General features: G+C 41.5%; 53 protein-coding genes. 8 read left to right on the top strand and 45 right to left on the bottom strand.

Annotated features, from left to right (window positions below; all coding sequences use genetic code 11):
• Positions 1-580 precede the first annotated feature (580 nt).
• The 23 genes from FHW36_RS30365 to FHW36_RS30255 form a co-directional block, all read right to left on the bottom strand.
• Positions 581-1768, bottom strand: coding sequence for a replication initiation protein (locus FHW36_RS30365; protein ID WP_145675332.1), 1188 nt, complete (start codon positions 1766-1768; stop codon positions 581-583).
• Entirely contained in the window at positions 1761-2303 is a 543-nt protein-coding gene (locus FHW36_RS30360; RefSeq protein ID WP_145675331.1) for a hypothetical protein, read from the bottom strand. The genes FHW36_RS30365 and FHW36_RS30360 overlap by 8 nt, the downstream gene beginning before the upstream one ends.
• A gap of 36 nt (positions 2304-2339) precedes the next feature.
• Positions 2340-2945: a ParA family protein gene (locus FHW36_RS30355; RefSeq protein ID WP_145675329.1), complete on the bottom strand. Its 606-nt coding sequence runs from the start codon at positions 2943-2945 to the stop codon at positions 2340-2342.
• 208 nt (positions 2946-3153) lie between these two features.
• A complete protein-coding gene (porV, locus tag FHW36_RS30350; RefSeq protein ID WP_145675327.1) occupies positions 3154-4266 on the bottom strand; it encodes a type IX secretion system outer membrane channel protein PorV in 1113 nt (370 codons plus the stop codon).
• Between the two features lie 11 nt (positions 4267-4277).
• Positions 4278-5006: a PKD domain-containing protein gene (locus FHW36_RS30345; protein WP_145675325.1), complete on the bottom strand. Its 729-nt coding sequence runs from the start codon at positions 5004-5006 to the stop codon at positions 4278-4280.
• The gene (locus FHW36_RS30340; protein ID WP_145675323.1) at positions 5003-10201 is read right to left on the bottom strand and encodes a PKD domain-containing protein; all 5199 of its coding nucleotides are present in this window, start codon (positions 10199-10201) and stop codon (positions 5003-5005) included. The genes FHW36_RS30345 and FHW36_RS30340 overlap by 4 nt, the downstream gene beginning before the upstream one ends.
• Positions 10202-10203: 2 nt before the next feature.
• Positions 10204-10680, bottom strand: coding sequence for a hypothetical protein (locus FHW36_RS30335; RefSeq protein WP_145675321.1), 477 nt, complete (start codon positions 10678-10680; stop codon positions 10204-10206).
• 26 nt (positions 10681-10706) lie between these two features.
• The gene (locus FHW36_RS30330; protein ID WP_186452685.1) at positions 10707-11186 is read right to left on the bottom strand and encodes a conjugal transfer protein TraO; all 480 of its coding nucleotides are present in this window, start codon (positions 11184-11186) and stop codon (positions 10707-10709) included.
• 38 nt (positions 11187-11224) lie between these two features.
• Complete coding sequence (locus FHW36_RS30325) at positions 11225-12082, bottom strand: transglycosylase SLT domain-containing protein (protein WP_186452684.1); 858 nt, start codon at positions 12080-12082, stop codon at positions 11225-11227.
• Positions 12083-12267: 185 nt separating this feature from the next.
• Complete coding sequence (locus tag FHW36_RS30320) at positions 12268-13155, bottom strand: DUF4138 domain-containing protein (protein ID WP_145675314.1); 888 nt, start codon at positions 13153-13155, stop codon at positions 12268-12270.
• The gene (traM, locus tag FHW36_RS30315) at positions 13155-14165 is read right to left on the bottom strand and encodes a conjugative transposon protein TraM (protein ID WP_145675312.1); all 1011 of its coding nucleotides are present in this window, start codon (positions 14163-14165) and stop codon (positions 13155-13157) included. Before traM ends, FHW36_RS30320 begins: the two co-directional genes overlap by 1 nt.
• Positions 14158-14796 (bottom strand): hypothetical protein, encoded by a 639-nt coding sequence (locus FHW36_RS30310; RefSeq protein ID WP_145675310.1) that lies wholly within the window; start codon positions 14794-14796, stop codon positions 14158-14160. The genes traM and FHW36_RS30310 overlap by 8 nt, the downstream gene beginning before the upstream one ends.
• Before the next feature lie 2 nt (positions 14797-14798).
• Positions 14799-15623 carry a hypothetical protein gene (locus tag FHW36_RS30305; RefSeq protein WP_145675308.1) on the bottom strand — a complete coding sequence of 275 codons (825 nt, stop codon included), beginning with the start codon at positions 15621-15623 and terminating at the stop codon, positions 14799-14801.
• A complete protein-coding gene (locus tag FHW36_RS30300; RefSeq protein WP_145675306.1) occupies positions 15580-16143 on the bottom strand; it encodes a hypothetical protein in 564 nt (187 codons plus the stop codon). The genes FHW36_RS30305 and FHW36_RS30300 overlap by 44 nt, the downstream gene beginning before the upstream one ends.
• Positions 16124-18571: a TraG/VirB4 family ATPase gene (locus tag FHW36_RS30295; protein WP_145675304.1), complete on the bottom strand. Its 2448-nt coding sequence runs from the start codon at positions 18569-18571 to the stop codon at positions 16124-16126. Before FHW36_RS30295 ends, FHW36_RS30300 begins: the two co-directional genes overlap by 20 nt.
• A gap of 27 nt (positions 18572-18598) precedes the next feature.
• The gene (locus tag FHW36_RS30290; protein ID WP_145675302.1) at positions 18599-18910 is read right to left on the bottom strand and encodes a hypothetical protein; all 312 of its coding nucleotides are present in this window, start codon (positions 18908-18910) and stop codon (positions 18599-18601) included.
• Positions 18911-18924: 14 nt separating this feature from the next.
• Positions 18925-19164, bottom strand: coding sequence for a hypothetical protein (locus tag FHW36_RS30285; protein ID WP_145675300.1), 240 nt, complete (start codon positions 19162-19164; stop codon positions 18925-18927).
• 24 nt (positions 19165-19188) lie between these two features.
• Positions 19189-19893: a sensor histidine kinase gene (locus tag FHW36_RS30280; protein ID WP_145675298.1), complete on the bottom strand. Its 705-nt coding sequence runs from the start codon at positions 19891-19893 to the stop codon at positions 19189-19191.
• Between the two features lie 176 nt (positions 19894-20069).
• Positions 20070-22217, bottom strand: a complete 2148-nt coding sequence (locus FHW36_RS30275) for an ATP-binding protein (protein WP_186452683.1) — start codon at positions 22215-22217, stop codon at positions 20070-20072.
• Between the two features lie 14 nt (positions 22218-22231).
• Positions 22232-22807 carry a GNAT family N-acetyltransferase gene (locus FHW36_RS30270; RefSeq protein WP_145675293.1) on the bottom strand — a complete coding sequence of 192 codons (576 nt, stop codon included), beginning with the start codon at positions 22805-22807 and terminating at the stop codon, positions 22232-22234.
• Between the two features lie 128 nt (positions 22808-22935).
• Complete coding sequence (locus tag FHW36_RS30265; RefSeq protein WP_145675290.1) at positions 22936-24561, bottom strand: type IV secretory system conjugative DNA transfer family protein; 1626 nt, start codon at positions 24559-24561, stop codon at positions 22936-22938.
• A gap of 3 nt (positions 24562-24564) precedes the next feature.
• Complete coding sequence (locus FHW36_RS30260) at positions 24565-25539, bottom strand: DUF5712 family protein (RefSeq protein WP_145675288.1); 975 nt, start codon at positions 25537-25539, stop codon at positions 24565-24567.
• 5 nt (positions 25540-25544) lie between these two features.
• Positions 25545-26180: a BfmA/BtgA family mobilization protein gene (locus tag FHW36_RS30255; protein ID WP_145675286.1), complete on the bottom strand. Its 636-nt coding sequence runs from the start codon at positions 26178-26180 to the stop codon at positions 25545-25547.
• Between the two features lie 617 nt (positions 26181-26797).
• Between FHW36_RS30255 and FHW36_RS30250 the strand changes: the two genes are divergently transcribed.
• Entirely contained in the window at positions 26798-27877 is a 1080-nt protein-coding gene (locus FHW36_RS30250) for a PDDEXK nuclease domain-containing protein (protein WP_145675284.1), read from the top strand.
• Here FHW36_RS30250 and FHW36_RS30245 read toward each other — a convergent pair.
• Positions 27869-28102, bottom strand: coding sequence for a helix-turn-helix domain-containing protein (locus FHW36_RS30245; protein WP_145675282.1), 234 nt, complete (start codon positions 28100-28102; stop codon positions 27869-27871). The genes FHW36_RS30250 and FHW36_RS30245 overlap by 9 nt on opposite strands.
• Before the next feature lie 418 nt (positions 28103-28520).
• On the opposite strand from FHW36_RS30245, the gene FHW36_RS30240 reads away from it, so the two are divergent.
• Both FHW36_RS30240 and FHW36_RS30235 read left to right on the top strand, forming a co-directional pair.
• Positions 28521-29204 (top strand): sensor histidine kinase, encoded by a 684-nt coding sequence (locus FHW36_RS30240; RefSeq protein WP_145675281.1) that lies wholly within the window; start codon positions 28521-28523, stop codon positions 29202-29204.
• A gap of 445 nt (positions 29205-29649) precedes the next feature.
• Complete coding sequence (locus tag FHW36_RS30235; RefSeq protein ID WP_145675278.1) at positions 29650-30099, top strand: hypothetical protein; 450 nt, start codon at positions 29650-29652, stop codon at positions 30097-30099.
• A gap of 219 nt (positions 30100-30318) precedes the next feature.
• Here FHW36_RS30235 and FHW36_RS30230 read toward each other — a convergent pair whose 3' ends face one another.
• From FHW36_RS30230 to FHW36_RS30165, 14 genes are all read right to left on the bottom strand, one after another.
• On the bottom strand, positions 30319-30621 hold the full coding sequence (locus FHW36_RS30230; RefSeq protein WP_145675277.1) for a hypothetical protein: 303 nt from the start codon (positions 30619-30621) through the stop codon (positions 30319-30321).
• A gap of 56 nt (positions 30622-30677) precedes the next feature.
• Entirely contained in the window at positions 30678-31010 is a 333-nt protein-coding gene (locus FHW36_RS30225; RefSeq protein WP_145675275.1) for a S1 domain-containing protein, read from the bottom strand.
• Positions 31011-31138: 128 nt separating this feature from the next.
• Positions 31139-31492, bottom strand: a complete 354-nt coding sequence (locus tag FHW36_RS30220) for a hypothetical protein (RefSeq protein WP_145675273.1) — start codon at positions 31490-31492, stop codon at positions 31139-31141.
• 712 nt (positions 31493-32204) lie between these two features.
• Positions 32205-32465, bottom strand: coding sequence for a hypothetical protein (locus tag FHW36_RS30215; protein WP_145675271.1), 261 nt, complete (start codon positions 32463-32465; stop codon positions 32205-32207).
• Positions 32466-32927: 462 nt separating this feature from the next.
• On the bottom strand, positions 32928-33389 hold the full coding sequence (locus FHW36_RS30210; protein ID WP_145675269.1) for a JAB domain-containing protein: 462 nt from the start codon (positions 33387-33389) through the stop codon (positions 32928-32930).
• 264 nt (positions 33390-33653) lie between these two features.
• On the bottom strand, positions 33654-33905 hold the full coding sequence (locus FHW36_RS30205) for a hypothetical protein (RefSeq protein WP_145675267.1): 252 nt from the start codon (positions 33903-33905) through the stop codon (positions 33654-33656).
• 124 nt (positions 33906-34029) lie between these two features.
• Positions 34030-34299 (bottom strand): hypothetical protein, encoded by a 270-nt coding sequence (locus FHW36_RS30200; protein ID WP_145675265.1) that lies wholly within the window; start codon positions 34297-34299, stop codon positions 34030-34032.
• 26 nt (positions 34300-34325) lie between these two features.
• On the bottom strand, positions 34326-34712 hold the full coding sequence (locus FHW36_RS30195) for a hypothetical protein (protein ID WP_145675264.1): 387 nt from the start codon (positions 34710-34712) through the stop codon (positions 34326-34328).
• A gap of 210 nt (positions 34713-34922) precedes the next feature.
• Positions 34923-35360 (bottom strand): hypothetical protein, encoded by a 438-nt coding sequence (locus FHW36_RS30190; protein ID WP_145675262.1) that lies wholly within the window; start codon positions 35358-35360, stop codon positions 34923-34925.
• Positions 35361-35429: 69 nt separating this feature from the next.
• Positions 35430-35903 (bottom strand): hypothetical protein, encoded by a 474-nt coding sequence (locus FHW36_RS30185; RefSeq protein ID WP_145675260.1) that lies wholly within the window; start codon positions 35901-35903, stop codon positions 35430-35432.
• 17 nt (positions 35904-35920) lie between these two features.
• A complete protein-coding gene (locus FHW36_RS30180) occupies positions 35921-36265 on the bottom strand; it encodes a hypothetical protein (protein WP_145675258.1) in 345 nt (114 codons plus the stop codon).
• Between the two features lie 27 nt (positions 36266-36292).
• Entirely contained in the window at positions 36293-36514 is a 222-nt protein-coding gene (locus FHW36_RS30175) for a hypothetical protein (RefSeq protein ID WP_145675256.1), read from the bottom strand.
• Between the two features lie 114 nt (positions 36515-36628).
• Positions 36629-37063 carry a hypothetical protein gene (locus FHW36_RS30170; protein WP_145675254.1) on the bottom strand — a complete coding sequence of 145 codons (435 nt, stop codon included), beginning with the start codon at positions 37061-37063 and terminating at the stop codon, positions 36629-36631.
• 19 nt (positions 37064-37082) lie between these two features.
• Positions 37083-37697: a recombinase family protein gene (locus FHW36_RS30165; RefSeq protein WP_145675253.1), complete on the bottom strand. Its 615-nt coding sequence runs from the start codon at positions 37695-37697 to the stop codon at positions 37083-37085.
• Positions 37698-38127: 430 nt separating this feature from the next.
• Between FHW36_RS30165 and FHW36_RS30160 the strand changes: the two genes are divergently transcribed.
• The 3 genes from FHW36_RS30160 (at position 38128) to FHW36_RS30150 (ending at position 40673) form a co-directional block, all read left to right on the top strand.
• Positions 38128-38418, top strand: a complete 291-nt coding sequence (locus FHW36_RS30160) for a hypothetical protein (RefSeq protein ID WP_186452682.1) — start codon at positions 38128-38130, stop codon at positions 38416-38418.
• Positions 38419-39960: 1542 nt separating this feature from the next.
• Positions 39961-40266, top strand: a complete 306-nt coding sequence (locus FHW36_RS31130; RefSeq protein WP_145675250.1) for a type II toxin-antitoxin system HigB family toxin — start codon at positions 39961-39963, stop codon at positions 40264-40266.
• A gap of 41 nt (positions 40267-40307) precedes the next feature.
• Positions 40308-40673: a helix-turn-helix domain-containing protein gene (locus FHW36_RS30150; protein ID WP_145675248.1), complete on the top strand. Its 366-nt coding sequence runs from the start codon at positions 40308-40310 to the stop codon at positions 40671-40673.
• A gap of 135 nt (positions 40674-40808) precedes the next feature.
• Here FHW36_RS30150 and FHW36_RS30145 read toward each other — a convergent pair whose 3' ends face one another.
• The 4 genes from FHW36_RS30145 to FHW36_RS30130 form a co-directional block, all read right to left on the bottom strand.
• Positions 40809-41543 (bottom strand): SOS response-associated peptidase family protein, encoded by a 735-nt coding sequence (locus FHW36_RS30145; RefSeq protein ID WP_186452681.1) that lies wholly within the window; start codon positions 41541-41543, stop codon positions 40809-40811.
• Between the two features lie 396 nt (positions 41544-41939).
• Positions 41940-43202, bottom strand: a complete 1263-nt coding sequence (locus tag FHW36_RS30140; protein WP_145675245.1) for a Y-family DNA polymerase — start codon at positions 43200-43202, stop codon at positions 41940-41942.
• A gap of 2 nt (positions 43203-43204) precedes the next feature.
• Positions 43205-43633: a LexA family protein gene (locus FHW36_RS30135; protein WP_246121264.1), complete on the bottom strand. Its 429-nt coding sequence runs from the start codon at positions 43631-43633 to the stop codon at positions 43205-43207.
• Between the two features lie 188 nt (positions 43634-43821).
• Entirely contained in the window at positions 43822-44265 is a 444-nt protein-coding gene (locus FHW36_RS30130; protein WP_145675241.1) for a hypothetical protein, read from the bottom strand.
• 256 nt (positions 44266-44521) lie between these two features.
• Here FHW36_RS30130 and FHW36_RS30125 point away from each other — a divergent pair, with 256 nt between their 5' ends.
• The gene (locus tag FHW36_RS30125) at positions 44522-44767 is read left to right on the top strand and encodes a hypothetical protein (RefSeq protein WP_145675238.1); all 246 of its coding nucleotides are present in this window, start codon (positions 44522-44524) and stop codon (positions 44765-44767) included.
• Between the two features lie 370 nt (positions 44768-45137).
• Positions 45138-45515: a carboxypeptidase-like regulatory domain-containing protein gene (locus FHW36_RS30120; RefSeq protein WP_145675236.1), complete on the top strand. Its 378-nt coding sequence runs from the start codon at positions 45138-45140 to the stop codon at positions 45513-45515.
• Positions 45516-45629: 114 nt separating this feature from the next.
• On the opposite strand, the gene FHW36_RS30115 is transcribed toward FHW36_RS30120, so the two are convergent.
• From FHW36_RS30115 to FHW36_RS30105, 3 genes are all read right to left on the bottom strand, one after another.
• A complete protein-coding gene (locus tag FHW36_RS30115; RefSeq protein WP_145675234.1) occupies positions 45630-45809 on the bottom strand; it encodes a hypothetical protein in 180 nt (59 codons plus the stop codon).
• 80 nt (positions 45810-45889) lie between these two features.
• The gene (locus FHW36_RS30110) at positions 45890-46573 is read right to left on the bottom strand and encodes a SprT-like domain-containing protein (RefSeq protein WP_145675232.1); all 684 of its coding nucleotides are present in this window, start codon (positions 46571-46573) and stop codon (positions 45890-45892) included.
• A 78-nt stretch (positions 46574-46651) separates the two neighbouring features.
• Entirely contained in the window at positions 46652-47056 is a 405-nt protein-coding gene (locus FHW36_RS30105) for a DUF6876 family protein (RefSeq protein ID WP_145675230.1), read from the bottom strand.
• Positions 47057-47393 lie beyond the last annotated feature (337 nt).

Raw genomic sequence — 47393 nt, 5'->3', positions numbered from 1 at the left:
GGGGGTGGCTCGGCGGCAGCAGCCCCCACTTCCAGAATCAGAGGCCGTAGGGCCTTTCTTCTCCTTTCTTGTCGAGTAGAAACATCAACGATGAACGGAGCGTCGCAACGGTGGAATAATAGTAGCAAGAATTGCTGACGACTTGAAAAATTCATTATGATTTGATAATTAATAAGTTAACTATGTTCTCGACAAAAAGGGAAACTAAACGAATTTAAATAAACAAACATCTCGACAAAAAAGGAGAAAAAATGCCGGCGCGGGGTGAAATTTTTTGTTTTACGACTTTTTCTTCGATTTTTCGATCAAAAACTATTGAAAACACAGGAAAACATGCCATTTTGGCAGCCGAAAAGGATAATTAAAGACAGATTTAATGGTTTTTTCGATTCGTGTTTATAAAAATATTTATGATTTGTAAAGCCGCCAGAATATAGGCTAGTGGCTTGTTTCAACGGATTTTCTCGGCAAAAAGGGAGATAAACTCGACTTTAACGGAGAATTACCCGACTTTAGGGGACTAATTTTCTCGGCAAAAAGGGAGATAGATATCTGCTCTCGGCAAAAAGGGAGAGTATATTTATTCATTCTCAGCCATAAAGTTTTTTAAACTTGTATAAGCCCATGCTTTTTTGTTCGTTACTGCACTTCTATCCTCATTGTACTTGCTATGCATCTTCTGTAGCTTTAAGGTTACTTTATCGGGATCAACGCTGTCACTAAATAGCCAATGCACTGATTTAAAGTCGGTTGAATCAAATTCAAAATGCGTACGTAGTAAGTGCTGATTATACTCATGTTTAGTTTTAAGCTGATCAGCAATTTCCTGAGTAATTACATCAAACCTTATGCTTATTACTTTTTTCCCTGCATACTGAGCTGGCTGGTACTTATACCAACAATCAGAATGGTTTTTGGCCTTATCAGGGCCAGGTGTTAGCTCTTTCATTACAGGATCCAGTACCCTCTTTTTAAAATCGGAGTAGAAGGGGTAGAGATCGAACGGCTCACCTTTCTCATCTATTCCTTTTATGTCGAGATACTCTTTAAGCCAATCAACGTTCATGGTAAAGGTCTGTTTTACCTTCCATGATGCGATGAGCTTATACATCCGGGCTGTGTATTTCGTCTTTGCATTCATGGCCGTGTGGAGCAAGAACTTCGTAAAACGTCTAGGCCGCTGGGTTTCAGGGTCATAATCGACTTGAATAAACCGGTCCGCCTGATCTCTTGTCATAGTAATGACTACATGCTCTCTGTATTTTCTGACTTTGCCAGTGTGTTTTCCTTTCTGGATCAGACTCTCGCCTAGCTGTGGTATATCTACACCGTGCACTACCTGACGTAACGATAGGTATTCCATTTTCCCCGAGGCTCCATACTGAGGAAAACTGATTTTAAGGTCCATAATGCTAAAACACGTTTGCATAACATCATCTAGGCTGTTTGCTTTAGTGATACTACGCAACGGGATTTTAATCTCCAATAAAGCACTTTTAGGATCGAAAAGCTCTAACTGTGCATAATCCTGCTCCCCACGCATGGAGAGCCGTACAGCATCCTGTAATTGGTACTGTATCATCGTTAGCAGTCTTTCTAGTAACAGCGATGTATTATACTTTGACATCGTTACTTTGTTGGACTGATAAATGTAGGTGTCGTCAACAGGACGAAGCGCTTTGCTTTTCTTAACTGGTTTGTCCTCAGAAGGGGTGAGATCTAAATTTTCCGAAACAGTTAAAGATTTGCCAGAGATTTTTTTACTCATCCAGTACCTTTTTGTTTTTTAGAAAATCCGCTACTGCTTTGATAACAACGTTCTTTTTAGTTGTTTGAGCGCGGTTACTGTAATTACCAATTGCCATTTTAAATTCAGCAGAAATCCAAAAAGTCAGATTTTCTACTTCTACATTTGCGTCCTTTGTAAACCCAATGAACATTGACGGATCTATTGGCTTGACCAATAATTCATCGATAGCCTGTATGACAGCTGATCTCATAGATCTTTCATTTTTGGCGCACCACACAGTCAAATCTTTTTTTAACTGCTTAGGGACTGGAGGGTTCATTTGCCTTTCTTCTGCTTGCTCTGCAGGCTCAGTAACCCCTGTTGTGCTTTTAACAGCTACTTTTGCTGGGGAAACAGCGAAGATATAAGGCTCTTCTTTCTTCTTATTCTGAGCAACAGGCTCAACTATTACAACCTTTTGTACCGGAGGAGGGTCTGCCTTCAAGCTCCCTGCCAGCAAGGTTTTTAATAGTGCTTCATCTTGGGTTTTTTGAGTTTTAATAGTTTTACTCATAAATCTACTTTTATATATTTCTACTTTAATACTTTTCTACTTTTGAATCAACAGCAGGATTTCATTTAACAGCTGCGCCATTTCTTCATTTGCTCTGGCATCTTTCAAATCAGCTACGCCATTTGGTAGAGCGACAGACCGGATATAATTTTGCCGGTGTATGACTTGGGTATCAAAGCATTCCATATTCAAATCAATGACTTGCTTTTTAATTTCATCTGTTAAAGATGCTCCCGAAATCACCTGATTAAAAAAAGCTTTTGCGCGTAAATTGGGATTTTTGATTCTTGCTTCTTCTATAAGACGTAGAATAGGTGTTACTTCTAGCAGTTCAGCTATTCCTGCTTTAGTAGGAATTACAATCAGGTCTGCTTGTAAAAAAAGCTCTTGTAAATGCTCTGTCCGATACGGGGGTGTGTCTACTACGATAAAATCATAGGGTAAATCCTTTAAAGGTTTACCGTCATAATTCAGTACTGTTAAGTCTGCAAACGTGTTTTGCAGCTTGGTAGTAGTACCCTGCGGGTCAATGTCTACCAAAACTGTTTTAACGTGCTTTTTAATTTTCTGTGCTATATTAATAGCCATTGTAGACTTTCCGACCCCCCCTTTCGGGTTGGCAATTACGATAATTCTAGGCATGTAATAGGATTTGATGCAAGATACCTAAAAGTAGAAATATATAAAAGTAGAAAAATAGAAAAATAGAAATCTATTTAAAATTTAGCACACCCAACCTGTTTTTTTGCCCGGTAGTTTGCGTTAAGTCGTGTACTGGTGCAGGAAATCATGAACCAGACAAGCATAAAAAAAAGAAAGACTAATGTGCATCTTTTCATAATTATCTGTTTTATTCAGCAGCGAGTATTACCCCGAGGCTGATTTTAAAGGTTTGAGCTTGTGCGTTAGTGGCACCCGTTTTCTGTGCGATAGCAGTGTAATAGCTTAAATCAAGATGGAAGGCGCCGAGTTGGAAGCCCGCACCAACTGTAGCAAGCTGCTTTGGTGAATAGTCGGGATTCTCATAGTGGATTCCTCCACGAAGGAAAAACTGTTGTCGGTAGAGATATTCAACCCCGGCTCCTACCCCCCAACCTTTCATATCTGCCCAACTTAAAAAAAATGCTGCTGGAACATTTGTAGTCGCCGGATCCTTGCCAGATATAATATTACCGTTATCATCCCTTATCACCGGTGCGGGAACCAGCCCTTTTATCACTTCACCAGATAAAGAAAACAGGTGATCCCCGGGGCTGGGGAAAGTATAAGACACGCCCCCCCGGAAATTCATAGGCTGAAAGGCGCTGCCCCCTGCAGAATGGTAGACTACTTTAGTCCCGAGATTAGAAAAAGAAAGCCCGCCTCTGAAAATCCCACCAGTATACCCGTTTAGCTCGGAAGCAGCCACGGAGCAGTAATAATACCCGATATCCACGCCGGCAGCGTTTGCAGTCTTAATTTCCTGTCCCTGATACTGAATACCAGCAGCAGGCCTGCTATTGATATATCGTGCAGTAATCCCTATGCTGTTATATTCTGATAGCTGCCGGCTGTAAGTCAATCCTATAGTCCATTCCGTGGGGTTATATTCATATATTGGGTAACCTGTTACATCTTTGAAAGACACGGCGCCCAGCGAAAAATAACGCAGATCTAATCCGATACAGGTTTGATCATCCAGCCGCCGGAAGCCCTGCATAGTGGCCATACCAACGCCTTTGACCAGACGCCGGAGATATGGCACGTAACCAGTAGATATTCCATACTCATAACCGGCTTGCATGGCCACTTTTGCCGGATTATAAAAAACAAAATTGTCCGGGCTGGTGGCTACACCGATGCCTCCCATAGCACTACTGCGGGCATCAGGCTCGATTTCAAGAAAACCAAGTGCTGGCGCCGGAGATTGCGCCTGCGCTGTCAGCGAAAAACATAAAATGACATAAAAAAGGACTGTGCGCATGATGATAGATTTTATTGTACCACAACTGGAGGCAGGCTTAATTCTTTGCTCAGGTCGCCGTCATTATCTTTAACCTGTAGCTTGACCGTATAAGTGCCAGCACTGCTGAAAATATAGGGGTTTGCTGGTGTGGTGGTTTCTGCGACTTTCACATTATTTACATAGAAAATATAGCTGCTGATCACTCCCCCAAAGCTGCGGTCTGCATCGTATGAGCCGCTCCCATCAAAGATGTACTCATACCGATCTGCCACACCTAAATACCGTACTTCCAATGCAGCAACTGGTGGCAGATTGTTAAATACATATAGCTGCATTGTGGAAGCGTCCTGCAGACCAAAAACATCCGTTACTGTGAATTTCACCTTTACGGCTCCTGTATGGGCCGGGTAATAGCGGTAAATACCCTCTCCACTTTCGGGAATGGTTACAGCAATGGTATCCGTGATCTTCTGATCTATGTATTGCAGATACCCATCTCCGCTGAGTGTTGCCATAGTAATGCCCCGGATGTTCATATTGGCATCATTGACGTGAATTATCAGCGGCATAAATGCAAATGCGGGTTTGGACAGCTTAACGCTATCTGTAAGCTGGTGGGTTGCCTGCCCGCCCCGCTGGTCTTTCAGCAAAATTTCTGGTGGATCGTTAAAGTCTTTCAGGCCGTCTTTTCTGTTTTCACATGCCAACAAAAACAGGCTAAAGATTAATAGTAGTAACGCTTTCCTCGTAATCATCATAGCTTAAATATTTTTTCTGTTTTGGTAAATTCGTTGCACTGTAGTCTGATAAAATACCAGACGCCCGAACCATGCAATTTCTCAGCAGCAAGGCGTATGCGGTTTCGTCCCTTAACAGCGGCCTGTTTGCTTTCGTAAACAGTGTTTCCCCGGAAGTCAAAGAATGTAATTACCATATCCTGCGGAGCTTTTAGCATAAATTCAGCAGTAAGCAGCTGGTTAAAAGTTGTAGGGTAGATAAGGAGATCATTACTGCCCGGATCCATCCCGTCCCCTCTGTCATTTTGTGGATCCGGTACTTTTCCGTTCTCATCGCGGATAAAGATGTCTGGTAATGGATACTTCACTATGCAACCAGTAACACCGGTTGCTGTCAGGGATACAGCGTGTTTGCCCGGAGTGTAGTAATAATGGTTTCCTTCGCCTTGGGTACTAAATCCACCATCTCCGAAGTCCCAACGATATACAGCGGCCTTCTCTACCATGCTGGTGGCTCTATACAGGGCGCCGAACGCTAATGTATCGTTAAGCCCTTCATATTTCACGGTGCCACGGGGACTGTTGTTTACAATCGAAACAGTACGACTGCTGCCGGCACATTCACCGGTATTTACCGGTTTGGGCTTTATGAACAGCTGCTCATCCTTTGTTACAGTGTATTTAATTGTTGTAGCCGTTTCAAACGGTGTGTTTTCGCCTACCCGGTACCATTCAAACATTGTGGTATTGTCTGCAACTGCAGTAAGGGTGACGATGGTATTTTCACAGGCTGTGGTATCCCCTGCCAAATTGATAGCCCCGGGAAGCCCTCGTACTGTTATATTGTAGCTGGCAGTGTTCGTGCAACGGGTCGCCGGGTCAGTAACAGTATAGCTGATAGCATATGTCCCTACCCCAGCAATTACCGGGGTGAAGGTCGTCCCAACAATGCCGGCAGATCCGGCCCAGCTGCCACCTCCGGGTTTCGCATTTAATGTGACCGCACCTGATGACACACATATAGCTGTATCATCAGGCATTGTGATAGTCGGCAGCGTATTAACCTTTACCGCCGTAGTATCTATGGTGGTGCAACCGGTGGTAGGATCTGTATATTTGTAGGTGATCGTGTGATCACCTGCACCGGCATCTTTCGGGACAAAGAAGCTGCCGGCATTATTGTCGATACCGTCCCCGGCCCATATCCCCGGCTGTGGTGTTGCTACCAACGATATGGTAGGGCCGTTCAGGCAGGCGCTAAAGTCACGCATACCTGTAACTACCGGGAGGGCATGTAGCATAATGCCTAAAGTATCGCTTATACTGCAGCCGGCATCTGTAATGATGGTGTAGATAAGGTAGTTTTTGCCAAGCTGCATTTTTTTCGGATCCAGTAATCCGGTAGTGCCATCATAAAAATTGCCGGCTAAAGGTTTCCATGTACCGCCGGATACAGAAGGCAATGGCGGGGCGAACATATCGCTATTCACGCAAGTACCTATATCCGCACCTACGTCCAGCACCGGTGCAGCAACTAACTTAATGACCCGTGTATCCGTTCCCGTGCAACCGGTGGCCGGATCGGTAAACGTAAGCGTGAGAGTATAATTTCCCAGTGGCGCCTTGCCCGCCTGAAAGTAGCTATTTTGAACAAACGGCCCACTCCAAACTGCCCCCAGCGGTTTGCCACCCTGTAAGTAATAGTCCCCAGCAGCAGCGCAGATAACCACATCAACACCGGCGTCCACTGCCGGCGGTGCCGATACTTTCATATACATCTGGTCAGATGCGCTGCACAGCGTTACCGGATCGGTCACAGTGTAGGTGAGCAGGTGTTCACCTGCCCCGGCACGGGCCGGCAAAAAGCGCCCGAGATCTACCCCGGGACCGCTCCACCCGTTAGCTGTACCCGGCAGGGTAACGGGTGGAGCATTTAAACAAGTGCGCTGATCAGCGCCCGCATCTACAGCGGGCGGCATCACTATTGTTATAACCAGTTGTTTGCTTACCGTGCAGATAGCATCAGTGTAGGTATATGTTAGCGTATTTCTACCTATGGCCATTTTCAGCGGATCCAGATGGCCAGTGGCAACGTCATAATACGGGCCATCTGCCGCCCAGCTCCCACCTACAGGAGTAGCTACCGGAAGGCTCACAGGGCTAGCATTACGGCAGATGTTATAGTCAGCCCCTACATTTAGCACCGGTGCAGCAACTAACTTAATGACCCGTGTATCCGTTCCCGTGCAACCGGTGGCCGGATCGGTATAAGTAAGTGTAAGCGTATAGCTACCCAGCGGCGCCTTACCCGCCTGAAAATAGTTATTTTGAACAAACGGTCCACTCCAAACTGCCCCCAGCGGTTTACCACCCTGTAAGAAATAGTCACCAGCAGCAGCGCAGATAACTACATCAGCGCCGGCGTCCACTGCCGGCGGTGCGGATACTTTCATGTACATCTGATCAGATGCGCTGCACAGCGTTACCGGATCGGTCACAATGTAGGTGAGCAGATGTTCACCTACACCGGCGCGGGCCGGCAAAAAGCGCCCGAGATCCACACCGGGACCGCTCCACCCGTCAGCTGTACCCGGTAGGGTCACGGGATCCGCATTTAGGCAGGTACGCTGATCAGCGCCGGCGTCTGCTGCCGGCGGCATCACTACTGTTATAACCAGTTGTTTGCTTACCGTGCATATGACGCTCTCATAAGTATATGTGAGTGTGTTAGTACCCACGGCCATTTTCAGCGGATCCAACTGACCGGTGGCAGCGTCATAATATGGGCCATCTGCCGCCCAGCTCCCACCTGCAGGGGTAGCTACCGGAAGGCTTACGGGGCCAGCGTTGCGGCAGATGCTATAGTTAGGCCCTACGTTTAGAACGGGAGCATCTACCAGTTTTATAAATTTTATATCAGTACCCGTGCAGCCGGTGGCCGGATCGGTATAAGTAAGGAAAAGGGTATAATTTCCTAACGGTGCGATAGACGCCTGAAAATAGCCGTTTTGAACAAATGCCCCACTCCATGTAGCGCCTATGGGAGATCCAGTACCCAAATAATAATCCCCTGCAGCTTTACAAACAATGTTATCTCCATGAGCATTGACCTCTGGTGGTGCGGATACTTTCATATACATTTGGTCAGATGCGCTGCATAGCGTTACCGGATCGGTCACAGTGTAGGTGAGCAGGTGTTCACCTACACCGGCGCGGGCAGGCGAAAAGCGCCCTCGATCCACACCGGGACCACTCCACCCGTCAGCTGTACCCGGTAGGGTCACGGGATCCGCATTTGAGCATGTGCGTTGATCAGCGCCGGCATCTACAGCCGGCGGCATCACTACAGTTATAACCAGTTGTTTGCTTACTGTGCAGACGGCATCAGTGTAGGTATATGTTAGCGTATTTCTACCTATGGCCATTTTCAGCGGATCCAGCTGGCCGGTGGTGACGTCATAATATGGGCCATCTGCTGCCCATGTCCCCCCGGCAGGAGTAGCCACCGGCAGGCTCACAGGGCCGGCATTACGGCAGATGCCATAGTCAGGCCCTACACTCAGGACGGGCGGCGATTGTACTGTGATAATTTTCTGTACCGCTACAGCACAAACACTGTTTGTATAAGTGTAGGTTACAAGATAGTCACCGGCTACAGCGTTGCTAGGCGAAAAAACATTGGTATTGATATAACTACCTGTCCATATACCACCGGTGGGGCTACCGCCGGGAATCTGAAAGGGTGTGGCATTTCCGCAAACAGTAAGATCTGCTCCGGGCTTTACTGTCGGACCAGTAACAACCTTAATAACAAAACTTTTTGTGTAGGTGCACCCGGTTTCGGGAACGAAAAGAGTGCCTGTAATCGTGTGTAAGCCTATTCCGGCAGTGACCGGAGAAAAATATTTGCTGTTAATGATTCCCGTCCCGCTCCAACTGATAGAGCCATCATTGGGGCTAACACCACTGCGCTGGTTTAGGTCTATTTCTGCGCTGGTGTTGCATGTCGTAAAATCGTCCCCAACTTTAAAGTTACTCGCATCAATGATATTGATCTGGAAATCACCAGAGCTACTGCAGGTAGTCCCCGGATCCATATAAGTGTACCGTACGGGATTACGCCCCACTACACCCTGTGCCGGATCGAATATTTTAAGATTCAAAACCCCTCGCCCTGAGTAAAAACCGCCGACCGGCTCCCCCACAGTTATTAAAAACGGCTCAGCGCCACGGCAAACATCAATATCAGATACCTTTATGACGGGAGGCGCATTTCCTGTAATTTCTATTGATTCCGCAGAGGTACAGCCGGCGGCATTGCTGATCTTGTAAGTATATACATTGCGGCCGGCCGCCATGCTTGAAGGCGTAATATTGCCGGCAGCATCTATGCTGCGCCCTTCCCATGTTCCCCCGGTAGGGGTGGCTTTTATTACCACTGGTTGCGCATTCTGACATATACTTATCGGATAGGCGCCTATTGTGATTTTCACGCCCTCTAATACCTGAAAATCATATTGTATACTGACAATTCCCCGCTTACTTCCAAACTGAATATCAGGGGTGCCGTTGTCGTACTGCTTTTGGGCGATGAGGCGGTGAAAACCGGGTGAAAGATCTTTAGGATTTAACCTCGTTATTGGAGCGCTTGCCGGATCATCCAGATAGAAGGTAACGCCATCTTTTACCGTGAAATTATCGGTTAGATTGTAGTCGTGGTCAACGCTGTTACATACGGTCTTAACCTCATCAAGGCCGGTAAATTGTGGGGTTTCAAACTTTAGCGTTAAACTGCTGACAGTTATATATTCATTGTTTTCCCCACCGCCAATGCACTGTGTCCTGCGCTGGTTATGGGCAACGATGAGTAACGTTTTGGTAATTTCGCCGGCGTTAGGACTCACGGTAAATGTCCGTACATTATTCATGTTGTCGATCTTGTATTCGACAAACCAGTTCATGTACTTACGACCAATACCACAGCCGCCTATGCTAGTATTAGCTTCTCCATAGTCAGGGAAAAGGAAGCTGGGCGAATTTCCCACAGGATCGCAATAAAACACTTTATCGCTGTAGGTGGGGTATTCAGCCTGCCTGCCAATTACATCAACTACTGTGGATCCGTCACGGTTTCCGTATCCATTCGGGAACTGTACCTGCGCGGCAATACTTGCCGGCAGCAGCCACCAGCAAAAAAGGGAAAGAAATTTTCGCATAATTACATCGTTTTTGTAAGTAGGATAGTATAGGTATCCGTACCTACGCGGAGGCTGAGTTTAACATTGCCGCTGGTTATGTCACTTAAAACAGGCTTTAAAAATTCCCGGGTTTGGTAATAGTCAGTACCCGGATTAAAAAGCGGAAATTGAATAGCCACTACTTCATTATCATTATAGGCCACTCCCCAGCTGGCGTTTTTTAAGTCCAAAGATTCTTTTCCGCATTTGTTGGCGCCCTGCGTAATTTCTACTGTGCCGCGATCTTTGATGAGGTAAATATCATCAAAAGTGCAGGGGGCAAACTTGGCGCGTATATCAGTGCCGTTTTGATCTGTGATAGTTGAGATTTTATATTTCTGGCCGATCATAGCTGCCTCAATTTTCTGTCCTTCTACAGTACCGCCCCCGGGCTTATCATCTTTTTTACAAGCGGCTACAAAAACAAACAACAGGAATAATATATACTGGTTCTTCATATGTGGGTATTTTTAGAATGGTTTATTTAGTAATAGTTATTTAGAAATATGCGGATCCCGAGCCCCACTTCATAGTAAGTGGTACCCAAAGATTTTTTGACCAGATAGGCCTGATTACCGTAGATATAAAAGCTCATTTGATCACTCAGGAACGCTTCGATATTGGCGCCGGCTTTTAAACCGGCCATAAAGCCGATGCCATTGCTCTTTTCTTTTGTGATACCTGAAATCTTTTCATATCCGATTGTGAGGCCCGCCCCGGCGTTGAATTGAAAAAAATCCGATAGATAAAAAGGATTATAAAACGCCATCGCATCCAATCCGAAGTGAGAATATCGAAAATTATACATCCTCCCAAACTCACCAACCCCGCGCAGCTGCAGATATGCGTTATCGGAAAAATTTTTCATGTACCCAGCTCCCCCCATTACTCCTATACCGGTTTTACCCAGCGTAAGGTCGATGGCAGTGCCTCCCTGTTGGTGGACCTGTGCTGCTGCCGTCATTGTAAGTGTAAGGCAGCAGATAGTGATAAAGAGATATTTCATTGCCTGATAAATTTTATTGTCACACGTTCCCCTGCAGGTATGACGGAAGATTTGCCGGAGCTGTACAGACCTGGCCTTCCGTCTGTTGCATAGACGGTGCCTGCATAGTCATTCAGGCCTGCAGCCACTTCAATGCCTTCTACAGCTATTAACACCCGGCCAGCCGATTGACTGTAAGCCATACCACGCATAACGCTACCGGCAGGAATTACAACTCCGTTGATATGCAGATCCGCTGCGGTGTTAAACGCCAGCCTTCCGCTGTTTGCCACGTAGCTATCTTTTAACACAAATGCAGCCACTATAACACTGTCAGCAGAAGGTTGGGCTATTTTGCCTCCGGATGAAAATACCATGCTGTTAAATGTTTCTTTCTGCTCTACAATTACAGGTGAATCAGTTGTGTAATCCTTCCCCGCAGAGGGATCCTGTATAGCTGGTTCAAACTGTTGCTGGTAGAGTATTTTAAACGCCAGTATTTGAAATAGATAATTTGCTGTTTCTTCATTAAGCTGCAGAGCATAATAGTCCGATGTATGTTGCTTTTTCACAGCCTTCATAACGTTGCCAATACCGTAATTATAGGCTGCTACAACCAGTGGCCAGCTATGCAGCTGACTGTATAACTTTCGTAGTAACCTACATGCAGCATGGGTGCTTTTTATTACCTGATTTCGTTCCTCTACAGCCAACCCTTCACCGGTGGCTGTGGATGGCATAAACTGCCACATTCCGCCCGCCCCTACGGGGCTTTGTACATGCTTTTTAAGCCTGCTTTCTGCCAGCGCTATATATTTTAAGTCATCCGGCAGCCCATAATCCCGGAGTACTATAGCGATATAAGGGATATACATATCAATACGAGCTTTAAGAGAGGGGCTACTTACTTCCTTTCGATTCTTGTTAACGGCCAAAATCAGCCTTTTTTTCACACTTTCTTTATCTACCGGCACCATACCCCCGCAAAAGGTTAGACCGGCTGTTTTTTGGCCGTATACGGCGCAATAACACAATACATATATGATCAGTTGCAACAACTTCATAGACGGACTACAGTATGTTTGTTGGTAAGCACGCTGGCAGGAACTTTCAGCGTCATTGTTCGCCCCCGGCTGTTTTCGGCCTGTTCCTTCATTATTATTTCTAGCTGCTGTCCTGATAACGGCAGCTTGGCTACGGCATAAATCAACTCCTTTTCTTCACCCGCACCGATCACTGCAGAGTTATCTGGTGCCGATAGATAAGGTGGGTACTCATCCTGTACAGCTGCACTGGATGAGCCAATACCTGACCGTTTGGGGCTGGCAACAATAAATTTTACGTACTCGATGCTGTAGGCTACAGCTGTGGTATTACGTAACCGTAGCCGGAAAAAATGGTGACCGCCACCATCTACTCCCACATCATCCAAAATGAAAACTAAACCCTGATCTTTTATTCTACGCTTGGTCAGCCTGCCAGCGGCCTGCATTCTTTGTATACTTTCAGCAGGTATCGTTATCCCGTTTTGTCTAATAGAATCTGCTACGGGAACGGGGGCGGCACCGGTGGTATTGATAATATTATGCGGTGTAATGTTCATTACCGATCCGTTATAGCGGTATGGGTAGCGTGTTTTTACCGGATCCCGTTGCCAAACGAGGGAGAACTCCATCACAGTATCCTTGCAAACAACCAACATGTTAGTACCTGTAAAATCTTCAATGGCCGCCTGCAGCTTGATAATAGTTAAAGTATCGGTATCTGTAATCTGCTGCTCATTGTCGATAGCTCCTTTCCTGCCGCCGATATTGGCAGAAACCACCTTAGTGTTATAAATGAGTATAAAGGTTGTTTTATTACGGGATACCGGTATGATAGGGTTATCCTGCGCCCGGGAATAGGTGCATGATAAAAGTAAAACCAATAGTAATACTGTTCTAATCATCAGCGGTTATCAGTTTTTAGGATTACTTTATATCCAGCGGGGATTTTTACTGTCATGGATCTCTGCCGGCTGGTTCCCAGCGTTTTTGCAACCCGGACCACACTGCCGAGTACCCCGCCACCTGCTACATTTTCTATATTTCTTTCTGTTTCTTCACGAGCAGCCTGCTGGGTAGCCGTCCCCGGGTTTCCCTCTATCGGCAGACCTTCTATTCCATCGGTACTAAATACAGAAAAGGCTATAGCTGCCAGCTGGCCATCGACTGCAGCCCCAGCCACCTTTACCTGTACCCGGGTGTCCCCTACTCCGATTGCACCAGTAACCATTTGCGTTTTCCGTAGTTGTACCCCGTTCAGCGTTACATTTTCCAGTAACATGATCCGCACCTTACCACCAGTGGCCACCTCCACCTCATTGAGGATCACCCCCCGAATGGATGTTGCACTATGGACAGATGTGCCACTACTACCTCCTCCAAAGCTCATCGTATTAAAGCCGGTGGCCGCCGTGCCTGCTGCCGGTTGTTGCTCCGGCGCCGGGAGCTGACGGGGGACCAGTGCAGTCTGTGAACGCTCAGACACAATTTTTTTTATTTCTTCATCTTCTGCAGATTCCTGCTGCTCGGAAGCTATCGCGGAAGCCTTAATATTCTTCCGGGCCTTTTGAATATCGGCCAGAGCTGCCCTTATTTCTGGCGGATCCGCCGGCCCTGTAGGTTTAGTATTATCTCCTTCCCCTATTGCCGCCGGTGAAGGAATGGGATCAGCGATACTATTTTGCGGATCTGCAAAAGGTGTCGGCCCCGTAGCTGCAGGCGTTTCGTCAATAGGAAAACCCTTATCACCTACCGATTTGATCATATCTTCGTAGGTGTATTTTTCAGGTACATCGGTCATGGTATCGCCATTCTGAGTTGATTTATCGCTGCTAAATACATGAACACACCAAAACACTACGGCTACCACCATTAGACCCAGCACCGATAGCATGATAATCTGTATCCTACTCATTTTTCACCTCCTGTGCTTTATAGGTTTGAATATACTTTGTGAAATAAAACCCGGTCTTATTTTCAGGGAATTGCGGTGTTTGCCGGCGTACTTCTCCCTCACTTTCTATGAGATATTCTTTTATTGGCCGGTCATTATCGAAGATCTGCAACCGGGACGTAAAGCGCACCCGATAAGGCTCTTTATCTGCCTGCAGCTGGTCTATCTTAATAAATTCCGCTTTATACTCTAATCCTCTATCTATAGCATCGGCATAAGCCCGCTGCTCTTTATACCGGGAAAAAATACGGAAGGCGTCAGATTTGCTGACGAGAAACAGCGTCCGGGCTTGGTATTCCGTAATTTTTAGTCGATCAAAACTATTGCAGTAGTAAACTACCTCGCCGCAGTGGGTTTCCATTTGGGTACGAAATAATTTGTCGCTAAAATCACTGGATACCTTCATGATTTCCCCCGTGGTGCGGTCTACGACAATTATTTTGCGTATTGCGGTAATCGCAAACTGAAAAGAGAAAAAAACCACCACAATGATGATACATAAGCAGAAAAAAAGGATAAGCCGCACAGTAATAGCGCTGTTTTTCTTAGCTGCTGCAAAGCCATCAAACTCTTTAATTATTTTTTCCTTCATGATCATAGTAGCTTAAAAACTAGCTCTCCTGCCCGTTTTAGCAGATATAGCTTTAAAAAAAATTGGGCTAAAATCCCGATTAGGGTGTATGGATCATCGAAAACTGTAATGACTGCAGTATCAGCAAATTTGTTTGCGATCAGGAAGGCTGGCACCAGTAGAAAACATACCAGCATATTACTGGCCCATCCCCAAAACCATTTGGAGGTATCCTCATGCAGCAGGCTTACCCATGCTATAGGGTAGACTATTTCAAGCAAAAGAAGGTAAAGAAATCTGCCACACAGAAATAATGCATAAAGCCACCTTACAGCCAATGCCAGCGCAGGTTTTACATAAACAATATTGAAGTATGCAAACAGGTCTGGTAGTGTATCATAGAAGATAGAAGGCCCGTCTGGATAACGGCGTTGCATTTCTTCTGTTTCCGCTATTAGCGTTGCTATAGCACCATTTGGCTCTCCCTTTACCTCGTCAATTGCTAACTGTTGAATGGTGCCAAACACTTCCTCCATTCCCGAAATTGCAATAGGCATCATACCAATCATGACAAGCGTAAAAAGATATTGCCAAAACAGATCCATTATGCCTTTGTAAACTGCGGGTCCTCCGCTGGCATTCATATTAGCCCGCCATTGTTTGATAAAAACAGACGTACTGAGAAAAATGCCATACGCAGATGTAGCACCCAATGTAATTAACATCAGGGAGCTGGTTTTCACCTGCAGATAGATTTTCGTTACATTTTCTATCCCAAACTGACTTAAAGGAATATCCGCCATATTATAAGCCTTGTAATAGTTTTTTAGCACCACTGGTAGCCTCATAAGCTGACTGGTAGCTGTTTATGCTTCGTGTTGCCCGCTCCGTGCGATCCTTCAGTTCCATAATCAGCTTTAGCCTTCCCTCATCGCTCATTTTGAAAAACCCGTCCGTCAAAAGATTCGTCAACATGGTTAGATTAGCCCGGTTATTATCTATGACCGTATTTATATTACGCCGGTAATCGGATACAGAAGATGCTGAGGGATTCTTCATCTTGCCTATTGATTTAATCGCATCGCCCGCCCGGATAATAAGGCTGGTTTGCTTATTAAAAAGATCCTGTACCTGCTCAGCGTCTTGGAGCTTGTTACTAACCTTTTCGTATAATTCAACTCCTTTCTTTATCTGCTCGTAAGTCTTACTGAGCTGTATAGTTTGGCGGGCTGCTTCTTCCAGTTGTTTTACAGTAGTTGCTTTTTGAGCCAACGTAAGGCCTGCCATAGTAGGATCAGATACTACCAGTTGAGCATGACATACTACTGTAATGAACATTACAATCAGGCTACAGCATAATTTTTTCATGAGATCTTGAATTAATAATGTTAGTGATAGCGGCTTCCATACTACCTGTTTCTTTAAAATCGTCTGATATACGCTGCCAGTCCTTGCCATCTGTCTGATATGCATAAAATTTCGCCCGGGAGAACTCCAAACGCACCACCGTAGCATACAGATCTTGAAAACGGATAAACACTTCCGCATACGGTCGAGGGGCGACAAAATCGTTCCGTATGCTTTTCATCAGCTGGATATGGGCGGGGTTTGTAATCTTAAACGTGGTGCAAATATCAGAATACACCGTTTCGGTGGTTGGTAAAACATAAATAATCTGAGTATTAGCAATTACCCCATCAGTGAGGTTATTATCCGGCAACTGAGCAGGGGACTGAATAACAGCGGATATGCCGCCATTCTCTTTACGGAGCTTTTGAAAAAAGAACGCCACTGTACTATGTACGTCCTCACCGGAAAAATTATCTTTCATCGTAGCTGTTTCAGCATACTCGTCAAAGTATATTTTCCCCCGAATTGATCTGTCAGCAAGGATCTTATTTTCTACGGTTTCATAAATGATCGTCATAATGATACTGACAAGAAAAGGATCTTTCTTTATCCGTGTCAGCTCAAAGACAATAAAATCTTTACCCCTGATCAGATCTGCATTTGTCCCATCAGTGCGGCACACATTTTCGTATAAGCCACCCGGCATAAATTCGCTACAGATATGCAAAAAGCTGGTGACAGTAAAATAATTCGGGGGAATTTCCTGACGGGTCAGGATCTCATCAATATTGTTTTTGACATAGAGATAAAAATCCGGGAAGCTGGGCCGCACGGGGTCTGAGTTATAATAGTCCCGGATAATCTTAACTACTGAAATATATTGCTTGGTATCTTCAACAATTACTTTTTCACGCCAGAATTTCAACACTAAAACCGCTAGGGTCTTGATTTTATCGGTGGTCAGCTCTTCTTTTGATTCGATATAAAAAGGGTTAATACCGAGGGGGGTTACACCGTCATAATCTATATGGGCGCTAATCGATGGATAAAGCCTACTAACAGCTAAGAAGGATTTACCAAATTCTACGGCCACAACTTTGACGCCTTGGCGGATCTCTTGTTCTACAATATTGAGTACTGTGGAGGATTTCCCACCGCCTGTACTGGCTATAAACAGGCTGTTACGTGCTGGTATCCGCTTTTTTTGTTCGTCCCATATATCCAACTTATAGGGGATCTGGAAGATCCTGTCATTAAAAAATACCCCGTCAATATCGCTAACGTATGGAGAGTGATTTACAAATAAACCCGTAGCTATGCTTAATTCCGTCAAAAAAAAGAAGTCCCGGTCTAAAATGTTTTCTCTGCCTATCACTGTGCCTAAAAAAATGTTTCTCAGTCCTATGTAACTAGGCTGATAATGGCCGAAATCACGCATTTTTAAGGCCTCTTTGACAGCATCTTTTGCCTTTGTCAGCTGTTTTTCGTCTGTGTCCCACAGGATAATAGAAAAATGGGCACGGCACAGGTGGGCCTGAGATTCTATAACCTCTACCTGCATTTCCTGCAACCTTGCTGCTGTAATTTCCAGTTCTTTTTTAAAATGACGATGCTTATGAAATTGGTCGGCCCTCGCCTCCAATTCAGCTTTCAGCTTGTTATTACCTTCAAAATATATTATTTGATTGATAATGTGGTTTGCCCGAAGATGTAGCCCCAGCTTTTCCAGACAGGCCATAAACAATGTAGCATTAGCTTTGGGTAGGGTATCATCTTCGATATAGACCGGCAATTCATCAGGGAGGGCTGTTTCATCACAGACGGCAAAAACGGAGGCCCTGGCCTCCCCTATAGTCATATGTGGGCCAAAATATAGATCTCGTTTTCCATTGTCTGCAGCGAAACCGTTAACATATCTATCAACAAACTGCACAATCTCCCCCTCCTCTAACCTTCTGATAGTAGTATTGGGCAGATTCTTTAAAATTATGACCACACCCTCTACTGCCTCGATAAATTCGGCAAGGCGTGCCTTATCACGTTCTACCAGATTGTCCTGATAGGCCAGCGGGTTTTTCATATAAGCTGGTTCTAACGATTCCAGCCCAGCCAGTGTAAAGGAAAGCACGCAATGATGTTCTAAATATTCACGACCGTCAAAGTGACTTCTTTCTTCTTTTTGTAGAAAAGTATCTCCTAAAAGCTCTGCGTGGGCATCATAGGCCTTTTTGAGGTATACGTCCTGCTTATGAAAATAGCTGCCTGACGGCATAAAGCGCAAAGCTCTTTCAAACTCTGTCTGTCGGTATTCAATTGCCTGCTGAGATAAAGAATAAGGTTCAGGATTGATTAAGTAATAACATAGGCTTATCCCTCCGCACTTTGACAGGGCGGCCCCTCCTATAAAACCAAGAATACTATATGCTTCCGCAGTATCAACTATCATGTGTCGTTACCTCCTGTGTAATGATCATTACAATTTCAGATACCTGTCTAAATCCCTGTTTGAGATAATGCTTTCCTTCTTAGGAAAAGAATGCTTCTTACGCTGGGATCGGGCCAAAAAAATCATATATAGCGCGATCAGCGCACCACCAACAACGAGCAGGCCTAAAAGCACACGTCCCCATTGTCGCGGCACAGCATGAAGTGCAGCTGTGAAATTGGATATTACTATGGCTACCCCTATAGCTACTGCTAATAAAAACTGTGAGAAATGAGGCTGCCGCAGCCCGTAAACCACAAGCGGGGCCTCTAAGCCCTTACGGACTTTGCGCTTTTCCATACCCGAATTGATTTTTAATACAGTTTTAAATTTCGATATGCTTCTACTACGGCCACTATTACAGCTGCACCTAACAGACCATACAGTGCATAGAGGCTGAGGCCAACAATTGCCGCTTTAAAATCATCCTTGTAGCGGTCCCAATTGTGGAGAATCGCGTATGCTACGCCCATGACCATGCAAATACCTACTGTTGGGCCTATGTAGTTATCAGCAATCTGAGTAATAATTTGTTTGGCGTCTAATAATATCATAGAATTGGTTTTAAATACAAGGCATTAGCGTATCGGCAACTGAATACTAAAGGCGGTTCCCTCACTTAACACACTTTTTACCGTGATTGCTCCCCCCATTATTTCTACCAGTTTTTTAGCAATGGAAAGGCCAAGCCCCACCCCCTTTTTTTTCCGGCCAGCGTCTACCTGATAATACTCGTTGAAAATAAAAGGCAGTTCTGCTGGGGGAATACCTTCCCCCTGATCTGATATTTCTATGCAAATTTTTTCCTGCACAGAACATGATATAGTGACGATAGTGGATTTATCACTATATTTTATAGAATTATATATTATATTATATAATATTTGTGTCAGGTACGTTTTGTCGGCTTCAATTTCTACAGGAAAATCTGGTGATACCTGTTTTATGATCTTAATATCTTTTTCCGAAGCAATTGGATACATAGAGTAGATAAGAGCATGTAACCAGACCCTAAAATCAAAATGGGATTCACATAGCTGGTATTTTTGAATTTTTTCTAACTGTACTACTTCATCTACCCGCTCCTGTATAGCGCCTAAGTTGTCTGCGGAAGTACTAATCATTTGGAGCAGGCCTTTACGGAATTCCTGATTTCCTTCCGGACTATCGTTTAACAATCGGACAGCAGCTGTAATTGCATTAATCGGGGCGCGAAATTCATGTAATGCTCCGCGAAATATGTCTTTAAGCAATTCATCAGTTGCTCTGACTTTTTCCGTCATAAACAAGAATTGAGATTTTAGCAAATGTGCTTGCTAAACATCCCAAAAACAATAAGGCTATTGTACTATTTTCTTACTACCAAGGGAGTATTGTGCAGCACCATAGCGGTTTACAGCACTGTGTAAAATTGAGTAGGGTTATCTATGTGGGAAAGATTAGGAGAAGAAGCCGCTCTTTATCCTTGAAGTTTTTTGATTAACTGCAGCTTATTTTTGACTGAAAGTTTGTCATAAATATTTTGGGCATGTTTTTTTACTGTTAGAGTGGAGATGTAGAGTAATTCGGCTATTTCTTTGTGGGTGCGCCCTTCGCAGATTGCCTTTGCTATTTCGATTTCTCTGATTGTAAGGTTATAGGATTTGAAATTTTTCTCAATTCTACTCAATAAATCCTCGGTGTGATTATCAGACGGCCGTCCCAGCCCCTTCAAAGCATTATCTACGAGCATGCGCTTTAAATTGACAGATTTTTTTATAATCGAGTCTACTTTTAGCATTAATTCCTCACTTCTAAAGGGCTTAGACATAAATTCCACTGCCCCAGCCCTTAGCGCTCGGGCCTTATCATTATTGGAATTTTTAGCAGATATGAGTAATACGGGGATGTGGGCATATTCAGAGGATTTTCCGATAATCTCGGTAAACTTTAGGCCATCGAGTTGTTCCATCATCACATCAGATACAATCAGATCCGGTAGTACAGTGTAAGTTCTCAGCTTTTCTAATGCCTCTGCACCGTTGCCCGCCCAAAGAACATTGTATTTCCCGATTAATTTCTTCCGTAGGTAGTCTGTCATTGTAATATTATCCTCTACAAGTAATACAGTCTGCTTGGTATTGTTGTATGGGAGCGTATCTGGCAACTTCACAGTATCTAAATTATACACTGGCTTAAAAATATGCTTCTCTGCCTGCTCATTATCTGCGAGAATGTAAGAATGCAAACACACAGTAAACTTGGTGCCGGAGCTTTGACCAGATACAGGGCTTTCAACACAGATGCTGCCATCCAGCCCGAGGATAGTTTTTTTTACTATTGGCAGCCCTAATCCGATTCCTTCATTATTACCCTTACGGCCGATCTGATAATAGGGTTCAAATATTTTGTCTTGTTGCCCAGCTGCAATGCCAATACCTGTATCGGATACCTCAAAAAACACTTTACTGCCTTCGGCCTTTAATATAACTTTTATAGCTCCGCCTGTTCCGGTGAATTTTACCGCATTTTGGATGAGATTATTAATTACTCCCTGTAAGGCAACCGGATCGGCTTTTAGATATACATCATGTTGCAACTGCCCCTCTATTGTAATGTCTCTACTACTGCACCATTCAGAAAAAAAGCTCAGATGATCCCCTACTAGCTGAGTGAAATTTGTAATCTTATCATGATCATATCTATCAAATCCTTTCTGAAAACGTTCCAGATCAAACAGATTATTAACATTTTGAATAAGTTTACCAATATTGTTTCTGGCTATTGTCAGTTCTTCCTTCTCGCTGTGCTGACCAAAAAATTCTTCAACGATGTTGTTGATAAGTGTTAGTGGCGTTTTTGTTTCATGTACAAGGTTCACAAAAGTATTAGTTCGTTGTTCATTGGCCATTTCCAGCTGTTGGGTTCTTTCTTTCACCTTATCAGCTAGGCTATTATTTAACAGCTGCAGTTGAAAATATTCCTCTCTTTGCTCCATAATCATTTTTCGGATATATAGTACAGTAACAACCAAAAAACCTACGTTAGTTACTGTTGCCTCTGTGGCCTGTCCTAAATCAAAGTATATTACCACAGGAAGCGATGCCCAAGGAATTACAGCCGCATACACTCCCAATATTTCAGAAAGTTCACTGCCTGCTGGCGTTTCCTTATACTTTACCCATACAGATTTAGTGATAGCCCAAACAAGTGATATAGTATAGATAAATGGAATTATTAAGCCGTAATCTTTGGCCCACTGGAGATTTTGAGTAATGGAGTAGGCTATTACGAAAAATGCAAAATAAGGAAGTAGCAAAAATAGAAATATCCCATAAATCGCATGGAATCGCAATTTCTTCAATCCCTGTGCCTTATATAAATAAAAAGGAAAATATGAAGCCATTAAAAAACCGCAACCGTAAGCAATAATATTCTGAATTGTTACGGGAATCCGTATGTTCGGATCTGGAAACAGTCCTCCTGCTACATTATAACATATCAAAGACAATAACAATATAAGATAGCGCTTTCGGCTCGGATCTCTCGGGCGTAAAAGAAAAAATGTCAGCTGGAACAAAAGCAGGATACATTCAACAGCTGTAAAAATAAAGGTAACTATGTGCATCTCTGTCCCGGGAATCAACATATAGTGGGTGTTGGGTCTTTCTTCAATAGATAGAGCTGATATGATGGAAGGTCTAATTTTTGGTAGACGCTAAAATCAAAACGCTCATACAATGGAAGATTTTTTAATGTCGAAGTTTCTAAATATACAGGTAGGCTACTCAGGTTGAGGGTCTGATCTAATAATGCAGAGCCGATACCCTGCCCCTGTTGAGATGGGTGAACACCCAAAAACCAGAGATAGCGCATCCGATGCTTAGGATGATGCTTTTGTACTAGATTTTCACGATATAAAACCTTTCTCAGATTAAGTATACCGATGGCACCAAAAGCTAATTTTACATCCCAAAGAATCGTTTTAAGGCTTGTTTTTTTCCTTTTTTCTGGATCTAAAAAGAGAATACAAGCTGCTTTTTCGTCTGATAGGTATACTTCACCAGATCTATAACAAAGATCAAATGAATACTCCATTAATCTTCGGATCCGCTTCACCTTCCCTCCTACAGTGTAATTCACGCTTTTATTCATGGAAAAAGCCTGAGTGAGAATGTCAACTACAATAGATCGGTCTGAATAAGTCGCTTTCTTCATAAAACAGGTGCCGGGTTATTCTGGTTATATGGTTAATTCGTATAATCAATAGGCTGGGTTAGATCCTATTGCGCAAAAATTAAATTACACATAAAAAATGGAATGGGGAAAAAATTCAAAAGTATCAACTATTCAAGATTCATAACTTCATTTATGATCTTATCGTAATTATCATCAATATCACTATCTAATACGAGCCGTACTACGGAAGGATCTTTTTCATCCCCGGGTACATACTGTTTAAACATAAAATTAAATTCTTTATAGTTAGAGTTTTGCGCCCTACCAACGAACTGCCCCGGTTTTAGTTGCATAAAGAAGTCTGGATCATATCGCTGCTCCTTCGTTTGACTTATAGATTTAGATGAGCTGGTATTATTAGTACTTTGGCCAGTAGTACGGGTTACTTTTACCTCATCCCGGCGGGAAAACTGCTTAGATGATGATTCAGCCCCTTTTACATCTAATGATCTACCAAAAAATTTATTGCCACAATTTGCCTCTATTGCTCTCAAATCTAGCTCACCATATAGTTTCTCAATTTTGGCGGGGCTTTGTGTAAGGATTACAAAGCTGACAAGATACTCACGCAATAGAGAAAGCATCCGCTCAAAATTTGGTATCTTAAACGTGGTGGCTTCATCAAGGAAGTTAAAAAACTTGATCCTGTTTTGCATGGTGAACGCTCGGGCTGAGAGGGTTACCATCAAAGATATGATGGGGCCTAAAATTGCCTCCTGCTGAAATGAATTAGCAACTATAAGCAACTTCGGATCCTTCGGATCTATTAAGTTGTAATCAAAATCATCCCCGGATAATATATACTGAACATTCTTATTGAAAGAAAGGGCACTGATATAATTCCCTAATGTGGCTCTCATACTGGCCTGTGTTCGTTCACTTCCTTCTGCCGCCAGATATGCGAATGCCAGACCTCGGGATTCAGGGCGGGCCTGTAGGAATGTTTGTAGTCTTTGACTTCTATTTGCATCGCTGTTGGATTGCACTATAAAATTGACAATATGCGGGATGGTGCAAATGTGCGGATAATCCATATAAAAACGAACCGCTACCCCCCGCCATATTCCTAACGCCCCTAAAAACCACTCATCTTGTTTACTTTCTCCCATGTTGGCAATGAGGATATCAGCCATGAGCTGTATAAAAAAGTTGGGGTCTTTTACTACACTGGGTTTTATAAGATTAACACGGTGGGAACATGAGGGGTTTATAAAGTTGACATGATAAACGGAATGAGGATAGTTGTGCCTTTTTACCAGTTCAAAAGCTGTTTTAGTATAATCCCCGTCTTTAAAATCAAAAATAAACCCGGCCCAATGCAATCTGATATAGTGATACAGCAGATGTTTACCTACTGATTTTGTCTTTCCTGCGCCTTGCCCTCCATAAACTAGGAAGTTATCAAAGGGATTACGGAAAACGATCTTTTTACCTCCAACGGTTTCTAGGTCGATGAAATCGCCTTTAGGCCCACTTCCGCTGGTATTTCCCTTTTGCCCATAAAAAAAGCCATAAAGCACCGCTCCCCCCACCGCAGGAATAAACAAGCGTAATAAATAGGCATTATTAAGATTCACGCGGCCATTCACAAAGTAATACGAGCTTGTCAGTGCTACTGCGCTCAGGACCGAGGCTATAAAAAAGCTGACCATTGAATTTTGAGTATACCTTATGCTGTATATGATTAGCAGAACCAAAAAACAGGCAACAGCGGCAAGAATCAGGATAACCATAATTTATAATTCTGCGCCTGTAGAAGCGCCTTTGATGATGGATAATAATTTCTGTTTCACTACATCTATTGCGGACGAAGGATTAGTAAGAATCTTTGCAGCCGTGATAATATTGCCGACTACCTGCCTTTCAGTATTAAAACTGCCCTGCAACATTTTGTTTACAGCAGCTCGGGCGGCCTTCTTCGTAATAGAACCCGGATCTGGTATTACCCCGGCACCAATCCCCATTTCTCCCTGTTTTCCCCGGTAGCTTTCCTTATCAACCGAGTTGTATTTAAACATGCTGTTGAATTTATCCCCGCAATCAACTTTAAACTTTTCATGATTAAATCCCTGTTCAACTGCTTTTCCATTCAGCTGTTGCTTGCCACCGCGACTACGACTTTCCGGGCTTAGCTTAGTGGTTTGTGTTTTGTCATTCCTGCTTACAACCACATGTACATGCACATTAAGGCCATCTTTGAGCTGGCCAGCCTTTGCCCGTCCTTCCTTAACAGCCATTTCCCACGGTTTCCACTTCCGCATGGTTTCAACCTTGGCGAAATAAACAAGGTCTTTCCCGCTTTGAACATTGGGCCTGTTGAAGTTGCGGGCGTAAATATCCATCACTGACCGGGTATACTCTCTCATTGCTGAAAATACCTTTCCCTGTTGCGCTGTATTAAGTTGAGAAAAATCATTTACATTTTTCAGACCGGTTTCCCGCTGGATGAGATGCTGCATCTCCCGGTGAGTGGGATTTATGGAGATCATGAAAAATTTATTGTCTTTCCGGGTAAGATGGCGGTTATTGTTATCAATAGCAGCAACAGCTGTGCCTTTGGCAACACTATCATATTGATGGTTGAAAAACGGCACTTTGTCTGATGGCGCCTTTCCAATATTCTCTTTTTCAAGGTACTGAGCAAGTGTATTACAGCTTCCCTTGTTATTCGCCGCTGGGGTCTTGGATGCTTTATGAACCTTAACAAACATATTAATTATTTTAATAACTTATCAATACGTTCTATAAAGGCTTGGTATGCGCTTTTAGAAATAATATAGTCGTCATTAAAAGTGTTCTTTTTCATGGTTGCTTTAAGCCAGTTATATAATTCTAAAGCCTCGCCTGTCCGATTATTTCCCCCTGCAGAATTGATCCGTGAATCCTGCCTTTCCTTCCTCAACTGTTCTATTTCCCTGCGCAGATCCGAACCAATAGATCTTTCGGTTTGTAATTGCTGCTGCAATTCCTCAAACTTCTCCCCCAATTTCAGCAGGGTTTCATCATCAATAGGTTGACCAGTTGCAGGAAGATTTGCCGATTGCTCGATAGGTACACTCAGCTGTGCGGCAGAAGAAAAGCGCTCATTTTTACCCTCCCGGATTTCTGTAAGTATCGTTTTAAAAGAATCCTTGTAGTCTTTCTCTTGTGCCTTCTGGATAGCTATAACCCGGTCAATATCTTTGCGCAATTGTATAGTCGGATGGGTCTGAAAGTCGGTAGGCTTAGCCCCTGTAACGTCAAAAAAAGTTACCATACTGACTATATAATCATTCAGGCCGACCTTCCCCCGATCTTTATCTAAGCGAGTTTTTAATGTGACTTCTAACTTTGTGGTGGTGTATTCTGCCATGATATTACATCGTTTAATTTAATAATAATCAATATGTTAAATCAGTTCATTACCCCTATATTACTACCTAAACTACCCCCCAAAACAACATATAAATCTAATTATCAATCACTTATGTAATTACAAACCGTACTCTGTACGGTTTCTGCTTGCTCATCCTTATTCCCCCACCGAACGGAGTTCGGCGGGGAGGATTCGCCTTGATCTACTGGTAGATCTTCTGGTAGATCACCGGATAAATCTGCCGGATAATCTCCCGGTTGAACTATCCCTTTGCCCCTCAGCCAAATCTCTCAGTAAATTTGCCGGCTTACTCCATAAGAAACAATAAGGCCTAAGCACTATTTTACTACTGAAATGGGAGTATAGTGCAGTGTGGGGGCAGAACCAGAGATAACGCTCGGTTCAAAATAAAGCCTTCAATATTGTAAAAGAGAAAGGCCCTACGGCCTCTGATTCTGGAAGTGGGGGCTGCTGCCGCCGAGCCACCCCCTCCCCATACCCACCCCTCCCGGCGGGGGTTTCAAACAATGGGAGCCGGCAAGGCCGGTTAATTGTAATGTACATTACAGAAAGGGGCCTTGCATCTTTGCGTAAGTTCTGTACGTTTGTAAACTATGAATAAAGGAGAGGAATATATAAAGCTAATCACTGAGCTAAAAGAAAATATCCTGCAGCGCCGATTTGAAGCCGCAAAAATGGCCAACCGGGAGCAACTCTTATTATACTATTCTGTAGGTTTATCGCTACACGGCAAAATATCCGGTGCTCAGTGGGGGGCTAAAATTCTGCAGAGTATTTCCGAGGATTTGCAACAGCAAGTGCCTGGCCTCCGGGGTTTTTCTGTGGGCAATTTAGAGAAGATGCGTGCATTTTACCTTGCCTACGCTTCCTTAACAGATACTTTAATTCCCTCAACAGTGTCGAGGGAATTACCAGCCAGCAGCTCAAATATATTAGATTATGTGAATGCAGACGCCTTTAAGTCTGTTTTCTTACAGCTGGGGTTTTCTCATCATTACAAGCTCCTTAGTGTAAAAGATTTAGCCGCACGATGGTATTACATGCAGGAAGCGGTTACTCTGCGCTGGTCCTTTAGGGTATTGGAATATAACATAGATACCAATCTCTACCAGCAACGCGGGAAAATAGCAAACAATTTTACAGCTACACTGCCGACCGAAATACTCCCCCATGCTGTTGAGGCCTTTAAAGATGAATATCTGTTGGATTTCATAAACATCCAGCCAGCCAACGAACGGCAATTAGAAAATGAGATCATAAATAATATTAAGGATTTTATATTAGGCCTTGGCAGTGGATTTCTGTTTATTGGCAACCAGTATAGACTGGTGGTAGATAGTCAGGAATACTTCATAGACCTACTTTTTTATCATAGGCGCCTGCAGTGTCTTATCGCTTTTGAATTGAAAACAGGTAAGTTTGAGCCATCACATGCCGGACAACTGAACTTTTACCTATCAGTATTGGATTCCACGGTCAAAATGCCCCATGAAAACCCCAGCATTGGTATAATCTTATGTAAGGAAAAAAATGCAACCGTAGTAGAGTATGCGTTCCGGTCAATTAGTAAACCTATGGGAGTTGCAACATATAGTTATGAATTAACAACGGATCTCCCAGATAATCTGAAGGACGCCCTACCATCCCCTGAAGATCTTGCAAAGTTACTTTAGGGGGGTATACTCGATAAGCTCACAGGGATTAACATTTAAAACTTCGGCCATTAAAAATAGATCATCAAGGCGCGGCTGTTCTCTATTCGTATTCCATTTAGATATGGTTTGTGCTGAATAGCCCGTTTTCGCAGCAAGATCCTTTGCAGTCATGTCCCGAAGGGCTAAAACAGCCTTCAAGCGATTAAATTTTTTACCTTGTTCCCGTACTTGCCTTGCTGACATACTGCAAAGCTAACAAATTGAAAATAAGTTAGTTTTATCAAATGAATTTAATATATTAAACTATAAGGGTATAATTTAAATTATATTGACTTTTATAAACAAATACTTTAATTTTTGGAGAAGCGAAATAATATCATTATACTTGAATAAATCAACAATGAGTTGAATTTTCGTACATTATATATCGATGCACTATTTTTGTGACCCATAGGTAAAAAACTAGTGTACGCATCTGCTTTGGTCCTGCGAACGTCCAAATTCAATAGAACCACAAGGCAATGCGAAGCTCACAGCTAAGGCGTGGGCTCGCGTTGTTTGGTTCAGGGCTTTGGACGGCCCGCAGGACAGGCAGCGTTGAGCTTCACGCCTTTTTTGTATTAAAAAAGGCTGTTATCCGAAACCTAAACCCCCTCAAAGGATGATAACAGAAAAGATAACCGAACAAAACCTGCTGGTAAAAGAAAGGGTTTTAGACCTGTTAAAACCGTTGATACACGATATAAGTAAGCCTATCAATAATATGTCTGCAGCACAGCAGGAACTACTGAGAGCCATAAAAACCGGTGATCAGGATACAGCGCTCGACCTACTTAAATCTTACTTTACCTCTGTTGAGGTGCTTAAAGCAATTATCTTCCGTGTCAATGAGGCTGCAAGCCAAGTTGAAAAATATGGTCCGGCCAAAAATGACGATGTAGTTTCTCTTTATGAGTTATTTAAAAATATAGAGTTGCTATTTCGACCCACGCTAAGGAAAAAGCAGATGCGGCTAAATCGCTATTTAGACAATGACTTTCCTATTACCATACATACTGACAGTACATTTTTACTGCGTATTCTAATCAATTTTATAGACAACAGCCTAAAACATGGCAATGTGGGAGGTAGAATTGAGTTAAAAGCCCAGCAGCATCCCCCGGGAAAATATAGCATTACCATTACAGACAACGGCCCGGGGCTCCCTTCAGATCCACACACTGATGGACAGGGGCTAATAATTGTAAAGGATCTCGTTACAGCAATGAATGGTACATTAGAAACAACTAGCTCAAAGCACGGAACTACACATACACTTATTTTTCCCTTGATTGTATGGATATAATTAACTGCATTTTATCTGATGCTGAACTATACGATACCTACTCTCCCATCTGTTACCGACAGTTACTAAAAAATGTCCCGGAACCAGTAGCGCAAAGGTTACTTGAAGATGTTTTTGGGATAGCAGCAAAAGAAGGTTTCGACCAGCAGGGCATAACCCTAACACTTTGGATGTTACGCCTGACAAACAGAGTATTGTTAAAATATATACCTCATGATGAAATTAAATATTGAACAGCTACTACTGATACGCTTTCAGGTTACCTTTTTTTGGGGTTAACAAACAATGAATGATATACCCGGTCCTGATTCATCGGGACTGGTTTACATTTCTACTTTTATAGATTTCTACTTTTCTTCTTTCTTCTTAAATAAACATGTTGGAAAATCGCATTCTCACCCAATTACACCCTGACCAAAACAGTCCTATAGTGATATACACTGCGATGTATGAAGCCATTTTGCAGCTAGGGCCACTTTTCAGGGAGAAAGTCGTTTTTAAAAATCAATGGTCAACATCTTCGTACTATCGAAAATTTAGAGAAAACGTTCTCACCAAAAAGGAAAAGGTCAATTTAATAGAGATATGGGGGGAGCTGTTAAAAGACTACGAGCAACAATTTAAATATGTCCTGTTGCCAGTTACAGGCAGACTACCGGATAAAACGTTTCAATTATGCGGGTTAAACCAGATGCTCCATGATTTGCCACCAATATACATATTATCCATTAGTGAACGCCTAAAATGGACAATGGACAAAGCAGTAAGGCGAAACATCAGAAAAAAACCAATCAAAGACAAGGAAATGAAAGCTGTGAGGGAAATATTTTCGCAACTATTCGTTGATATGCAGATCCTCTATAAAACCATAAAAGAAAATACAATAAACCCATAATAATGATCCTAATATTCAAAACTAACATTAACAGCCCGGAGGTGGCAAAGGCAATCATCAATAAGGTAAAGCAAAATCATGTTGATATAGCATGTACCGTAGATTTGGAGGACTGCGACAAGGTTTTACGTGTTGTGGGGAAAATCCCCACTGATGCTGTAGTGGCGTATGTAGAGCAGATGGGATATGAATGTGAGGTGATGTAGAGGGCCAGGCCCTCTACTCTTTCATACGGCGCCGTATAATTGAAGTACCGACTATAAAAGCGATGGCGATAATAGCTAAGAAAACAAAAACCACTGTCCGATAAACTCTCGTAATCCGCATTTCTCCGACCAGTGCAAATATTAGCATTACTCCTAAGAAAATGAGCATCTTTGAGCCATATGCTGTAAAGAGGCCTGATAGTGACTTCATTTTTTTTCCAGTTGGATCGTCTGAAAATTTATCTGTCATGTAGGATGTTAAAAATCCGGGGTGTTTTTTTTTAATCGGTTTCTCCTTTCTTTTCCAGTGTAACATAGTGATATTCAGTTGACGGTCGTAATGTAGATTACAACTGTAATGAGAGATTTAATTTAAGGTGCAGGATCATCTGTTTTTCTACTGTAAATAATTCTGTACCTCCTTCCCTTGGGAACCATTGCAATGATCACCGTATCCCCCTTGTAAAAGCGAATAAAGGCTCTTTTTACTTGTCCGGGGAGGTAACCGAGTACTAAACTATCATTTAACAGTTTAACGCGAAAATAACCGCTTGGTAGGGCTTTAACCATCACCCCCTCTATTTGTTTTTCCTGTGCCATCAAAACAAAGGGGATGAAATAAAGCAAAATGCCTATTGAGTGTTTGATTTTTATATTACCTGCTTTTGACATTTCATCAGCTGCTGGGACTTTTTCAGGCATCATAAACAAGAATTGAGATTTAGCAAATGTGCCTGCTAAACATCTCAAAAGCAATAAGGCTTTTATACTATTTTATTACTACCAAGGGAGTATTATGCCGCACCATAGCGGTTTACGGCGTTGGTGACGAGTCAATTCTTTTGTTTTTCATTCAGAATATCGGCAGCAAAGCTCCTATCTTCATCCGATAGCGAATTATTATGAACAATCTCTTCTAATCTAGTGAGCAACTGATTTTCAGGTAAGTTAAATAACTTAAAATCCCTATAAAATATCATTGTTTTAACCTCATGATCTAGCTTTGCTCTACGTTGCATGGCAATCCCTCGTATAAGGGATAACACAGTAATGACTAATAAAAAGAACCGCAAAACCCAATCAAGGGAATCAATATGAATAAACATTAAATGTCCAATCAAAATTAATAAACTTGTAAGACCCAAAACAATTATGCCTTTAGGGCTTAGGTTGTTTAGAAAATCCATATTGCAATATGTTGATGGTAATTTTTTAAATTAGTTTTTTCCGCTTTGATCTTGTGTAATTACTCTATGTTTAATACACCAGCCAACGTCCTTAAGTACCGAACTTTTTTAATTAAGCCTTATTATTTTATACCCCCTTTTAGCTTCAACAGCTGGGACCTGTCTAAAATTTCATAACGAGCTGGAGATTGGCCTTGTTTATACACTTCTAAAATCTCAGCATTCTTTAAGATCCTATTTATTCTTCGTATTGCTGCATCTATCGCGCTCAACTTGCAAATACTTCTCTCTCGGACATACCAGTAAACTTGAATGCTGGTACAAGATCCCGTTTTCTCAGTAAAGTGTAGTAAGGCATCATAGATATAAGCTTCTGTATTCTTGATAGATTGCGTAATAGCCTCCTTATGTCCAATCATACTAAATAAAGAATGTTTAAAAAAAAAGCTGTTTTGGACAAGTACCCCAGCTGCAGGTGAGTAGGTACCTGACGTTTTTTGCCTAGCGTTTATATGCCAATACCTAATGCTAATGGTAATCCTGCCAATAAAAGGGAATGGTTAAAGTTAGAAATGTCTTGATTTTCCATAGACTGTTATTTAGTGATCCTTTAGGATTTAATACACCTTTTAACGTTACCGGGTACCGAACGTTTTTGACATAATAAGGGTAGGTTTTTTGATACTACACGACCTCCTATGTTCTTCTTATATTATAGTTTTAGCCAATTTGTTTTTGTGAAAATATATTCAATTTGATAAACTACCTGTGGCGGTAGCCCCACAATACCTAACTGATCTTCATTTGTAAAAATGATCTTGTGATCAGGATACTTGTTTATTTCCTGCTCTAAAGGTTTCAGCGCCTCATGAAGGCATTTCTGAATACCGATGTTGAGTTGATTTGTAACTTTTAATTCGTGCGCCTTATTATCAGAGTTCGGATCTGGGCGTTTTTGCACAACTATGTTCATTTGTCAAATTTCTACGTGAAACATGAAAGTATTATAGAAAATAACGTTCGATTTCCTGAGCTATGCTATTTAAAAGAATCTTGGAAGTTTGACCGACAGGAGTAAGTGATCCTGATTCATTAGGAACAAAAACTATAACATTCCTATCAATCTGAACCCTATAAATCATTCTGTCCCCGGATTCATGAGGTAACACGATATAATCACGTCCGTTAACAGATATTAGAAATGAAGTAGAAGTCATACTGAGAACGCTATCAATGGTAGCCATAATGAACGTTTTTTAAGATTAGTCAGGTAGCGGGCCTCGGTGGCCAGTTGATTTTTTTTGATGTAAATAACACCGGAATTATTGGAATTACTGGAATTTCCGGAAATCCGACCGGTGCGCTTGATATGAACATTAAAAAAAGCTATTTTGGACAAGTACCCAACATTTTATGATACTAAAAAGATGGCCTTTTACAATAGGCCATCTTCTGCTAAGGAAAAATAACCATTGCTAGGGGTGATAATAATGTGATCCATTAACTCAATATCCATAACAGCGGCAGCATCTCTAATTTTACGTGTTACCCTTATGTCTGCCTGACTTGGCTTCAGTGATTCACTCGGATGATTATGCGCTAGTATTATTTTCGTGGCAGCCAACTTCACTGCTGCACCGAAAAGTAATCTAATATCGACAACTGTGCTGGTCATGCCACCAGTAGATAACTGATAAACACCTAATATACTATTTTGTTGATTCAGATACATCACTTTAAACTGTTCTTGTAACTCGATTCTGTCATTATCCCATAGTTCTCTAAATATGTCAGCTGCGTCACTACTGCTGTTGATTTTCGGACGCTTTGTGATGTTGTATGAACGTTTTATGATGACTTCTATTTCAGATACTTCATACTGATTGTTTAGTTCCATAGTAATTATTTTTAATTAATGATGGAACCCCATTCCGGGCGGCAGGGACGAATAAGCGAACTTCGTTGGCGCGTAAATGCGTGGATGGAAGAGCTGACAACTTACTGTAGCTAGTGCAGGATTTGCCCCCCAACCCCCTTGATGCCGTTTTAAGAAGCGCCTTCGTTGATTTGCGTTTCGGCCATCCGACCGAACTTTGTACCAACATTAATAACCCCAATTTCCAATCAAGGCCCTGACGCTAGCAATCGCTGCATTAATATACTAGTCGATAATTGCTGTGGGACACAAAGTATCATTAAGCAGCTCCATTAATTCCTGTCTGGATTTCTGCTGCAGACTTCCTAAACTTTGAATTTCCTTTAACTCTGCCACTTCCGTAATCCCTCTCCCTTTTTCCACTTTAATACAGGAAAATCCGCCCGTAGATTGCCCAAAACAAAAAAACTGAACACCAGCTCCATAATTCTTTGAGGCTGAAACAATTAAATAACTCTTTGAGTTTTCATTATTCATAACAGAACGTTTTTTTGATGTATATAACACCGGAATTATTGGAATTACTGGAATTTCCGGAAATCCGCCCAGTTTTCAGGATATAAACGTTTTTTGAAATAAAGGGGAACCTTGTGCTCGGTGATCAGCTCGAAAGAATATGAGTAAAAGAATCTGTTTCCTCCTGTATAATGCTGTCCTCACCTATCATCCATGAAATATCTTCCCTATGAACACGACAAATGCCATCGGATGCTACCTGCGCCATAATTTCCGTAATGCTTAGTTTATCCTCCGCTGTAGGTTTGATAATCATTTCGATTGCTGGCTGTAATTCAGTAATAGACCTGAATGGTTGAGGATTAACCAATACACGGGGTTTGTTATTTTGAAAATAACCGATGATATATGTCATAGCAGATAATTGAATGTTTTTTGAAATTAGGCATCGCCGCCTTTTGAATTACTTTCTTCAATATTTAACAACTGCTGAGCAAAATTCCTATCTTCCACTTTAATTAAGCTATTGCTTGCAATCTCTCTTAATTTTTTTGAAATTTCGGATTCCGAAAGATCATCCACATCTAAATTATACTTTTTAAAAAAAGATAATATTTTTTTTGCCTGACCACTGGCCCTGATAACCGAAATAATGTACGCCCTGCGAAAACAGAAATAAGCTAAACCCGCCGGAGCCATAAACAAAACGGCTCTAACTACTATTGAAAGATCACCAATAAAAAAGCACCCAACAGCGACTAAAAGGGCTACGCTCCCAAGTAAAACGTATCCTTTAAATCCGAGGTTATCAAAGTAGTGATTAAGCATTGTTTTTTGTTTTATGAGATTATACCACCCCAAAAATTGGGGCGGTCGCCATAATCTATTGTTCTATTAGCAGTGGCGAATATCAAATTAAATGGCTTTGCTACTGTGTAGCAAATGTTAAGGGTACCTAGTTTTATGAAAATAAGCTGATTTGGACAAACAGCGTGTATGTTCATTACAGGTGTCCAGATCTGTAACCAGTACCCAACGTTATTTGAGATTATAGATTACGGTAGAGCTATCACGTTTCATAAGCTCCTTTTGCTTTTGAATTAGTTCCGGAAGCCCTATACCCAGCATTAAGGGTGTCCAATGCTTTAGAATTGATATTTCTGTTCCTTTATCGTCCGTATAGGTCATTATGATATCTATTCCTTTCTTCTTATCCATTTCAGAGAGCTTTGATCGATCAAGTGTTCGACCATCGCTACTAATTGCCTCATGCCCGCTGTAACGTATTTCCTGAGAAAAGACCCCCGGTGGCCGAATATCATCTCTTGACGCATTGATTCTGGCTATCACCATTAATTTATCAAGTTCTGCTTTTTTCTTTAATCTGACATACCTGACATAATTGTCATAGCTAAAATATACACATGTGAGAAGAAAACTGGCTATACTAAAATACATTAGGTGCTTGCTTTTCATGTCTATTAGAATTAGTGGAATTATCGGAAATCCGACCGGCGACCAGGATATGAACGTTTTTTGATACTACTATTTGGCAATAATAAATTTATAAATCTCGAAGAGAAAAACCACAATCGCAACAATTACAGCCCCCCCAGCATATAGCTCGGCCCTTTTTGCTCTCTTTTCCGCCTTATCTGCATTCAGTTCTGCTTCTTGGGCCGCTCTAACGGCCAATTCTAAATTCGATATTTCCAGTTCACTTTTATAGTTCTCTTTCTTCACACTGTCCTGATATTTTTCATGTTCAGCTAGAAAGCCGCCGCCGGTCTTTACAAAGATGAACATTTCTTCTGCGTATTTTGGATGTAAGGAAATCCCTATCATGTTATCTCCATAAGGCTTATACTCGGAAAAGCCTCCGGGAAATCTGTTTTGTATTTCGCGTATAGCCGCAACTACATAATTTTGCTCAATACCCAATGCCGTGGCAATTTCTGCCGTGCCCTTCCTCTCATATAATAAGCGGATAACATCATCCTTAACTTTTGGTTCTATCATGTAATATGAACGTTTTTTTAAACTAGAATAACCCATCCGGATTTCGCAGCTACTTCATTATATATTGATTTCCATTCTTTTTCATTTATAATGGCTTCACCGTTAAACCACTGTTTTGTTCTCTCCCATAACAATTTTAATTCTTCGATTAAAAGTATTACTTGTTCTTTATCACATGATGATGGCAGCGCCCAATAATTAAGCGTTTCATTTAATACATCCGGGGCAAGAGAGTAATGGAACACAATTGTTTCTATACCGCTTTCCCAATGGGCGCAAAAAAGATTTTGGCTAATAGACGCCATTCGGGATTCAAATGCTAGAATAAGGCTTTCCTGTTTTATATCTTCCCTCTTTTGCATGATTTAAATGAACGTTTTTTGAAATTATTATTTGGGCCGCTTTTTATCCAGTTCACCATTTATAACCCCGCCAATTATCCTCCATAGGGCGATTACGAAAAATTGAAAAGTACCTAATGTTGAAAGAATCCTCCCTACATAATATAAAGCGGTAAACTTCCCCGCATTAGTATACAATACCGCAACTGAAACAGTAATAGAGGCGATAAGAAAACTTATAATTACAGTTTTTGTTGATGGAATGCTCATATGAACGTTTTTTGCCCTTTAACAAGGGTAGTGTCAATTAGCCTTAATATATTAATATATTAAGGCTAATTGACACTACCTCTACATTTATAGTAATAAAGAACACTTATTGAATTAATTGTGCAGGTCATTTCCCAGATCCCTAATCCAGTCTTCGATCAGCTGTGTATGGTCGTTGTCAGCTAACATTTCTGCTTCAGTGCCTGTTACTGCAAACTGTTTATCTTCTATTGCATCAGGAACACCTTGCCCCTCTTTACAGTAAATAAAATGAAATCCTTCTTCTTCGGCGGCTTTCAGGTTGGCGATAAGTTTAGTAATACGTGCATCCCTTGCCGACAGTGGTTCCCTGCCTGTTTTATCCAGCCGTTGAATAAACTCCTGTAAAGTAGAAGGTTTACTTTCGGCCACAGCTTTAAATCTATCTGCAAAATCGTCGCCTTTGGGATCATCATAAGGGTTGAAGGCAATGGCCTTTACTTTTCCGGTTCCCTCATCAGTAGGAAAATTGTACTCTACTGGTTTCTGGGGCTGTTTTTTCTTTGCCATATAGTGAACGTTTAGAGAATTATTTTTTATCCAGCAAAGCGCGTATGCCCTTTGATATAGGTGTTTCAGGAGATTGTTTTGCATATTCAAGGTACTTATAAAAAGTAGCGTTGCTGCCTATTTTCAGTGCTTTTCTAATACTTTCCACAGGCTGACCCTCTTTATAAAGTACCTGTACCATTAACGCCTTTTTCTTGGCTTCATCAGATAGTCCCCGGGGTCTACCTCCTTTTATCCCCCTTGCTCTTGCGGAATCTTTGGCCCTATCACTTCTGTTCTTAGTATACTTCCTTTCATTCTCTGCAAAGATTGCACAGATATAATACCACAGCTTCCCCATTTCTGTGCGAGTATCAATACCCTCACGAATGCTTACAAAATGAATCCCCTTTTTATGAAGATCATCCTGCAGCCTTATAAGATCAGCCGTTTTTCTCCCTAAACGGGAAATCTCAGTTACACAAACAGCATCGCCATCGCGCAGCTGCTCCACCATCTTATTAAATTCTTCACGGTCTACTACCCCGCTTTTTTTCTCTGAAAATACGCGCTCGCACCCTGCCTTCTGCAGTTCCTCTAATTGGACTGTTAAATCCTGCTCCCGCGTTGATACTCTCGCATAACCAAACTGCATATAATTACATTTTACTCTACGCAAACGAATATAGTGTAATTTGAAATAGTGTAAAGGTTTAATGTAATATTTTTTTTATCATCAGATTATCCGAAGTAATCCTTTCAAAGATTACACAAAACCGATCAGTTTCATGTAATCTATAAGAAGGCACTTTCCCAATACTTTTTTAACGTTTTGTAAAAAAGTCAGGTTTCCCATAAAATTATCTTTCCCGTATCTAGCAATCGTGAAACAGAAATTCACTTTTTGAGTACAATATCTGAAGGGGGCATTTTTCTGATGCTTAATTGCCGTGAACTGATTAATTCTCTGTAACCCATAACAGGTTTGTATTACTCACCTCTTTTTATAGAGCATAATGTCTTTTATCCGAAATACAAACGGGGATACCACTAGAATCTCAGTAGGGCATTTCAATTTTTTATTCATGACCCTATTTAAAATATTAAAAACAATGAATACACAACCAAAGAAGGAGCGTCTAAGTGTTGACGTCCGCAAGATGCAGTTTAATGGTGAAGGAGGCGGTGGCCGTAATACGCTTAATTTACTTATACTTTTGGGATTTTATTTCCTTATAAGCTTGGTTATCGGTGGCGTAGTTATTTATGCTCTGAATAGTGGTGAAATATCGGTACTCGGAGCTGGAATTGTTGGATCAGGGGGTAGAGTTGCTTATAAAATGGTGGCAAAATGGATAAGGGGTAAAGATCCGTGAGGTTTCCGGCCTATGTTAAAATGGTCGTTTTTTGATACGTGATTACACGTAGCGATAGTCACACTATACAAAATTCATTAATAAAAAAAGTCATATATTTGTAATAAATATATGTTTTATGATTAACTCTGAAATTCTGTTATCTCATGGTTTTAATTATGTGTCTCACTGCAATTATTACAGGTTGAGTTGTAACCTCTTGAATTTGGGTGTAAAATACATTTATGCTCAATGGCTCCTTTCGACAGACCCCCTGAAAGATATGCCATTAATCCACGTTTCAACCATTCAGGATATAGACAGGATATTCCGTGCTGGAACTGGCCAATCACTAATACTTAAAAGAATAGCTGAAATGCAATTCTCATCGATCTATAAAAAAAATACAGTTGTTTACTGATACAGGACAGGAAAAGGGTTTGGACAAAACAAACCCTTCTACTTTTATAGATTTCTACTTTTCTACTTCTGTAATGAACATTACATTAAAGGATGATACGGCAGCCCTTAAAGCTGCTAAATTTGATTTCTATTGTAGGAATAGCTGATTAAAATAAACATAAAAATCTGCGAACCCCCAGCCAGTGTACTTATAGACAAGGTTCGTATAAGCGAACCAGCCGTAGGACAAATTGCGCTGTGGTTACGGGTTTAGTAAAAAAATATTTAAATATTTTTGCGAAAATATTTGCAAAAGTTTACGACCTTTGCGTTACATTCATAAAACAAAAAAGCCCCTGCGCAAACAGGAGCTTAATTGTCTACACATTTTTAGCTTTTTTTTCCTTTGCATATCGGGCAAACGAAAAATCTAAAATGTGTTCTTCCATTTGATGGGTAGTAAACTTTTCCTTTAAACCGCCTACTGCGGCAATAAATTACTACCATTTCATGCCCTTTCGGGCATTTTTCTGAATTTATCATTTTGTTACAAGGGCCGGGGAATAGTAAGTCCGGCCTTTTTCTTTGTATAGCACTCTCTGCTATAAATATTGTTTTCCCGTTGCCTTTATCCTTGTAACATCAGAATAACTGCGAAGTTAATAGTTTGATTTTCACCCACCAAAAAAAAGTGATTTACAGCCCCATTTGCGCAGTTTTACACAAATTGTGGATAACCCAGATAGGCAACAGGACAAAAGCTGAATATGAGCCTTAAAATGGGCAAAAAGTAAATAATAACTAAAGGAAAATTAAGCCATGGATTTATCACCTATCTAATACATTGATAATCAATATACTAATTTTATCATTAAAATGCGTGAGTTTGCTCATAACTTTTTCACGGCGCACTCATCAAAAATAGCAGAATTACAGCTGCTAAATTCTTCAAATATTTCCATTTGGAAATTAATTTCCAAATGGAAATATTTTTTTGTTTAAAAACTTAATTTTCATACCTTCGTATTAATAAAAGCAAAAGAAGCGAAATCCCAGCGCTGCTGTAAAATGTCTGGGTAATTTAAACTAATACTGCGGCGTCCGCAGGGGTAAACCAAACCTTCGATATGAGCATTTTAAAAATTTATTTAACAGACAGACATGAGAGTGATTTCTCGCGGTCCCATAGTTGATTTTGGGACAAAGCACCCGCCAGCCGTTATCCCGTTAAACGATTGGTACAATAAAATTTTACAGGCAACGTGCAGTAATTTTAGTGAATTGAAAGAAGTTTACAGGACCTGTGACTACATCGGAGACGATCGCTACGTTTTTAACATCGGAGGTAATAACTACCGATTAGTAGCGATAATAAAATTTAAGAATAGGTGTTTGTACGTTCGTGGGGTTTTAACACACACAGAGTATGATGCACACAACAAGAATGGGACTTTGATCACAATGTAATGAAACTTCGATTGTGAATTTATTTAGATCCTTATGTAAAAATGAGTAAAATCGAAACCAAGTTGGCATACTATCGCGCAATGACTGAGCTGGAAACTCTTTTAGAAAAAGGGATTTCAAATCACACAGCGGAAGAAGAAGCCAAACTTGACGAGTTATCAGATGCTATTGAGGCGTGGGAAAATATTGCGTTTCCCATGCCTTTAAAGCCAGATTTCCCTGCAATTCTATCTTATTTAATGGAATCCCGGAAACTGAAACAAAACCAGTTAGCTACTGAATTAGGCATTAGCTCAGGTTTTTTAAGTAATATTTTAAACCGAAAAACAGCTCCTAATGTTGAGCTTCTTAGAGAAGTTCACCTCCGTTACCAGATTGACGGAAACATGCTACTAGAAAGCATTTAAACCAGATCCATCCTTTTAAAAACAAACTTCCTTACTGTCTGAGAAATCAGGCAGTTTTTTTTGCCTAAACATCGTATATCCTGACTTTGCAGAGTAGTAGAAATCTACTTTTCTACTTTTGCAATGTTCATTACATTACGCCTGCAGATCGTGGAGCTCTTGTAGCGCTTCTTTTAATTCTGGATATTCATATTCAATTATAGGCTGATTAGGATCCTTCTTTTGAGCATTAAAGGACTTATCTATGGGTACTATACTCATTTCCTTGTTTTCAGCGGGCACAATTACCGTATCGACTTCCTCTTTCGTCAGTGGATCTGGCGAGAGCCACAGCCCGAAGTGTTCAGCGCGAACGTATGCGGGCATACGTAATTTTGAATTATGAACTATAGCCATTGCTTCATTGGCAACAGTGGTGACCACTGATAAAACCCGCCGGACCTCCCCTGTAGCTTCAATATAGCAGTCGTTCCATACTGCAGCCAGCGCGTTCATGGTCTTGCCTCGTTGCCCTATTTTAAAGGGATACTTGATCGGTGTTTTCTTCCCGGAGGGGGCTTGGTGGCGGTTTTCATAGAAATTAGGAGTAAGGACGATACACCGTTGTCCGATGATGGCCTGTTTATACAGTTTTCCATTAAAAGCCTCGTCCCCTTTGCAGTTCAGGCCTCCTGTGTATTTTATATAAAAATCCTTCACTGCTGCTTCATCCTTCACTTTTCCCGGCAAAAAGCCCCATTTCACATACTGGATGTTGTGCGAATCGGTATTGAGTAGAACGGGTAGATGTGGATGAGCAAAGCCGTTTGCGTCCAATAAACCGGGGTATTCATGTGTGATCGTGAAGTCCGCCTCCCATCGGTATTCCATAGCAAAATTAGTACTGTTGACATAGTTATACAGTTCTTCTTCCGTAGGCCGGCGCACGTGGTAGCACATAAAACAGGTTTTAGTTATTTAATGCTATATTAAGTGTGTAAGTTGTTGGTTTTTATCATTTTATCTGATGATAAATTTGGGAACCTCGATTATATTATATATATTTGTATATAATTTGATGGTACTATCTCCGACCTTGTACTGTCTGTTCCCAAAACTTACTAAATATACCCAAAAAATGAGTACTGCATTAGCCATAGTATTGGCTTTTTTAATTATCGCTATTTGCTGCATCCGGAAAATGAAAAGAATATGCAGGTTTTCCTTTTTCATGTTCAAATTGTTTAAAGTGAGGATTGACGCGGATTGCGGCTGTCAGCCTACGGATCAGATTTGAATTTTAATCACGTCCTGCCAGCGTGTTGTATAGCTGGGTGATTTACGGGCCTGTCTTAGCTGCCATCTCTCCCCGTAGCCCTGTGAGGCGTACCGTACAATGTTTCTCCCAAATATTGCATTGGTGCTATCTATGCAATTCATCAATTTTTCAGCCCGTAGCCGATCTACTGAATCAAATAGACTACCCTGCCGTTCGCAGGCTGGCACCAGATCCAGCACCATTGCCCCCGCCTTTTTATAATTGTATCCGGGCCTATAAATAGCATTCAGCGCCTTTCCAGCATAGAACAACAGCTCAGGGGTGTTATTGGCAGGAGTGAGCAATGGTATAGTAATACTCCTATAATACTGCTTATCCTGCATTCTGAATGGATTTGTTTGTAAAAATACATGTATTGCACTGGCGCAGCTGTTCTGGCGCCGCAGTTTTTCCGCACAGCTGGCCATGTGTGTCATTACCCATTTACGCACATCTTCTTTTTCCGTAATAATCTCTGGAAATGACCTACTGGTACATATATTCTGTTTGGGTGGCTGCATTTCTTCTAGTAAAATGCAGGATTGCCCTTTTAGCTCTTTCACTAGACGCAGGCCTACTACTGACATGCTCTTTCGGATCCAGCTTTCAGAAGTCAGCGAGAGCTGCAGGGCTGTAGTGATATTGTGACGATTCAACATTTGCTCATACTGGCGCCCAATACCCCAAACATCCCCTACCATTGTTTGCTGCAGGGCTACTGATACTTTCTGATCAGTACCTAAAACATGTATCCCGTCTGTTTCAGGATGTTTTTTTGCCCATCTGTTTGCAAGTTTCGCAAGTGTCTTAGTTGGGGCTATTCCCACAGAAACAGGTAATCCTGTTGCCTGCAGTATATTCCGTTTTAAACGTTTGGCAAAGGCTTCCAGTTCATTAATAGCCACCCCCTGTAGGTCGATAAAGGCTTCATCAATGCTATAAACTTCATATTTCGGTGCTGCTGCCGCAATCACCTGCATAACCCGGGCGCTCATATCACCGTAGAGGGTGTAATTACTGCTGAAGATCTGAACATTGTTAGCGGTCAAAAAATCCAACATTTTAAACGGCAGATCCCCCATTTTTATACCGAGATCCTTTGCCTCATTGCTTCTCGCAATGATGCACCCGTCATTGTTGGAAAGGACAACAACCGGCAGGCGCCGGATGCGCGGCTCAAAAACCCGCTGGCATGAGGCGTAGAAGTTATTACAGTCAACGAGGGCGTACATGGCTATACCTTTTGGGCTTCCGTGATAAAGTAGGTAACAACCCCCCAAATTTCCGCATCAATCCCCTCTGAAATAGGTATAGGCTTGAATTTTGGGTTTTCTGCAGCAAGCATTACACCCTGTGGCAAAATCAAATATCGCTTAACGGTAAATTCTCCCAAAACTATTGCTACCACTATATCCCTGTGTTTGGGGGCAAGTGAACGATCAATGATCAGGTGGGTGGCTGTAGGGTGTATGAATGCTCCCGTCATGCTATCACCATGAACTTGTGCAAAAAATGTTGCTGTTGGATTGCTGATCAGTAGTGTATTGAGGTCGATGGAATTTTCAATATAATCGGCTGCTGGTGACGGAAAGCCAGCAGGAAGGCTGCCCGCAATGACAGGTAGTATAATTTTACTATCGTTTATTCGCCAAACCTCTTTCACTATACTAATATTTTTAGTAAAATTAGGATTTATTTACTAATTATATTAGTTTTTTATTCGGATAACAAAAGCTGATTTGGACAAATTTGTTTTGGGTGAAATTATTATAGCCCAGCTCCCCAAAAATTAGACAAAAAGCCCTGTTACCAGTAGATAACAGGACTGTGGTTGTATTGCCCCTCTTGATGTTATAGTTTCACCGCTAACGGGTAGATAATAGAATCTTGCTGCTTTGAGGGAAAAACCGATCCCGGAAAACTGAGATCATTAACTCGCCGTTTTATCGGCTTTTTCTGACCTTCTACGTAAACGCTAATAACGCAATCAAACTTATACGCCTCCCTCCCTTTTTTGAGCAACACTTTTAATTTACAACGCTCAAATTTCTCTAAGGATATTCCCTGCAATAACTGCATTTTGATTATGGGGGGAAATGACGTTTTCCATTCAAAATACTGTTGTTTGGATGCCAGCACCTGAGAATCATTTTCGATATAAATATTTAACGGATCTGCTGTTTCCCGCGATAAGTCCCTACTTACAAGTCTTAGCTCTATTGCCTTAATTTTTTGAGCTTTAGCCTCACCTGTTAAGGCTATCAGCCATACTAATAAAAACGTACATCTAAACACAGAGAACAATTTTTTAAATAAAATGGGCAGCGGAAGTCGCCAACTACGGATACAAAGAATATCACAATAGTATACTTTGCCGTGCGGCCAATCATTTACAAAATCTTACTGTGAGCGTATTAACGAAATTTAACATAAACAGGTAAAAAACTATATATGTTAAGCAGATAATTTTTTCGTTTAGATTTCAAGTTTACTGTGCAGCAAAAAATAAATTGCTCCTTCTAAAATCAACAATAAACAAAAATCTGCCAGTATGAACAAACCACCAATGTTAAGAAAGAGATTTAATGTAAAGGAGTACGCAGCAACAAAAATATGGGAGAAAAAGAGTGTTGACTTCTTCATCAAGCATTTCCTCGATCTAAAGGAAGAGGAATTAGAGGCTAAAATAATAGAATTAGAAGCAGATCCGAGTTTAACTGGATTAGAAAAACTTTTTGTTAGGGCCGCCCGGGGATTTTTAACAGATGATTCAATGAATACAACACTTTCCGATTAAAGATCTTGTGGTCCCAATGTCTGGCACTGATGTAATGAACATTACTCCAGTGCCAGTAAATCCAGTTTACAATAAAGTGTATGCTGCTATCTGCAATAAAACGGCTTCCCACTTTTCTGCGTTGAGGGATTGAATATAATCTCCCCAATTGCTGCTATTATAATAGAGTTATACAGTCCGTGAGGCCTCGCGAACATTTCCGGTTTGTGGTCTGTAGAAAAAGTAAAGCAATAAAAAATTAGTTAATACGCTCATTTTGTGCAATCATTAACAGTTGAAAAACTGTAATGTGTTTATTTAGCATTGGTAATAAATTGATGGTATGGGGGGCCGATTATAGGGATCGTGGCCCCCATTTTAAAACTTCTCTATGAAACATTTTATAGTATCGCTTTGCTTTATACTGCTTACTACAGTGGGTTTCAGTCAATCACAAAAACAAATCCTTTTAAAGGGAACCGTTAAGGATTGTAAAGCTGTTTACCTTTCAAAAGTGTTGGTTACTCTCTATAGCGGTGATGGCATCGCTATTAAAAACACAGTAACTGATAATGAGGGAAAATTTTCCCTTCTTGCCCCTATCGGTAATTACCACTTGATAGCCTCACTAAACGGATATATTGCAGAAGAAAACCTATTAATCATTACCGAAAAACAACTACCGCAGAAAAATATTAAAACGATCATATTGAAAAACAACACATTCACTCCTCCATCAATTAGGCACATTGCCAGCATTACCAATTAAAGTAGATAAGTAGAATTATATAAAAGTAGAATTATATAAAACGGGGCCACTAAACTTTGACGTTAAGAGTGCGCATAGGGGATGAAAAGCCGCCACTGGGCGGCTTTTCTATGTTTATAAACCTGCAGTCGATTGTTTCATTAGAACAGCAGATGCTTTTTCCAAAATATCCAATAACTGTAGGTTTGCATAATATAAAGCCAGTGATGCACCTAGCAATAAGCCAAAGAAAAATGAAATGATAAGCATTAATCTATAATACCGGGTGATAAATTCTTCTATATTTTCTTTCATAAAATATATATTATCTGGTAAGAAAGTAGAAAAGTAGAAAAGTAGAAAAGTAGAAATCTACTTTTCTACTTTGAAAAAATTTATCTTTCATTCAACAAGTCATCACATACACCACATTTGATTTGCAAGGCCGGTTTACCCCAAACCTTAACACCACAGCTGCAGGTATATACAGATTTTACCCCATTTTTACCTTTTGTCACAGGGGCAATAAATCCAGTTTGCGTCTTTGCCAGTGTACGATCAATTCCAGAGGTGGTAGGTGCTACATTAATTTGATAATTGGGCAAGTACGGCAGTTTAAGGGTAGCCAGCTGGTCAGCAGTAATTTTTTTAAAAGAAATATCAAAGGGGCCGCCATCGATAATATAATGGGTTACACTTTGACCTATTTTCTTTCCTCCGGGTTGACCTGTAGAAGAAGGCATCAAACCTACTTCCTCCATTTTAGCAGCCCATTGTAAGTCGTGGTATGCCTTCCGGGGTGGTCTGCCGAGCGCAAATTGCCATAGGTGGCACATTTCATGAACAAAAGTAGAATGCCATAAGTGGTCAGGACGCGTCATGCTATCCGGATTTAATGATATTTCGTGTATTATTTTATCCTTGTCATCCTTCCAACTGTCAGGTGCAAAAAAACCGTGTGCCCCTCTATGTCGGCTCATATTTACTAGGCAATCAGGTAACGAGGCATCAAACAATTCAATGTTATAGTAATAAAATAAATTCTCTAATGTGTTAAATTGATAATGTGTAATAGCCATGATATTAAGTTTGTAATGTACGATACAGCAATAGAAATCTATAAATATATAAATCTACTAAAGTATAAATCTACTTTTCTACTTTTTAAAAAAATCATCCCCCGGTAAATACAATACGCCTTCTTTATAATGAAGGGTTAGGAAATCTGCCGGAAAATCTACGCGGTTAATCTTAGTACAATAAACCATTTCGTTTTGATCATTAGAGCAGGTCAAATAAAAAGATTCCGTGAAGCTATCATCCGTTGTAAAACAACGGACAAGATTCCATACTTGAATATTGCTTTCGAGGGCGACACATTTAGTGAAAAATAATATATGATCGATTAACCATTGGCCTTTATAGTTATCCCGGATCTCTAAAATGCCCTCAGTCATAACTCGACCGGTTAAATCATGCTTGAAAACAAGGTCTGTACCTCTAAATTTTTGGGTAGCTAAAATCATATTAAGGTTTTTTTGCCTTTTATTGCTATTTTCCATAACTAATTGATTTTGTTATATAAAGGTACGAAAAAAAAGTAGAAATCTACTAAAGTAGACAGTATTTTGGTCATAATAATGTCATTTAAATAGAAATCTACTTTTCTACTTTTGCATTTTTTGCATTCCGTTATGGTGAGGCGGTCTTTAAAAAAGGGTTTGTCATGGTATTGTCACGGAATTATACCGGCCTTGCCGGCTCCCATTGTTTGAAACCCCGCCGGGAGGGGTGGGTATGGGGAGGGGGTGGCTCGGCGGCAGCAGCCCCCACTTCCAGAATCAGAGGCCGTAGGGCCTTTCTTCTCCTTTCTTGTCGAGTAGAAACATCAACGATGAA

Origin of the sequence: Chitinophaga polysaccharea (assembly GCF_007829335.1) — a bacterium.
GTDB classification, from domain to species: Bacteria; Bacteroidota; Bacteroidia; order Chitinophagales; family Chitinophagaceae; genus Chitinophaga; species Chitinophaga polysaccharea_B.
This window is presented reverse-complemented; position numbering and strand designations above follow the sequence as displayed.

Bases quoted from the DNA above. Each gene is read 5' to 3' on its own strand.
- FHW36_RS30235 (WP_145675278.1), top strand. From the start codon at position 29,650: ATGTATGAAGCCATTTTGCAGCTAGGGCCACTTTTCAGGGAGAAAGTC.
- FHW36_RS30335 (WP_145675321.1), bottom strand. From the start codon at position 10,680: ATGAAGAACCAGTATATATTATTCCTGTTGTTTGTTTTTGTAGCCGCT.
- FHW36_RS30325 (WP_186452684.1), bottom strand. From the start codon at position 12,082: ATGTATATCCCTTATATCGCTATAGTACTCCGGGATTATGGGCTGCCG.
- FHW36_RS30170 (WP_145675254.1), bottom strand. From the start codon at position 37,063: ATGGCAAAGAAAAAACAGCCCCAGAAACCAGTAGAGTACAATTTTCCT.
- traM (WP_145675312.1), bottom strand. From the start codon at position 14,165: ATGAGTAGGATACAGATTATCATGCTATCGGTGCTGGGTCTAATGGTG.
- porV (WP_145675327.1), bottom strand. From the start codon at position 4,266: ATGCGCACAGTCCTTTTTTATGTCATTTTATGTTTTTCGCTGACAGCG.
- FHW36_RS30240 (WP_145675281.1), top strand. From the start codon at position 28,521: ATGATAACAGAAAAGATAACCGAACAAAACCTGCTGGTAAAAGAAAGG.
- FHW36_RS30265 (WP_145675290.1), bottom strand. From the start codon at position 24,561: ATGGTTATCCTGATTCTTGCCGCTGTTGCCTGTTTTTTGGTTCTGCTA.
- FHW36_RS30110 (WP_145675232.1), bottom strand. From the start codon at position 46,573: ATGGCTATTACACATTATCAATTTAACACATTAGAGAATTTATTTTAT.
- FHW36_RS30200 (WP_145675265.1), bottom strand. From the start codon at position 34,299: ATGACATATATCATCGGTTATTTTCAAAATAACAAACCCCGTGTATTG.
- FHW36_RS30285 (WP_145675300.1), bottom strand. From the start codon at position 19,164: ATGATATTATTAGACGCCAAACAAATTATTACTCAGATTGCTGATAAC.
- FHW36_RS30205 (WP_145675267.1), bottom strand. From the start codon at position 33,905: ATGAATAATGAAAACTCAAAGAGTTATTTAATTGTTTCAGCCTCAAAG.
- FHW36_RS30250 (WP_145675284.1), top strand. From the start codon at position 26,798: ATGAATAAAGGAGAGGAATATATAAAGCTAATCACTGAGCTAAAAGAA.
- FHW36_RS30225 (WP_145675275.1), bottom strand. From the start codon at position 31,010: ATGATGCCTGAAAAAGTCCCAGCAGCTGATGAAATGTCAAAAGCAGGT.
- FHW36_RS30310 (WP_145675310.1), bottom strand. From the start codon at position 14,796: ATGAAGGAAAAAATAATTAAAGAGTTTGATGGCTTTGCAGCAGCTAAG.
- FHW36_RS30360 (WP_145675331.1), bottom strand. From the start codon at position 2,303: ATGAGTAAAACTATTAAAACTCAAAAAACCCAAGATGAAGCACTATTA.
- FHW36_RS30280 (WP_145675298.1), bottom strand. From the start codon at position 19,893: ATGACGGAAAAAGTCAGAGCAACTGATGAATTGCTTAAAGACATATTT.
- FHW36_RS30215 (WP_145675271.1), bottom strand. From the start codon at position 32,465: ATGAACATAGTTGTGCAAAAACGCCCAGATCCGAACTCTGATAATAAG.
- FHW36_RS30245 (WP_145675282.1), bottom strand. From the start codon at position 28,102: ATGTCAGCAAGGCAAGTACGGGAACAAGGTAAAAAATTTAATCGCTTG.
- FHW36_RS30300 (WP_145675306.1), bottom strand. From the start codon at position 16,143: ATGAAAAAATTATGCTGTAGCCTGATTGTAATGTTCATTACAGTAGTA.
- FHW36_RS30320 (WP_145675314.1), bottom strand. From the start codon at position 13,155: ATGATTAGAACAGTATTACTATTGGTTTTACTTTTATCATGCACCTAT.
- FHW36_RS31130 (WP_145675250.1), top strand. From the start codon at position 39,961: ATGAGAGTGATTTCTCGCGGTCCCATAGTTGATTTTGGGACAAAGCAC.
- FHW36_RS30145 (WP_186452681.1), bottom strand. From the start codon at position 41,543: ATGGAATACCGATGGGAGGCGGACTTCACGATCACACATGAATACCCC.
- FHW36_RS30220 (WP_145675273.1), bottom strand. From the start codon at position 31,492: ATGGATTTTCTAAACAACCTAAGCCCTAAAGGCATAATTGTTTTGGGT.
- FHW36_RS30295 (WP_145675304.1), bottom strand. From the start codon at position 18,571: ATGATAGTTGATACTGCGGAAGCATATAGTATTCTTGGTTTTATAGGA.
- FHW36_RS30140 (WP_145675245.1), bottom strand. From the start codon at position 43,202: ATGTACGCCCTCGTTGACTGTAATAACTTCTACGCCTCATGCCAGCGG.
- FHW36_RS30255 (WP_145675286.1), bottom strand. From the start codon at position 26,180: ATGGCAGAATACACCACCACAAAGTTAGAAGTCACATTAAAAACTCGC.
- FHW36_RS30270 (WP_145675293.1), bottom strand. From the start codon at position 22,807: ATGAAGAAAGCGACTTATTCAGACCGATCTATTGTAGTTGACATTCTC.
- FHW36_RS30160 (WP_186452682.1), top strand. From the start codon at position 38,128: ATGACCCTATTTAAAATATTAAAAACAATGAATACACAACCAAAGAAG.
- FHW36_RS30105 (WP_145675230.1), bottom strand. From the start codon at position 47,056: ATGGAAAATAGCAATAAAAGGCAAAAAAACCTTAATATGATTTTAGCT.
- FHW36_RS30210 (WP_145675269.1), bottom strand. From the start codon at position 33,389: ATGGAACTAAACAATCAGTATGAAGTATCTGAAATAGAAGTCATCATA.
- FHW36_RS30340 (WP_145675323.1), bottom strand. From the start codon at position 10,201: ATGCGAAAATTTCTTTCCCTTTTTTGCTGGTGGCTGCTGCCGGCAAGT.
- FHW36_RS30115 (WP_145675234.1), bottom strand. From the start codon at position 45,809: ATGAAAGAAAATATAGAAGAATTTATCACCCGGTATTATAGATTAATG.
- FHW36_RS30180 (WP_145675258.1), bottom strand. From the start codon at position 36,265: ATGCAAAAGAGGGAAGATATAAAACAGGAAAGCCTTATTCTAGCATTT.
- FHW36_RS30355 (WP_145675329.1), bottom strand. From the start codon at position 2,945: ATGCCTAGAATTATCGTAATTGCCAACCCGAAAGGGGGGGTCGGAAAG.
- FHW36_RS30275 (WP_186452683.1), bottom strand. From the start codon at position 22,217: ATGCACATAGTTACCTTTATTTTTACAGCTGTTGAATGTATCCTGCTT.
- FHW36_RS30230 (WP_145675277.1), bottom strand. From the start codon at position 30,621: ATGTTACACTGGAAAAGAAAGGAGAAACCGATTAAAAAAAAACACCCC.
- FHW36_RS30150 (WP_145675248.1), top strand. From the start codon at position 40,308: ATGAGTAAAATCGAAACCAAGTTGGCATACTATCGCGCAATGACTGAG.
- FHW36_RS30330 (WP_186452685.1), bottom strand. From the start codon at position 11,186: ATGACGGCAGCAGCACAGGTCCACCAACAGGGAGGCACTGCCATCGAC.
- FHW36_RS30190 (WP_145675262.1), bottom strand. From the start codon at position 35,360: ATGAAAAGCAAGCACCTAATGTATTTTAGTATAGCCAGTTTTCTTCTC.
- FHW36_RS30120 (WP_145675236.1), top strand. From the start codon at position 45,138: ATGAAACATTTTATAGTATCGCTTTGCTTTATACTGCTTACTACAGTG.
- FHW36_RS30125 (WP_145675238.1), top strand. From the start codon at position 44,522: ATGAACAAACCACCAATGTTAAGAAAGAGATTTAATGTAAAGGAGTAC.
- FHW36_RS30165 (WP_145675253.1), bottom strand. From the start codon at position 37,697: ATGCAGTTTGGTTATGCGAGAGTATCAACGCGGGAGCAGGATTTAACA.
- FHW36_RS30175 (WP_145675256.1), bottom strand. From the start codon at position 36,514: ATGAGCATTCCATCAACAAAAACTGTAATTATAAGTTTTCTTATCGCC.
- FHW36_RS30305 (WP_145675308.1), bottom strand. From the start codon at position 15,623: ATGAGGCTACCAGTGGTGCTAAAAAACTATTACAAGGCTTATAATATG.
- FHW36_RS30365 (WP_145675332.1), bottom strand. From the start codon at position 1,768: ATGAGTAAAAAAATCTCTGGCAAATCTTTAACTGTTTCGGAAAATTTA.
- FHW36_RS30345 (WP_145675325.1), bottom strand. From the start codon at position 5,006: ATGATGATTACGAGGAAAGCGTTACTACTATTAATCTTTAGCCTGTTT.
- FHW36_RS30260 (WP_145675288.1), bottom strand. From the start codon at position 25,539: ATGTTTGTTAAGGTTCATAAAGCATCCAAGACCCCAGCGGCGAATAAC.
- FHW36_RS30185 (WP_145675260.1), bottom strand. From the start codon at position 35,903: ATGATAGAACCAAAAGTTAAGGATGATGTTATCCGCTTATTATATGAG.
- FHW36_RS30290 (WP_145675302.1), bottom strand. From the start codon at position 18,910: ATGGAAAAGCGCAAAGTCCGTAAGGGCTTAGAGGCCCCGCTTGTGGTT.
- FHW36_RS30195 (WP_145675264.1), bottom strand. From the start codon at position 34,712: ATGCTTAATCACTACTTTGATAACCTCGGATTTAAAGGATACGTTTTA.